Raw genomic sequence first — 57671 nt, forward strand, 5'->3', positions numbered from 1 at the left:
CCAGCAGATATGCGGCGACCTGTCCGAGGGCGGCGTGCTGAAGGTGCTGCGCCTCGGCAATCGCTGGGACCTCGCCTTCCACCAGAGCCTCAAGCGCGACGCCAAGGGCGAGGTGCGCGAATTCGACATCGACCCGCGCCAGCTCGAGGAGTTCGGCCAGGACGCCACCAAGGCGATCAAGAAATATCTGGAAGCCGGCGAGCGTTTCGTCCTCGTCACCGCGCCCGACGCCCGCCCCTATGTGCGCATGATTATCGAGCGCCTGTTCACCACACTGCCGGTGCTCAGCCATGTCGAAATCGCCAAGGGCGTCGAGATCAAGGTGCTCGGAACCATATCGTGAGCGTGCTGTCGCAAGGCGTCGTCATCGCGGCGTTCCTCGCCTTCTGCCGCATCGGCGCCTGTTTCATGCTGATGCCGGGCCTCTCCAGCGCCCGCGTCCCGGTCCAGGTCAGGTTGTTCGTGGCGGTCGCCGCCACCGGCGGCCTGCTCGCCTTCCTGTGGGACAAGATCTTTCCTTTCGTCGACCCGCGCCCGCAAATCCTGGTGCCGATGATCATCTCGGAACTTCTGGTCGGCGGCCTGATCGGCGCCATGACCAGGCTCTACATGGAAGCCCTGCGCTTCATGGGCTCGGCCATCGCCATGCTGGTCGGCTATGGCGGCACCGGCGGACCGGCGATCGAGGAACCCGAACCCCAGGCAGCCCTTGCCGCAATCATCTCGTTCTCGGCGCTGTTGATGCTGTTTGTCTTCGATTTCGACCACGAGATAATACGCGCGCTGGTTTCCTCCTACACGGTCGCGCCGGTCAACGTCTTCTTCAACCCGCAGGCCGCCCTCGTCGATGTCACCGACACGGTGTCGGACACCTTCTTCCTGGTCATCCGCCTCGGCAGCCCGTTCGTCGCCTATGCTATTCTCGTCAATCTGACGATCGGCTTCGTCAACAAGCTGACGCCGCAGATCCCGATCTATTTCATCTCCCAGCCCTTCATCATCGCCGGCGGCATGATCATCTTCTATTTCGCCGTCGGCACCATGCTGTCGCTGTTCGTCGACGGCTTCGTCGATCTGACATTGGCGAGATAGAAATGAGCACGCGCAAGGACCGCCTCAAGAAGCTGGTCAAGGTTCAGGAACAGCTGAAGGCGCTGCACGAAACCCGCCACGCCACCTTCCTTGCGGCGGCCAGTGCCGCCGAGGCCGAAGCCAGGGAACTGGTCGGCCATTTCGACCAGGACGATTCGCTCTCCGCCCTGTTTCCCGATCTCTACCATCGCCGCATTGCCCAGGCGGTCGTGCGCCAGGAAGCGAACCTGGCGAGCGCCAGGCAGGAAGCCAGCCTCATCGCCGCGGCGACCGCCCGCACCAATATGGTCGAGCGCGCCTACAAGGACGTACGCAACCGCGACGAACGCGAACGCTCCGACCGCGAGCGGCTGGACCTGATCACGCAGAAGCGGACGCAGGAGTAGCTGGGAGGATTGCGTGGCGCGAAGCGGACCCTCCAAGGTTCGGCTTTCCCGTAAACGCTTTACAGCCCGGTTTGGTAGCGCTACCGTTTCGGCCTAGCGTGAGCCTGGGAGGAGCCAGGGCTGTCGCTAGCGGAAGCGTTGTTCCTTCGACGACGTCGCGGGAATTTGTTGGGAGGATCGATGGCGTCTGTCGCAATTGGCGAAGTTTATAAATCATTCGGCGCTGTCGAGATCCTGCACGGGGTCAGCGTGAACATCGAGGACGGCGAGTTCGTCACTCTGGTCGGACCGTCGGGCTGCGGAAAATCAACCCTCCTCAGAATGATCGCCGGCCTGGAAAAGATTTCACGCGGCCAGATCGCGATTGGCGAACGTGTCGTCAACAACGTTGCGCCCAAGGAGCGCGACGTCGCCATGGTCTTCCAGAACTATGCGCTCTACCCACACATGACCGTTGCCGAGAACATGGCGTTCTCGCTGATGCTCAAAGGAGTTTCCAAGCCGGAGAGCGATGCCGGCGTGCGCCGCGCGGCCGAAATCCTTGGGCTGGTGCCGTTGCTGGCTCGCTATCCTCGGCAGCTTTCCGGCGGCCAACGCCAGCGCGTCGCAATGGGCCGCGCGATCGTTCGTGATCCGGCGGTCTTTCTCTTCGACGAACCGCTGTCCAATCTCGACGCCAAACTCAGGGTGCAGATGCGCGCCGAGATCAAGGAACTGCACCAGCGCCTCAAGACCACGACAGTCTACGTCACTCACGATCAGATCGAAGCCATGACCATGGCTGACAAGATCGTGGTCATGCATGACGGCATCGTCGAGCAGATAGGGCCGCCGCTGGAACTCTATGACCGGCCGAACAATCTTTTTGTCGCCAGCTTTATCGGCTCGCCGGCCATGAATTTGCTGAGGGGCGAGATCGCTACCGACGGCTCACCCTCGTTCCGCGGCGCCGGGGGGATTTCGGTCCCGTTGGCCTCGGCACTTTCCATCCGCAATGGCGAGCCTGTGGTGCTGGGAATAAGGCCCGAGCATTTGCGGCTGTCCGACGACCAGGGCATTCCGGTCACCGTCGCGGTGGTTGAACCAACCGGGTCCGAAGTGCAGCTCATCGGCCGGACAGCCGGCGGCGAAGAGATCGTCGCGAATTTCCGGGAACGACATTCCTTTACGCCGGGCGAAACCATCCGGCTTACGGCCGAGCCCAGCCTTATCCATCTCTTTCACGCAGAAACCGGACAGAGATTCCAGACACGTATCGATCAGTAGGACCACAGGCAAGGACAACAACAGGAGGAAACGAGCATGAAGTTCACCAGACGCGACGTGATCCGCACCACCGCCGGCGCGGCGGCGGGTGCCTTGGGAAGTCGGTTCATCAGCTCTCCGGCCCTTGCCCAGGACGGACTGAAATACAAACCCGAGGATGGCGCCAAGCTTAGACTGCTGCGCTGGTCGCCCTTCGTCCAGGGCGATGAGGACCAATGGCTGGCCAACACCAAACGCTTCACCGAGGCGACAGGTGTCGAGGTTCGCGTCGACAAGGAAAGCTGGGAGGACATTCGTCCCAAGGCGGCGGTCGCAGCGAATGTCGGGTCCGGCCCCGACCTGATGTTCGTCTGGTTCGATGACCCGCACCAATATCCCGACAAGCTGCACGACGTGAGCGAACTGGGCGAGTATCTCGGCTCGAAATATGGCGGCTGGCACGAGGGACCTAAGCAATATGCGACACGCGACGGGAAGTTCGTCGGCCTGCCCCTGGCCACGATCGGCAATGCCATCGTCTATCGGGAAAGCTGGGTGAAAGAGGCCGGCTTTTCGGAGTTTCCCAAGGACACGAAAGGCTTCCTGGAACTTTGCAAGGCCTTGCAAGCGAAGGGACATCCTGCCGGCTTCACGCATGGCCATGGCGTCGGCGACGGCAACAACTATGCTCATTGGCTGCTGTGGAGCCATGGCGGCCAGATGGTCGACGAGAGTGGCAAGGTAACGATCAACAGCCCCGAGACCCTCAAGGCGATCGAATACGCGCAGGAACTCTACAAGACCTTCATTCCAGGCACCGAAAGCTGGCTCGACGTCAACAACAACCGCGCCTTCCTGGCCGGCGAACTGGGGGTGATCGCCAATGGAATTTCTGCCTACAACACGGCCAAGATCAACAAGGACAAAGATCCAAAGCTGGCTGAAATCGCCAAGGACATACGCACGACCAACCTGCCCATCGGTCCTGTCGGCAAATCCGTCGAATTGTTCCAGGTGACCACGGCTGTCATCTTCAATTACACGCCCTACCCTAACGCGGCTAAGGCGTATTTGCAGTTCATGTTCGAGGAACCGCAAATGAAGGACTGGATCACCTCCTCGGCCGGATATTGCTGCCAGACACTGAAGGCATTCGACAACAACCCCGTGTGGACTGCCGATCCCAACAACGCCGCTTACGCCAAGGCTTCGGCTACTCTGCGGCCTAACGGCTATGCCGGGCCGCTCGGCTATGCCTCGGCGGCAACCATGGCCGACTACGTGCTGGTCGACATGTTCGCCAAAGCGGTGACCGGCCAGGCCACGCCGCAAGAGGCAATGGAAGAGGCCGAGAAGCGGGCAAATCGCTATTATCGCGTTTGAGCCGGCTCAGCCGGGCAGCGCGGCTGCCCGGCTGGCTTCGGATTGCGTCGCGGCCGATCCGGCCTATCAATGAGACCTCAGCAGGAGCCAACCCATGGCCGTGCCGTCAGCTGCTATCCAGCCGCGACCTTCGATCTTCTCACGGATTCTGTCGCGCTGGAGCGAAAGCCGGAACGCACTTGGCTTCGGCTTCATGCTTCCGGCGGCTGCACTGCTGCTTGTCTTCCTGACCTATCCGCTGGGGCTCGGCGTCTGGCTCGGCTTCACCGATGCCCGCATCGGCCGCCCCGGCATCTTCATCGGCGTCGAAAACTATGAATATCTGTGGAGCGACGCCGTCTTCTGGCTCTCCGTCTTCAACACCTTGCTCTACACGATCAGCGCCTCGATCCTGAAATTCGCGCTCGGCCTCTGGCTGGCGCTCATCCTCAACCAGAACCTTCCCTTCAAATCGTTCTTCCGCGCGATTGTCCTGCTGCCGTGGGTGGTGCCGACGGTGCTCTCGGCCATCGCCTTCTGGTGGATCTACGATTCGCAGTTCTCCATCCTGTCGTGGGCTCTCATGGAAATGGGACTGATCGATCACCGCATCAATTTCCTTGGCGATCCGGAGAACGCGCGCGCCTCGGTGATCGCTGCCAATGTCTGGCGCGGCATTCCTTTCGTGGCCATCACGCTGCTGGCCGGCCTGCAGACGATTCCCCAATCGCTTTACGAGGCCGCGACGCTCGACGGCGCCAGCCGTTGGCAGTTGTTCCGTTATGTGACGCTGCCGCTGCTGACGCCGATCATCGCCATCACCATGACCTTTTCGGTCCTGTTCACCTTCACCGATTTCCAGCTGATCTATGTGCTGACCCGCGGCGGGCCGGTGAATGCCACCCATCTGATGGCGACGCTCTCGTTCCAGCGCGGCATTTCCGGCGGCCAGCTTGGCGAAGGAGCCGCGATCGCGGTGGCGATGATCCCGTTCCTGCTAGCGGCGATCCTTTTCAGCTATTTCGGGCTGCAACGTCGTAAATGGCAGCAGGGCGGTGGAGACTGACATGGCCGCGATCGAAACGAACAATCGTCCGAACACGGATGAAGGCGGCATGGGCTATCTCCAGAGCCTGCCCCGGCGCGTGGTCACCGTTTATCTGCCGCTCCTGATCTTCGTCATCGTGCTGCTGTTCCCGTTCTACTGGATGACGATCACGGCGGTGAAACCCAATCTCGAGATGACGGATTATGCCAATTTCAATCCGTTCTGGGTCGTCAATCCGACACTCGAGCATATTCGGTATCTGCTCTTCGACACATCCTATCCGGGCTGGCTTCTCAACACGATCATCATCTCGACCGCCTCAACTTTCCTGTCGCTGCTGGCGGCGGTGTTCGCTGCCTATGCGATCGAGCGCTTGAGGTTTTCCGGGGCGCGGCAGGTCGGCTTGGCGATCTTCCTGGCCTATCTCGTGCCGCCCTCGATACTGTTCATTCCCTTGTCGGTAATGGTGTTCAACCTCGGGCTTTACGATACGCCGTTCGCGCTGATCCTCACCTATCCGACCTTCCTCATTCCATTCTGCACGTGGCTCTTGATGGGCTACTTCCGCTCGATACCCTTCGAACTGGAAGAATGCGCGCTGATCGACGGCGCGAGCCGCTGGCAAATCCTGACCAAGATAGTTCTGCCGCTGTCGGTGCCTGGCCTGATTTCCGCCGGCATCTTCGCTTTCACCTTGTCATGGAACGAATTCATCTACGCTTTGACTTTTATCCAGTCGTCCGAAAACAAGACCGTGCCGGTCGGCGTGCTTACCGAACTCGTGCGTTCGGACGTCTATGAATGGGGAGCCCTGATGGCAGGCGCGCTGATCGGCTCCCTGCCGGTGGTGGTGCTCTATTCCTTCTTTGTCGAGCACTACGTCTCCTCGATGACGGGGGCGGTCAAGGAGTGAAGCTGAGGCGAAAATCCCACCCTCGGCGGACCATCGAAGCAAGCTCGTGGGTGCCAAGCTGATCGTCAGCTTCCGGCCAAAGGCGACGATGGAAAAATCTGCCCGATGGCGCGAAGCCGGCAGCTTCGATCCGATCCGCGCACTCCGCTCCCTCGACTTCCCGCAAGCCTGCCACAAGCTTGTTGAGGCATGGTCTGGCTAAGGAAAACCGGTAAAAGGCGGACTTTCTTGGCGATTTCTCCACCCAGCGACATCGTTATGGATGTGGCCCGAGCCGCCGACCCGGCGGATATCGAGACCGCCCGCGCCGCGCTGGCAAAGCGGGCCGGCGGCGCTGCGGGCACGTTTTCACTCGACACCGCCGCTTCGGTCGATGCCGGCTCGATCCTGTCGCGCGCCACCGCCGACAAGGCCGCCGCTGCAACCGACCCGGCCAACAAATTCAAGAAGTTCGAGGCGATGGTGCTGCAGACCTTCATCCAGAACATGCTGCCAAAGGATACCGAGGGCGTCTACGGCAAGGGCCTGGCTGGCGACATGTGGAAATCGCAGCTTGCCGAGCGGGTGGCCGACGTGATGGCCGAACGCGGCGGCATCGGCATCGCCAAGTCGATGCTTGCCGACCACTATCTCGAAGGCAAGCGCGTGGTTCCGGTCGGTCCGGTCTCGGGCGGGTTGGAAAAGACCGAGATCGACCAGCAAAACAGCCTGTCGACCTCGCTGGTTCACCAATTGCAGCGCAAGGCTGCGGGGTCGATGACCGGTGACGAGACGACCATAAAAACAAACATCAAGATCTAGACTGGGAAACGCCATGGCCGACTTTTCAGAATCCACCCCCAATCTGCCAGCACGCACGACCGCGTCGGAATCGCCGATCCCGTTCGCGCGGCCCGGCAACCTCGCCGCCATCATCGGTCGCATCGAGGAAGTGGTCGAGGAAGAGACCGCCGGCATCCGCAACGCGACCAACTATGATCTCAAGGCATCGAACGCCCGCAAGAGCCGCTACCTCTACGAGTTGACGCGCGCCATGAAGGGCGGCAGCGAAGCCGAATTCCTCGAACAGCACCGCGAGGGCCTGACCCGGCTGCGCCAGAAGCTGGCGAAGAACGAAGCGGCGATCCTGGCGCATCTCAGCGCGGTCAACGAAGTCGCCAGCCTGCTGCGGCACGCCATCCAGCGCGCCGAGACCGACGGCACCTACTCCGCCGGCGAGTTCGGCTGGATGAAGGCATGATGCCGAACACGAGCGACACTTGGGAGATACTGCCGAAGCAACGGCGCAGTGCCGCGTCGCCTTCACAAGGGACTGATCAAGGGACTGACAAGAGCCGATGATCAAGGTCATCGCCATCGCCGTCTGGATCTGCGCAGCAACTCTCGGCGCAGTATTCTATTCGTTTCAGGCGGCCGGCGAGCGCGGTGTCGGCGAAACGCCGAAGCCGATGCTGGGCGGTCTCGACTACGTCAAGACCGACATTATTTCGGTGCCGCTGATCCGCGATTCTGAGATCGGCGGCTATTTCCTGACCAAGCTCGTCTACACCGTCGAACCCGAGCAGATAAAGAAGCTGTCCATTCCGGCCGAAGCGCTGATCACCGACCAGGTCTATTCCTACCTCTATTCCAATCCGCAGATCGACTTCACCAACAAGGCGACCATCGATCTCGATGCCTTCCGCGCCGCAATCCGCGATACCGTCAACGCGCGTGTCGGCGCGCCCTTGGTGCATGAGGTTCTGATCGACCAGGTCAATTTCCTGTCGAAGGACGAAATCCGCGACAACTGGCTGCGCCGCAAGAAAAGCGAGACGGCGAGCGAAATGACCAAGGCGTTCAAGGAACACTGAGTTGCCCCGGCTCGGAGTCCCGGCCTCATCGGGGCTCACCTGCCGCGACGGCAGGAACCAACCGCCCGAATTCGCGTTGACGTAAACGTCAACCCAAAGCTATATGCGGCAGCGACCGTGATCGCGAAACCGCGGCATGGGCTTCGGCTGGATCGAAGCGCCGTTGCGAGACAGATGCAACCAGACAAGGAGAACAGCGTGAGCGTTCAGGAGATTGCCGAGAAGATCAAGTCGCGCGTGGCCAGCAGCGGGTTCGATCGTTCCGTGAAATTCGACACCGGCAGCGACGGCGTCATCGTCATCGACGGCGCAACCGTCTCGAACACCGATGCACCCACCGACTGCACCATCAAGCTCTCGCTCGACGATCTGGATTCGCTGATCGCTGGCGACCTGAACCCGACAATGGCGTTCATGACCGGCAAGATAAAGGTCGAAGGCGACATGAACGTCGCCATGGCGCTCAGCCAGCTGATCGGCTGAAGGCATCCAGCCGCCCAAGCGGCACCCACCAAGCGCAAAAACGCCGCCTTTTCGGGCGGCGTTTTTTTTTATGAAATGCTGCCGGCTTCGTGTCAGGCCGCCGATATCAGTTCCAGCGCCTTCAGCTTGCGGCCGGCCGCCTTCAGCGTGCCGTGCACGCCGTCAAGCGCGCCTTCCACCAGTTCCAGCGCCAGCAGGCGATGCCGCTCATAGGGTCCTGGCATGGCAAGTGAACCGGTCTTCTCGGCCGAGAAGCCGAAGCGCGCGTAATAGGGCGCATCGCCGACCAAAAGGATAGCGGCATGGCCGAGACGCGCCGCTTCGGCGATGGCATGGCGCATCAGCGCCGAGCCGATGCCAGCATTCTTGAGCGACGGGTCGACGGCAAGCGGGCCAAGCAGCAGCACGGCCGCACCGCCCTCGCCCAGCCTGACATCCCACAGCCGCACGGTGCCGGCCACGCCGCCCGAAGCATCGCGGGCGACGAAGGCCAGGCCTTCCGAGGGCCGCCGGCCACGCCGCAGCTTCTCCGACGACTTTTTCCTGCGCTTCGGCCCCATGGCCCGATCGAGCAACGCCTCGCGCGCCGCAACATCGGCGGCGGTTTCGGCGACCATCACAGAGGCCGGTGCGTGGCCCCCAATTTCAACTGGCATTTCCATTTCAACTGACATTTCCATTTCCGCAATCCCTGGCGAGCGGAGATCTGTTCCACAGGCGAGCCCGGGTGGACAACACGCGCCCACCGGGGATGATCTGATCGGCTCTCTCAGCGCATTTTCAGGCGAAGTTGTGTCCGGTTCGCCGTCCGAAAATGCGCTGAGGAAGCGCCGTCAGATCACGTAGGATCGGAGAGGCTCGAAGCCGTTGAAGGCGACCGCCGAGTAGGTGGTCGTGTAGGCGCCGGTGCCTTCGATCAGCACCTCGTCGCCGATGGTCAGCGACAAAGGCAGCGGATAGGGCGTCTTCTCGTACATCACGTCGGCCGAATCGCAGGTCGGGCCGGCGAGCACGCAAGGTGCGGTCTCCGTGCCGTCATGCGCGGTGACGATCGGGTAGCGGATCGCCTCGTCCATCGTCTCGGCAAGACCGCCGAACTTGCCGATGTCGAGGAACACCCAGCGCACATTGTCATTGGCCGCTTTCTTCGAGATCAGCACGACTTCCGACTTGATGACGCCGGCATTGCCGACCATGCCACGGCCCGGCTCGATGATGGTCTCGGGAAGCGCATTGCCGAAATGCTTGCGTAGCGCCGAGAAGATCGCCTGGCCATAGGCCTGGGCGGCTGGCACGTCACGCAGATAGCGCGTCGGGAAACCACCGCCCATATTGACCATCTTCAAGACGATGCCTTCCTCGGCGAGCGTCGCGAACACCACCTTGGCGTCGGCCAGCGCACGGTCCCAGGCGGTCAGGTCGGTCTGCTGCGAGCCGACATGGAACGACACGCCATAAGCGTCGAGGCCGAGCCCCTTGGCATGGCGCAGCACGTCGACGGCCATCGCCGGCACGCAGCCGAACTTGCGCGACAGCGGCCATTCGGCGCCCTCGCCATCGGTCAGCACGCGGCAGAACACGCGCGCGCCTGGAGCGACGCGGGCGATCTTCTCGACCTCTTCGACGCAATCGACGGCGAACAGGCGGATGCCGAGCTGGTAGGCGCGTGCGATGTCACGCTCCTTCTTGATGGTGTTGCCGAAGGAGATGCGGTCCGCCGGCGCGCCGGCGTCCATCGCCATCTCGACTTCGGCAACGGAAGCGGTGTCGAAGGACGAGCCCATCGCAGCAAGCAGGCGCAGGATTTCCGGTGCCGGGTTTGCTTTCACCGCATAGTAGATCTTGGAATCGGGCAGCGCCTTCTCGAAGGCGCGGAAATTGTCGCGCACGACATCGAGGTCGACGACGAGGCAGGGGCCGGACGGACGTCGGGTGGCGAGGAAGTCAAGGATGCGCTGGGTGGCCATCGGGGTCTCTCCATCAGCGCCTTTCGGCGCGCAATAAGGCTGCGGGACGCGGGCTGTCAGCCTCGCGAACACGCGGTGGACAAAGGCGGGACGGATATCCATGGAACCAGCCGGTGGAGACCCCGGAACCATGAAGCGCCGTCTCGCGGCGGTGAACCTTGGCCTTGCCCGGCCTCGGTTCGCTTTGTCTGCCTTGGCTTGGATGGGAGACCCGTCCGCACTGCCGGCAATGAAGGTGTGCCTCTTCAGTAACCCCGGTTTTTGGACAACCGGCAGAACACCAGAAAGGCCCGCACCGTCGTTGCTTCAAGGTGTCCTCGGGCTGGCGGTTGGCCGCTAGACCGACTGGAGGGGTTGGCTCCAGTTACCTTACCGATTTCCCTCACCATTCGAGGATCGGCGGACACCCACAGGCACGTGCGACTTTGGGCAAGCGCGATATAAGGGCGAAGACTTTCACAATCAATAAAAATCGTATCGCAGGTTGTAAAATTTCTGGCGCCGAACAATGTTGCGGCAACCGTATCCGGATATCGAACGATGACAGGCACGCACGGCCCTCTCAACGCCTTTCTCGATCTTCGCCGGATGCCGGTGGCACATGCCCAGCTAGGCCCGCTGGCCGGCCTGCGGCTGGCCGTCAAGGACATCTACGACGTCGCCGGCTACCGCACCGGTTGCGGCAATTTGCAAAAATTCGCCGAAAGCCACGCGGCCTCGCGCACCGCACCCGCCGTGCAGATGATCCTCGATGCCGGCGCACGCTTCGTCGGCAAGACGCAGACCGACGAGCTTGCCTTCGCGCTGTTCGGCCAGAATGCGCATTTCTCGTTTCCGGTGAACCCGGCGGCACCCGACCGCGTCACCGGCGGCTCCTCATCGGGGTCGGCGGCGGCGGTGGCGGGCAGGCTGGCCGATATCGCCACCGGCTCAGACACCGGCGGCTCGATCCGCGCCCCGGCGAGCTTTTGCGGACTGATCGGGCTGCGCACCACGCATGGCCGCATTCCGCTCGACGGCACGATGAAGCTGGCGCCGAGCCTCGACACGTTCGGCTGGTTCGCCGACGACATCGAGACCTACGAGACCGTCGGCAAGCTGCTGCTCGGCCGCGATCCGCACCAGCACGTGTTGGACCGGCCGCTGGCGCTGGATTGGCTGGATGGATTGGTCGCCCGCCCGGCGCTGGCCGAATATGGTGAAATGAAGGGGCTGGCGGGCGCGGTCTTCGGCGTGCCGGCGACGCCGGCAATCCGCTTCTCCTCATCTCCCGATGAACTCTATTGGTGCTTTCGCCGGCTGCAGGCCAGGGAGGCCTGGGCGGTGCATGGCGAATGGATCACCAGCGGCGAGCGCGGCCTCGGCCCCGGTGTCGAGGAGCGTTTCGGCTTTGGCCGTGCCGTCGATGACAGGACAGCCCAGGCCGAGAAGGTGCGACGTCTGACCTTTCGCGGCGAACTGAACGCCCTGCTCGGCAGGAACGGCTTCCTTGTCCTGCCGACCGTGCCTGGTCCGGCGCCTTACGTGGACAGCACGCCGGAGCAGTTCCAGGCCTATCGCGAACGGGCGCTCCAACTTCTGTGCCTGGCCGGCCTGTCTGGTTTTCCACAGATCACGCTGCCCGTCGGCTCGGTCGCCGGCGCCCCGTTCGGCCTGTCGCTGCTTGGCCCTTCCGGCAGCGACATTGCCCTGATACGGCTCGGTCGGAAACTTCTCGACGCGGCACGAAAGGCCTGACCATGGACACACTGACGCGCATGCGTGCCTTCATCGACGTGGTCGAGGCCGAGGGCTTTTCGGCGGCGGCGCGCAAGATCGGCCGTTCCAAGGCCTTGCTGTCGAAATATGTGCGCGAGCTGGAGGACGAACTCGGCGCTTTGCTGCTCAACCGCACCACGCGCCAGTTCTCGATGACCGAGGCCGGCCATACCTATTACCGGCGCGCCTCGGAGATCGTGCGCGAGGTCGACAGCCTGGCCGACGCGGTGCGTGAATCCTCCGGCGACGTGCGCGGCCGGATCAAGCTGTCGGCGCCGCGCACCTTCGCCGACGCGCCGATCGGCCAGTCGCTGATCGACTTCGCCAAGCAGCATCCCGACATCGTGCTCGACATCCAGCTCGACGACCGCTTCGTCGATCTGGTCGAGGAGGGCTTCGATCTTGCGGTGCGCATCTCGCGGCTGGAGAACTCGTCGCTGATCGCCAGGCGGCTGGCGCCGTTTTCGATAAAGCTCTGCGCCTCCCCCGAACTGATCGCCAGGCATGGCATGCCGACAAGGCCGCAGGATCTCAGCCGCATGCCTTGCATCGTCGACACCAATGGCCGCGGACTGAACAACTGGCCGTTCAAGGGCGACAATGGCGATCCGGTGAGCGTTTCGGTGTCCGGTCCGGTCGAGGTCAACAGCCCGATGACGGCGAGAGCCGCGGCCGTGGCGGGCCTCGGATTTACCGTCCTGCCGGATTTCATCGCCGCGCCCGACCTCGCGAGCGGCCGGCTGGTGGCGGTGATGGATGACCGTATCCTGTCGGGCGGCGGCATCTTCGCCGTCTACCCGCACCGCCGCTATCTGCCGGCGAAAGTCCGCGTCTTCGTCGACTTTTTGGTGCAGTGGTTCAGGACGCGCGAGGCTGGCTGACCGGCGTCGATAGTCTCATGGTCCCAATTTCGCCCCCTTTCTGGTAACTCTCGGCAACTCTTCCGAGGCCTATGGACCGAGAATGCACCTGAAACGGCACGCAATCATGCTGGCTTCGGCCTTGGCGGCTACTTTTGCCGCCACTGGACCGGCTTACGTGCATCCGCATGTCTTCGCCGAGGCCCGCCTCGATGTGATTCTCTCCCCGGATCACCAAAGCGTGAAGGCTCTGCGTCATCTCTGGCGCTTCGACGATCTGTTTTCCTCGACCGTGATGATGGAGTTCGACAAGAACTCCGACCTGAAGCTCGACGACAAGGAGCTGAAGGAGGTCGCCGACACCGTTCATGCCTCGCTGGCCGAGTTCAATTACTTCCAGCTCGTCACCGTTGACGGCAAGGACGTGGCGATGACGCCGCCGCCGCATCTGATGGCCAATTTCGACAACGATCAGCTGATCATCCTTTTCGAGTCCGAACCGAAGGTGCCGATCAAGCTCCACGGCAAGATCGATATCGGCGTCTACGATCCGACATTCTACACGGCGATCGACTTCACCGAGGACTCCAACATCACGGTTGAAGGCCTGCCCTCGAACTGCACCAGCAAGGTGGTCCGTCCGGATCCGGACGAGGCTATCAAGGAAAACCAGAAGACCCTCACCGATGCCTTTTTCAACGATCCGACCGGCACCGATATGAGCAAGATCTTCGCCACCAAGCTCGAACTGACCTGTCAGCCAGAAGGATGAAGCCGGTGACGAAACCGTCCCTGCGTTTGGCATTCGGCCTGTTGGCCCTCACTGTCGCCATGATGCATTTCGCCGACGCCGCTCATGCCCAGAGTTCGCTCGGCATCGGCGTCAATGACGGCATGGCGCCCACCACCGGCCCGTTCGCCCATATCCTGATGTGGATCAATCTCAGGCAGCAGGAATTCTACCGCGCGCTGGCAACGGCGATGAAGGCGATGCGCCAGGACGGCAGCAAGATCTGGATACTCGTCGGCCTGTCCTTCGCCTACGGTATTTTCCATGCCGCCGGCCCCGGCCACGGCAAGGCGGTGATCTCGTCCTACATGGTGGCCAATGAGGTGGCGTTGCGGCGCGGCATCCTCTTGTCCTTCGTCTCGGCGCTGCTGCAGGGCCTGACCGCGATCGCGGTGATGGGGGTCGCCTATTTCGTCCTGCGCGGCACCTCCGTCTCGATGACGGACGCGGCCTGGTTCATGGAGATCATGAGCTTTGTCTTCGTCACCCTGTTCGGCGCCTGGCTGCTGTGGCGCAAACTCGGCCCCGCCGTCCTGCGTCTGTTCGGCAAGGGCCCGGCCTACAGCCTGTCGGCGGCTCATGCCGGCCATTCTCACGCCGGTCATTCTCATGGGGGTCATTCTCATGGGGGCCATTCGCACGGCGCGCATTCGCATGCCGGTCACTCCCATGCAGCTCACAGCCATTCGGCGCATGCTCATTCGCACGCGCTACACGCGCATGACCATGTGCACGGCCCTTCGCACGATCATCACGATCATGCCAAACACGATCACGCTCATCACGATCACGCGGCCGGCGAAGTCTGCGATACCTGCGGCCATTCGCACGCACCCGATCCGGCGCTGCTGTCGGGCGACCGCTTCGACTGGCGCACGGCGTGGACGGCGGTGGCGGCGGTCGGCATCCGCCCCTGCTCCGGCGCCCTGATCGTGCTGAGCTTCGCCCTGCTCAACGGGCTCTGGCTCGGCGGCCTGCTGTCGGTGCTGGCGATGTCGCTTGGCACGGCCATCACCGTTTCGGCACTGGCGACACTGGCGGTGACCGCCAAGAACTGGGCGGTGTATTTCGCCGGCGACGGCCGCATGGGCAACCGCATCCACTCGATCGTCGAGATCGGCGGCGCGGCGTTTGTGTTCCTGTTCGGACTGCTGCTGCTGTCGGCGAGTTTGGCGAGCGGCGGATAGGCCGGCGCCACGAGGTTCGGAGTTTAACCCGCGATCTTGCCGCCGAGCTCATCCTCGATGTGAGCGCGGATGATCTCGTCAAAACTCTTTTCGGCGCTGAAGCCGAGCTCCCGTGACCGCTTTGCCTCGAAGCGCGTCGGCCAGCCCTTGACGATCGCCCAGATCGTGTCATCCGGAACCTCGCGGATCAGGCTTACCGCCTTCGGCCCGGCGATGCGTTCCAGCGCCTCGATCTGCTCGCCGACGGTGACGGCGACGCCAGGCATCGTCAGGTTGCGGCGCGACCCGACTGCGCTGCCGTCGATCCCTGCCGCATGGATCAGGAAATTGACCGCCGAGCGCGGGCTGGCATGCGTGTGCACGACCGAGCGCGGCACCGGCAGGATCGCCTCGTGGCCGCTCAAGGGCTCGCGGATGATGCCGGAGAAGAAGCCGGACGCCGCCTTGTTCGGCTTGCCCGGCCGCACGCAGATCGTCGGCAGCCGGATGCCGATGCCGTCGAAGAACCCGCGCCTGGAATAGTCGGCCAGCAGCGCTTCGCTCATCTGCTTCTGGGTGCCGTAGGAGGTCAGCGGCGTCGGATGGAAGTCATCGGGAATGATATCCGGAAACGGCGCGCCGAACACCGCGATCGACGAGGTGAAGACGACGCGCGGCGCAAAGCCCGCCAGCCGGATGGCATCGAACAAGGCCCGCGTGCCATCGAGATTGACGCGGTAGCCGAGATCGAAATTCGCTTCCGCCTCGCCCGACACGATGCCGGCAAGATGGAACACGACGTCGGGGCGCGATGCGACCAGGCGCTCAGCGGCCCCTGCTTCGGCGAGATCGCCAGTGTGCAGCGTGACGCTGACGCCATCCAGGCTCGGGGCCTGTGGCGGCACGATATCGTGTAAATCAAGCGCCGTGATCTTGCGGCCGCGCAGCGTGCCGTCCTTGGCCAGCCGGGCGATGAGCTTGCGGCCGACCATACCCGCGGCGCCAGTGATCAGAATGCGCATATCGAAAATCCCTTGCCTATTTACCCTGATTTTTACGCTGGTTGCGGGCCCGCAACCAGAACACCGAGAAGAACGCCAGCACGAAGACGATGCCAAAGGCGCCGGCCAGCACGGTCGAAAAGCTGCCTAGTGCCAGCATCACGGTCGGCAGGAAGTAGGCGCCGATACCGAACAGCAGCATGATCCACACGGCAGCGACAAGAGCATTCCTGGTGTCACGATCCATCACGCCGCACCAAGGCAGCGGGTGTTCATCAAGCTGGTTTTCAAGGTTTTGCAACTCCCGAGGCAGAACCAATCGACATCGATCGATCGGTCCTAGTGATGATGGTCGTGATATGCAGCCGCTTCATGCCCGTGCCCGTGGTCGTGCTCGTCGCCATCGTCGGCGCACTGGCCGAATTCCGGTTCCACGGTGGCATGGCTGATGCCGTGCTCGCTGGCAAGCCGCTTCTTGACGGCACTCACCGCCTGATGCGCATCGACGCCCTCGTCGAGACAGGCATGCAGCGTCGCCATGTTGCTGGTCCCATCAAGCGACCAGACATGCATATGGTGCACTTCGCGCACCCCCTGGACGGTCGCCTCGAGATCCCTGGCGATCAGATCGCGGTCGAGGCTTGGCGGCACGCCCTCGAGCAGCACATGGGCGGCTTCGCGCATCAGCGACCACGCCGTGTAGAGGATCAGCAGCGAAACCAAGACCGACAGGATCGGGTCGATCGGCGTCCAGCCGGTCGCCAGGATGACCAGCGCCGCCGCGATGGCCGCCGCCGAGCCGAGCAGGTCGCCAAGCACATGCAGGATGGCGCCGCGCATGTTCAGGCTTTCGCGGTCGCCGCCATGCAGCACGAAGAACGCGCCGATGTTCACCAACAGGCCGAGGATCGCCACCACCAGCATCGGCCCGCCAAGCACGGGTGCCGGCGCCTGCAGGCGCCCCCAGGCCTCGTAGACGATCCACAGCGCGATGACGAAGATGGCGATGCCGTTGGTATAGGCCACCAGCGTCTTGACCCGGCCGAAGCCATAGGTGAGGCGAACGGTCGCCGGACGGCCGCCAAGATGAAACGCATACCAGGCAAGGCCGAGCGCGATCGAGTCAGCGAGCATGTGGCCGGCATCGGCCAGCAGCGCCAGCGAGCCGGTGAGGATGCCGCCAAGCGCTTCGGCGACCATGAAGCCGCCGGTCAGGCAGGCTGCGATCAGAACGCGTTTCTTGTCGGTCGAGCCATGGACATGGCCGGGCCCATGATCGTGCCCAATGTGATCGTGCCCGCTGTGATCGTGGGTATGTGCCAATGGCGAACTCCTAGGCGCCGAATTCCGCGCGACAATCCTCGAGCCGTCGCTTCTGCTGGCCGTCGCCATCGAAATTGGCCGGATCGAGCCATGCCTCGTACGCACGGCGCAGCGCCGGCCACTCCTTGTCGATGATCGAATACCACGCAGTGTCGCGGTTTTCACCCTTGACGATCAGATGCTGGCGGAAAATGCCTTCGAACTTGAAGCCGAACCGTTCGGCGGCCCGCTTCGATGGCTCGTTGCGGTTGTTGCACTTCCATTCGTAGCGGCGGTAGCCGAGTTCGTCGAAGATGTATTTCATGAACAGGAACTGCGCTTCGGTTGCTCCCGGCTTGCGCGAGATGAGCGGTCCCCAATAGATGTTGCCGATCTCGATGACGCCGTACGCCGGATCGACGCGCATCAGCGTCTGGCGTCCGGCGACCTTGCCGCTGGGCTTGTCGATGACGGTGAAGAACAGCGGATCCTCGCTGGCCTCGACCTTGTCCAGCCATGGCTGGAAGGCGGCGCGGGTCTCCGGCGGATAATCGGGCAACCAGGCGAAGCGGCCGTCGATGTCGGACACGGAGGACGCTTCATAGAGGCCATCGCCATGTTTTGCAGCACTCAGCGGTTCGAGCCGGACAGTGCTTCCGTCGATGGTCTTGCGTTCGGGCCGCGGGCGCGGTTGCCAATCCCTGAGATTTTCCGACACCGAAAGCTCCAATCCGTTTGACTTTTGCCAGCCGAAGCTCACAAAAACGCGACCCAACAGCAAGAACCACACGGACGGGAAAAATGCTCCACACGATTTCGGCCTTCGACCGCCTTGGCGAGGAAAACGCCTTTGCCGTGCTCGCGAGGGCCACAGCACTTGCCCAACAAGGCCGCGACATCGTCAATCTCGGCATCGGCCAGCCCGACTTCAAGACGCCGCAGCACATCGTCGAGGCGGCGATCAAGGCGCTGCGCGATGGCCATCACGGCTATACACCGGCCAATGGCCTGCTGGCGACGCGCGAGGCGGTGGTGCGCCGCACGCTGACCACAACCGGTGTCGAAGTATCGCCCGAAACGGTAATGATCCTGCCCGGTGGCAAGCCAACCATGTTCGCCGCGATCCTGATGTTCGGCGAACCTGGCGCCGAAATCCTCTATCCCGATCCGGGCTTCCCCATCTATCGCTCGATGATCGAGTTCACCGGTGCAGCCCCTATTCCCGTGCCGATGCGCGAGGAAAACGGCTTTGCCTTCTCCGCCGAGGAGACGCTGGCGCTGATCACTTCGAAGACCAGGCTGCTGATCCTCAACTCGCCCGCCAATCCGACCGGCGGTGTGACGCCCCGTGCCGAGATCGAGAAACTGGTCAAGGGGCTGGAGGCGCATCCGCAGGTCGCCATCCTTTCCGACGAGATCTACGACGTCATGACCTATGATGGCGAGACGCATTGCTCGCTGCTCGGCTTTCCCGAAATCCGTGACCGGCTGATCGTGCTCAATGGCTGGTCGAAAACCTGGGCGATGACCGGCTGGCGCATGGGCTGGTCGATCTGGCCGAATGGCGACAAGGGCGCCCATCTCTACGACAAGGTGCGCAAGCTGGCGGTCAACTGCTGGTCCTGCGTCAACGCGCCGAGCCAGTTCGCCGGCATCGCCGCAATCGACGGCCCGCAGGACGATGTCGCCAATATGATGCGCGCCTTCGACCGCCGCCGGAAGATCGTCGTCGAGGGGCTGAATGCCCTGCCCAACATGTCCTGCATCACGCCCAAAGGCGCGTTCTACGCTTTCCCCAACGTCTCGAAGACCGGCTGGAAAGCCAAGAAACTCGCCTCGGCGCTGCTCGACGAGGCCGGCGTGGCGCTGATCGGCGGTCCCGATTTCGGCATTCTCGGCGAAGGCTATATCAGGCTCTCCTACGCCAATTCCGAGGAGAACATCTTGCGGGCGCTGGAACGGATCGGGGCCTTCCTGGCGAAGTAAGCCTGAAAGCGGCCCGCTGTCCTCTTCCGGACAATTTGCGGCTGTGGCATGACGGTGTCATGAGCCGTCCGGAGGCGCGCGGCCAAGACTGGGCGTGCATGTCGAGAACGGCTACGGTCCTCGGATCAGGATCGAAGTGGGGGTGACATCGGATGTTCTATGCAATCCTTGCCTATCATGTGGAAGACGCAATCAAGGCGCTGACGCCGCAGGAAGATACGGCGCTGATGGCTGACTTGCTCAAGATCCACGAAGGGCTCTATGCCGACGGCAGCCTTGGCCCGTCGGCGCGGCTTGGCGCGACACAATCGGCCTGCACCTTGCGCGACGGCATGATCGTCGACGGCCCCTTCGCCGAAACCAAGGAACAGCTTCTCGGCCTCTATGTCGTCGACTGCCCGACGCGGGACGATGCCATCGCTATCGCGCGCGACTTTCGTCGCGTCAATCCGACCGCCGTCTACGAGATCCGTCCTATCGCGCTCTATCTGCCCGGCGCAGAGCTACCGGGAGAATAACTACCCACGCCCGACAAACGGCATCTTGGTCGCCATGACGGTCATGAACAGCACGTTGGCGTCGAGCGGCAGGCTGGCCATGTGGACGACGGCGTCGGCGACGCGCTGAACATCCATCACCGCTTCGGCTGATATCGAGCCGTTGGCCTGCGGCACGCCGACCGTCATCGGCTGCGCCATGTCGGTCAGCGCATTGCCGATGTCGATCTGGCCGCAGGCGATGTCATAGGGCCGGCCGTCGAGCGCCAGCGTCTTGGTCAGTCCTGTGATGGCATGCTTGGTCGCCGTGTAGGGCACCGAGCCGGGGCGTGGCGCATAGGCCGACACCGAACCATTGTTGATGATGCGGCCACCCATCGGCTTCTGCTTGCGCATGGCGCCAAAGGCGGCACGGGCACACAGGAACGAACCGGTGAGGTTGACGCCGACGACATCGTTCCACACTTCGACCGGAATCTCGTCGATCGGCGTCGATTTGTAGCCCATGCCGGCATTGTTGAAGAGCAGGTCGACACGGCCGAAGGCCGCCGCCACGGTCTCGAACAGATCGTCGACCTCGCCTGCCTTGCTGATATCGCAGGCAACCGCCAGGGCCTTGGCGTCGGTGGACCCGGCCTCGGCCACGGCTGCATCCAGCACGGATTTGCGGCGTCCGCAGAACACTGTGTTCCAGCCCGCCTTGAGCAGCGCCGTGGCGACGCTCTTGCCGATGCCCGTGCCGGCCCCGGTGACGATGGCGGTTCTTTGTTCGGTCATGGCTGTTGTCCTCCGGCAGCGCTGCGCTTGCTCGACTGATTTTCGGGGTTTGGCTCGAAAAAGGAAGGCATCGCAAATGACGGCGGCGATGGCAAGCGTGTCCATCCGATCGGGCCGACAAAAAGGGCGGCCATTGGCGACCGCCCCTGATCTGAACCGGGCTTGGGAGGAGGAAAAGCCGATCCGACTATGTTGAATGATGCGCTTGCTGGGTTAACGAGAGGTTAACCCGGAAAGCGCCTCCTGTGCCGTTTTGGCCTACCAGCGCGGATTGGGTGAAGTCCCTGCCTTGGCCGGCACCTTGGCCGCCGAAACCGTTGCCTCGACATGGTCGACCAGCGCGTCCGGCAGGCCGAGCCGGCCGGCAAGCAGGTCGAGATAGCCACGCTCGGCGCGGGTGTCGGGATCGATGGTCAGGCGCGACGCCGTGTAGAGTTCGAGCTTCTGCGCATCGGTCTTGGCGCCGGCGACCAGCGTGTCGAGGTCGAGCGGGCTTGCCAGCTCCGCCATCAGGAACTTTTCAGCATCGGAGTCTATGCCGGCCAGGCTGAGCTTGCCGGCGATCTTCTGGCGCTCTTCATCGTCGATATGGCCATCGGCTTTTGCCGCCGAGATCATCGCCCGTATCAGGGTCAGCGTGAATTCGTCCTCGCCTTGCGGCGCCTGCGACGGGTGGAAGGCGGTGTCCTTGGGCGGCGGCAGCAATTCCGGTTCGCCGGCCGCCGGTGCTTCGGCGGGTGCGTTGCCGGCCTTGTAGTTCTGGTAGGCCTTGTAGGCGAGGCCGCCGATGGCAGCCAGTCCGCCAAGCTTCACCGCGGCGCCCGTCACGTTACGACCGGCACCAGTTCCAAGCAGCACGGCGGCCAGTGCGCCGGCGGCCAGCGGATTGTCCTTGGCCATCTGCACGGCCTGCCCCGCCTTGTCGCGAACGGTGCCGCTGGTGCCGGGGATTTGCGAGCCGAGCAGATCGTCGAGAAGCTTCTTGGGATCGAACATTCAGTGCCTCCAGGATTTGCCCGGCCGAACGGGCAGGTTTCGAACGTCGAAGACGTAGGTCCCGAAACTTGACATTGCAATGACAGGCGGCCGCTTTGCAGCAGCTTGATGCCCGGATCAGGAGCCGATATGCGGACCCCTGCCCCGCGCCTGCGCAAGCTCGACCTGGCGCTGGCGCTCGGCATAACGCTGGCGGTCCTCGTTCGAACGCGCCTCGAAACAATGCGGGCAGGAAATACCGGCGGCGAATTTGGGCGACGTCAGGTCGCCCGGTGTCAGCGGGTGCCGGCAGGCGCGGCACAGTTCCGCTTCGCCCTCGGCGAGGCCGTGCGACACCGAAACGCGCTCGTCGAAGACGAAGCATTCGCCTTGCCAGAGGCTCTGTTCGGCCGGGACCTCTTCGAGGTATTTGAGGATGCCGCCCTTGAGATGGAAGACATCCTCGAAGCCGAGCGATTTGACATAGGCGGTTGCCTTTTCGCAGCGTATGCCGCCGGTGCAGAACATCGCCACCTTGCGGCCTTCGAGTTCCCCCCGGTGCGCCTCCACCCAGGCCGGGAACTCGCGGAAGCTTGCGGTGGCCGGGTCGATCGCACCCCTGAATGTGCCGATCGACACCTCATAGGCGTTGCGCGTGTCGATGATGACAGTGTCGGGCTGCGAAATCAGCGCGTTCCAGTCGGCCGGCGCGACATAGGTGCCGGCACTTTTCGAAGGATCGATGTCATCGACACCCATGGTGACGATCTCGCGCTTCAGCCGCACTTTCATGCGGTGGAACGGCATCTCCGCGGCTGCGCTGTACTTGACCTCGAGGCCCGCCAGCCCTTCGATGGCTTCGAGATACAAGATCAGTTCGGCAATTGCGGTCTCGCTGCCGGCGACGGTGCCGTTGATGCCTTCATGCGCCAGCAGCAGCGTGCCCTTGATGCCGCGCCCGCAGCAGAAGGCGGCGAGCGGCGCGCGCAGTTCTTCGAAAGCGTCGAGCCGGGCAAACCGGTAGAGCGCTGCGACGCGGAAGGGTGGAAGTGATGTCATTGCCGAAGCCACTAGACGCTCACGAAAGCCTATTCAAGGCAAAGCAGGCATCCTGTTCGGAGGTCACGGGCACAAATCTGCACCATGGGCGAAATTGTACCATAGCTGAGATCAGGGAGCCAAGAAAAAATTCCTATCCTGACAAAACTGCCGGCACAAAACTGCCGACACCGCCGAGCTGGCGGCCGCGCTAAGCTTGGCGAGCATGGGCGACACGTGACATCGCGACACGGCCGGTTTCGTGGACAGGAAAACGGCCTTCTGCTAATCGGTTGAATTGTCCACGCCACGGAGAGACACATGCCCAGCAAGACCGAAAAACTCCTGTCGCTCCTCAACGGCCAGCCGGTCATCCCGGTGCTGAAGATCTCTGATATCGCCAATGCCGTGCCGCTGGCGCGCGCGCTGGCGCGCGGCGGCCTGCCGGCAATCGAGATCACGCTGAGGACCGCCGATGCGCTGGAAGCGATCCGGCGGGTCGCTGGTGAAGTCGAGGACGCCATCGTCGGCGCCGGCACCATTCTCGATGCCAGGCAGTTCGAAGAGGCGGCTGCCGCGGGCTCGCGCTTCATCGTCAGCCCCGGCATCACCCGCGAGCTTCTGTCGGCAGCCGCCGGCAGCGATGTTCCGTTGCTGCCCGGCGCCATCACGCCCGGCGAGATCATGGCTGCACGGGAAGCCGGCTTGCGCTTCCTGAAATTCTTCCCGGCCGAGCAGTCGGGCGGCATCGCTTCGCTGAAAGCCTTCGCCTCGCCGCTCGCCGATGTGAAATTCTGCCCGACCGGCGGCATCTCGGCCAAGAACGCGGCCGACTATCTCAGCCTGCCCAACGTGGTCTGCGTCGGCGGCTCCTGGGTGGCGCCCGATGACCTCGTCCAGGCCGGCAAGTGGGACGAGATCGAAGCCCTGGCGCGCGCGGCGAGCAAGCTTGCGAAATAAGGCCTCGGCCACGGCATGAAAAAACCCGGCCGACTCGCGTCGACCAGGTTTGCCAAATCGGCTCCGAAGCTGATCAGCTGCAGACCCGGACCTTTTCAACCACCCTGTGGTGATGCTTCCAGCTTGTGACCACCTTGGTCCGGCAGTGCTTCTTCATGTGCATATGGTCATGAGTCTTGACGACAACGGTCTCGGCCTGCGTAGGGGCGATGGCCGCCGAAGCGGTTGCCAATGCGATGACCGATGCCAATAGGATGTTCTTCATGGATCTCCCCGGGTTTGAACGAACCTATGTTAACCCGGGGAATAGGCCGACCGTTCCGGCTTCACGAGAAGTTCAGCCGCGCGTGACCGTGCAGGCTGGCCGGTTCGCTGAACAGCAAAAAGCCGCGCTGGTTGCCCGGCGCGGCTTTGTCGATTGATTTGCCGTCACTTGGTTTGGAAGCGGGCCACCGACATGAACTTGACGGCGTTGCCGGTGAAGCGGTTGGCATCGGCCACCTGGCTGCTCGGCTGGAAGCCGGCCGTGTAGACCTCGCTCGGCGGCGTGTGCACGATGCTGTAGGCGTAGCCCGGCGCCGTCGTCGCGCTTGAAACGGTGGCGATATGCTCGCCGCTGGTCAATGCCCAGCGGGCGGCCTGCGGTGCGGCTGCAACCACCATGGCCTTGGGGCCTGGCTTCAGGTCGCGGGCAGTGGCTCTCGATTCCTTGCGGGTCGTCTTGACGCCGGCGCCGATCGCGGCGGCCGGATCGGAACCGACTGGGCGGGCAACGACAGCATCGCGCGGCGATGCGGCGTTGGTGCCTGGATCGTTGAACGCCGAACGCGGCTCGGATCCGGACAAGGAAGCAAGCTGGTAATCGGCCGCACCGACCTGGGCATTGGCCTCGTCGAGCACGGCCTTGACCGCATCCGGCCTGGCCATCTCGGGCCGCGCCGTCGGCAGCACCGAGAACGCATCGGTCGCGGTCTTGCTTTGATCAGCCGTCTCGGCCAGCGCCATCAGCACATCCTTGCTGGGTGGCGCAGCCAGAGCGGCCGGCAGCGAATTGTCGGGACGCCATGTCGGCAACGGTATGTTGTTGACCGCGACCTGGGCCGGATTAGCCGAAGCCCTTGCATCGGCCAAGCCGAAAGGAACGCTCGCCGGCGCATGCGCGGTCGCCACGGCCTGCTCGGTGGTGGCTGTCGCCTCCGCCATCGCAAAAGGAACATTCTCAGGCTGCTGAGCGCCGACATCGGCTTTTGGCCGCGGTGCGAAATCCGGCAGCGGAACGCTTCGGGCCGGCAATGCCGCGATGATCGTCTCCGGCGTGTCCTCTTCCGGCTCCGGAGCCTGCTGCTCGGCCACCTGCGGAATCTCGGCGCGCCGCGCATTCTCCGGCGCCACGATGGCAATGCCCGGGAGGTTGCTGGTCTTGGCTGCCGCTGCCGGCTTCAGGTTTCTCGCTTTGGGCGGAGGGGCGGCCGAAGCGGTCTGGACATCGGCGCTGTCGTCGGCCTCGTCGTCGCCGCCGCCACCGAAGAAAGCCGACAGGAAGCCACCTGATTTCTTGCCGCTGCCGCCAGCACTGGCCATCTCGATGGCCGGCGAGCCTGAACCCTTGCGCGCCTTATAGGAGGCGAGCGCCTGCTCAAAGCCGGGCAGCGGCCTGCCGTCGCTCGGCACATGCAGCGTCTTGCCGTTGGGGAACAGGCTGACCAGTTCCTGCCGGCTGATACCGGGCCAATGGCGCACATTGCCGACATCCATGTGGACGAACGGCGAACCAGATGACGGATAGTAGCCGACGCCGCCGCCCTGCATCTTGAGACCGATGTTGCGCAGCTTCTTCAGCGGCACGCCGGGGATGTAGAAATCCATCGCCTTGCCGAGCATATGCTGGCTCTTCTCGGCGACGCCCCTGCTGCGGCCGCGCAGCATCGAGTTCGTCGACGGCGAGCGATAGCCGCAGATGACCTGGATGTAGTCCGTGGCGCCGGCTTCCCGATACGCTTCCCAGACCAGATCCAGCAGGCGCGGATCCATCTTGGTCGGCTCGTTGCGACGCCAGTCGCGCAAAATGATGTTGATCTTCCTGAGACCCTCGGGAACGTAGCGGCCGTTGCGCTTGTAGACGATCTCGGCCTTCTCATGGGTGTGGAGATGATAAAGCTTCAGCGACCGTGTTTCGGCGCTGGCTCCGCTCGCAGCCGCGGCAACAAAACCAAAAGCGACAACCAACACTGCCAGCCACTTCGGCCAGACGCTCAAATGATGGTGCCGCCTGTTTGTGTGTCGTTCGATTCTGTTCAAATCAAAAGGCCTTGCAGGCTGCCGTTTGTCCCCGGATTTGTCCAAACGGATGTGGCATTAGCACACCCGAATATCGATCCTAATGGTTAATCATCGCTTATTGAAGCCGAAATGCGGTAACACCGTGGCGATATCCCGTCAAAAATTGTTCACAAGGTTTCTTGGTAAACCGCTGGTTTAGATCAGATTTCCGCCTTCGGCCCGAACACGATCTGTTACCGTTAGCCTTAATGCGTGAACAGAGCTGTCCATGACACAGCCACAATGCCGCTGAAACGGCGATACAGGGGCTGTTGTGGCATTGCAAGCTGGCGCCGGCCTTATGGCAAGGCCGGATTCCGGGCCGAAGCTCAGTCTGGCCTCGTGCTTAGGAGGCGAGTCGGTCGACGCGGCCTGTCTCCGGATCGATGCCGTGTTCCTTGAGCTTGCGATAGAGCGTCGAGCGGCCGATGCCGAGCCGGCGGGCGACTTCGCTCATCTGTCCGTTGTAGTGATCGATGGCAAGCTTGATCATCTCGAGTTCGACATCGGCCAGTGCCCGCACATTGCCGCGCTCGTCGAGCGCCCGCAACGTGCCGAAGCGAGGCTGCAGCCTTGCCGGCGGATCGAACGCGATTGCTGGGCCGCCCTCGCCGGGCAAGGCTTCGTCATCGCGCTCCTGCAAAGACTGGGAGGGCGCCGGCGCATCGCCGTCCATATCCAGGTTGACGGTGCCTTCCACTTGCGCCCGTATCTGCGGGAAGTCCTCGGCGGAAAGCACATCGCCTTCGCAAAGCACCGAGGCCCGGAAGACGGCATTTTCGAGCTGCCGGATGTTTCCAGGCCAGTCATAGGCTTGCAGCACAGCGAGCGCTGCCGCCGAAATACCCTGCAAGCGACGGTGCGGGTCGGCCGGCGCCACCTTCTCCATGAAATGGGTGACCAGATAGGGGATGTCGTCGCGGCGGTCGCGCAGCGGCGGCACGAAGATCGGATAGACGTTCAGCCGATAGAACAGATCCTCGCGGAACTTGCCGTCCTTGACCTGCTGCAGGAGGTTGCGGTGCGTCGCCGAAATCAGCCTGATGTCGACCCTGACGGTCGAGCGTCCGCCGACCGGGTCTACCTCGCCGTCCTGGGCCGCGCGCAACAGCTTGACCTGCACGTCGAGCGGCAGGTCGCCGATCTCGTCGAGGAACAGTGTGCCCGAATGCGCTTCGACGAACTTGCCCGTGTGCTTGTCGGTGGCGCCGGTGAACGAGCCCTTCTCATGGCCGAACAGGATCGATTCGACCAGATTGTCGGGGATAGCGCCGCAATTGACGGTGACGAAGGGTTTCGAGCGGCGGTCGCCACTGCCCTGGATGGCGCGCGCCACCAGTTCCTTGCCGACGCCGGACTCGCCCTCGATCAGGATCGGGATGTTGGATGCCGCCGCTTTCTGGCCAAGGCGGATCACCCTGTCCATGGCCGGGCTGTGCGTGATCATGTCCTTGAAGGTCAGGAGGCCGCCGCGCCGGCGCGACGTGCGCTTGACCTCGCCCTCGACGGCCTCGACCTTGAGCGCATTGCCGATCGACGCCTGCAGCCTGTCGGGAGACGCCGGCTTGACGACGAAATCGAAGGCGCCATGACGCATCGCCGAAACCACGGTCTCGATGCCGCCCTGCGCGGTCTGCACGATGGCCGGCACGTTGATGTCGCGCTCGCGCATCGCCTTCAGCACGCCGATACCGTCGAGACCGGGCATGACCAGATCGAGGATGACCACCGACACCTCGCGGGCGCCGGGTCCATCGAGGATATCGAGAGCGGCCGCGCCGCCGTCGACGACGATTGCGCTGTAGCCGAACCGCGTCACCGCCGCTTCGAGCAGCCGGCGTTGCACCGGATCGTCATCGACTATGAGTATGGAACCTGTCATGACTGATACGACTATGCCCGCCCGAAGAATCCTGCCCTGTGGACCATCTTGGCACAGGGTTCTAAATAAGGTTTCAAAAAACCCGGTGAATGAATTCCTTAGGATTTGACCGGCTTCTCGTTTCTCCTTGAACCTTGGCCACGGAAGGTGTCGGCAATGCATAAGGATTCTGGGCACATGGGTTCCGCACGGCGGCTGGCGGCGCCGGCGTCCGGTCAGGGCGCGGCCGAGTTGGGCGACCTGCCTGAATGGAACCTTGCCGACCTCTATGCCGGCATGGACGCGCCAGAACTGAAGCGCGACATCGCCAAGGCCGCCACTGACGCGGTCAGCTTCGAAAGCCGCTGGAAGGGCACGCTGGCCGCCGAGGCCGAGCGCGGCAGCGCCGGCAGGCTGGGCGAGGCGCTTGTCGCCTACGAAGCGCTGGAGGAACTGATCGGCCGCATCGTCTCCTATGCGGGTCTGGTTTATGCCGGAAACACCGCTGATCCCCAGCGCGCCAAGCTCTATGGTGACGTCCAGGAGAAGATGACCGACGCCAGCGCGCACCTTCTGTTCTTCGCGCTCGAACTCAACCTGATCGACGATGCGTCGATCGAAGGCGCGCTCGCCGGCGATCCCGCATTTGGTCACTACCGGCCGTGGGTGCTCGATCTGCGCAAGGACAAGCCCTACCAGCTTGAGGACCGCGTCGAGCAGCTCTTCCACGAAAAGTCGATCACCGGGCGCGGCGCCTGGAACCGCCTGTTCGACGAGACGATGACCGACCTTCGCTTCGACATCGACGGCGAGGAACTGACGCTGGAGCCGGCGCTGAACCGTTTGCAGGACGCCGACGGCGAGGTGCGCCGCCGGGCGTCCGAGGCGCTGGCCACGACCTTCCGCAAAAATTTGCGCACCTTCACGCTGATCACCAACACGCTGGCCAAGGACAAGGAGATATCCGACCGCTGGCGCGGCTTCGAGGACATCGCCGATTCACGCCATCTCGCCAACCGCGTCGAGCGCAGCGTGGTGGACGCCCTGGCTTCCGCCGTTCGCGATGCCTATCCGCGCCTGTCGCACCGCTATTACGCGATGAAGGCACGCTGGCTCGGCATGGAGGTGATGAACCACTGGGACCGCAACGCGCCGTTGCCGGATACGCCCCAGGCGATCATCGGCTGGGACGAGGCCAGGAACACCGTGCTGTCCGCCTATCAGCGCTTTTCGCCCGACATGGCCGAGATCGCGCGAACCTTCTTCGACCGCAACTGGATCGACGCGCCGGTGCGGCCCGGCAAGTCGCCTGGCGCCTTCGCGCATCCGACCGTACCGTCGGCGCATCCCTATGTCCTGCTCAACTACATGGGCAAGCCGCGCGATGTGATGACGCTGGCACACGAGCTTGGCCATGGGGTGCATCAGGTGCTGGCCGGCGGCCAGGGCGCACTGATGGCCTCGACGCCGCTGACGCTGGCCGAGACGGCATCGGTCTTCGGCGAGATGCTGACCTTCCGCTCGCTGCTCGACCAGACCACCGACCGGCGCGAGCGCAAGGCCATGCTCGCCCAGAAGGTCGAGGACATGATCAACACGGTCGTGCGCCAGATTGCCTTCTATGAATTCGAGCGCAAGGTGCATGCCGAACGCAAGAACGGCGAACTGACCTCCGACAGGCTCGGCCAGTTCTGGCTCGAAGTGCAGGCCGAAAGTCTGGGTCCCGCGATCAAGCTGCGCGAAGGCTACGAGGTGTTCTGGACCTACATCCCGCACTTCATCCATTCGCCCTTTTATGTCTATGCCTATGCTTTCGGCGACTGTCTGGTGAACTCGCTCTACGCGGTCTATCAGAACGCCGAACGCGGCTTTCAGGACAAGTATTTCGAAATGCTGCGCGCCGGCGGCACCAAACATCATTCCGAGCTTCTGGCGCCCTTCGGGCTCGACGCCACCGATCCCGCCTTCTGGCAGATCGGACTTGGCGTCGTCAGCGGCCTGATCGACGAGCTGGAAGCGCTCGACGCTTGAAACGCGTCCCTCAGGCATCGCTCTAACAGTTTAGCCGGAATGCATGTTGGGACAGCTCTACTATCACCCTAAATATCTGTTCTTGAAGTACTCTCCACCGAAGTTTTCCGATAGCTTTCCACAAGCTCTATGATAGCCTTCGCTCCAAGCTCAGCCGGAGCGCATGCGGATCGGCGAGGAGAAATCTCAGCCGGCCGTGTCGCTCAGGCGAACGCGACAACGGCCGTTGGCCATGGGCAAGCAAAGCCGATCGCCGCAGCTCGAACCGAAGCCGGCTGTTCTGCTTACCGCGGAACCACCAAGAGTAGTCCTTCGCCGAAGGTCATGACCCACGGCAGACGGATCTGACTGGAGAGAGACAATGGGCACTTTTTTCTACGTGGTCCTGGCGTTCCTGATAGGCGTGTTGGTCGGCTGGTTCCTTTGGGGGCGCCTGCGCGGTGAACTCGACAGCTTGCGCGGCGACCTAGACCGCACACGCAGCGAACGCGACAGGCTGCGCACCGACGGCGACCGCCTGACCGGCGAACTCGATGCATGCGGCAAGACCCGCGCCGACCTCGAGCGCCGGCTGCGTGAAGCGTCGGCCGCACCTGCCGCCGGAAGCAGCGCGGCAAAGCCGGCAAGCCAGGCGCCGGCGGCCCTGATGTCGACCCCCGCGACAGCCAAATCCGCCGCCACAAAGCCGGCGCCGGCCAAACCGGCCGCTGCGAAAGCGGTCCCTGGCAAGGCGGTCCCTGCCAAGCCGGCGGCGAAACCCGCCGCCACCAAAACCTCGGCTCCAGCCAAATCCGCGACGAGCAAACCTGCAACGAGCAAACCTGCAACAGCCAAGTCTGCAACAACCAAGTCTGCAACAGCCAAGCCAGCAGCCGGCCCAGCATCCGGAAAGCCCGACAATCTGCGCCGGCTGATCGGTATCGGTCCGGTCAACGAGAAGCTGCTCAAGGCGCAAGGCGTCACCAGCTTCGCGCAGATCGCGTCCTGGACCGCGGCCGATATCAAACGGATCGAGGACGTCATGAATTTCGACGGCCGCATCGCGCGCGAACGCTGGATCGAGCAGGCCAAGCTGATCGCAGCCGGCAACGAGAAGGAATTCGCCAAGCAGTTTCCAACAGCCGGAACCTCCAGCAACAGCTGATCGCCAGGCGAGACCTGAAGATTGCAAGCGGCGGCGCCATATCGGCGCCGCCGTTTTCTCTTGGTTCCTGAGTTGGCCCAAACGTCGGCTTTAAGAGGCAGCGTGCCGTTCCCTCGATTGCGCGCGGGCGGCACCCCATATAGAGCGGTTGATGCTTCATAGACCGCAGCACGAGTCCCATGTCCCTGCCCGCCGCAATTTTTCGCAATGACAAAAGCGCGCGCCAGCTCGTTTTCGACCGGCCGGCCGATGTCATCGTGGCGCACGAAGCAGGGGATTTCGGGCCGGCTCTGGAAGCAGCACAAGCCGCGCATGATGCAGGCAAATGGCTTGCCGGCTATTTCTCGTATGAGGCGGGCTACCTGCTCGAACCCAAGCTCGTTCCCCTGCTGCCGAACGGACGCCGCGCCCCACTCGTGTGCCTTGGGGTTTTCGATGCCCCGGTCGAAGAGGCGGTGCCGCCGCGCGACACCACGGCGACCAACGGCCCGATCTTCGACGCCCGTGCGACGTGGTCGCCCGAGGATTATGAAAAACGCTTCTCGCGGCTGCACCAGCACATCCGGCAAGGTGATTGCTACCAGGGCAATTTGACCTTTCCCGTGCATGCGCAATGGTCAGGCGAGCCGCTGGCCGCCTTCGATGCATTGACGGAACGTCAGCCGGTGAAATATGGCGCGCTGATCGCGCTCGGTGAACCCATCGTGCTGTCGCGCTCGCCCGAACTGTTCTTCGAGATCGACGCCGAGGGCATGATCGAGACGCATCCGATGAAGGGCACGGCGCCGCGCGGCGCGACCAAGGCCGAAGACGAGCGGCAGAAGATCTTCCTGCGCAATGACGAAAAGAACCAGGCCGAAAACCGGATGATCGTCGATCTCCTGCGCAACGATATCTCGCTGATCAGCGAGGTCGGCACGCTGGACGTGCCGGCGCTGTTCCGCATCGAGACTTACCCTACCGTGCACCAGATGGTGAGCGACGTCAGGGCCAGACTGCTGCCGGGTCTCTCTATCCGCCAGATCTTCGCGGCGCTGTTTCCTTGCGGTTCGATCACCGGCGCGCCTAAGATCCGGGCCATGGAGATCCTGCGCGACCTGGAAGGCACGCCCCGCGATGCCTATTGCGGCGCCATAGGCTGGATCGCGCCCGGCGGCCCGATGCGCTTTTCCGTGGCGATCCGCACCATCTCGCTCTTTTCGGGCGGCGAGGCCGTCTACAATGTCGGAGGCGGCGTCGTCTTCGATTCGACGGCGCAGGAGGAGTATCAGGAGTGTCTGCTGAAAGCGCGCTTCGCGACGGGAACACCGCCGACTTTCAGTTGATCGAGACCATGCGCTGGGAACCCGGCCCGGGCTTCCTGCGCTTCGATCGCCATCTTGCGCGCCTCTATGGCTCGGCGGCGGAGCTCGGCTTCCACTGTGATCCAGGCACGGTCGGCGAGGCACTGAGCACCGCGGTCAGCGGTTCCGGCGTTGCCATGCGCACGCGGCTCGTCCTGTCGCACGATGGTGAGGTGACGGCCTCGGCGCAACCTTATGAACCGCTCGCCGCCGACAAGGTCTGGATGCTGCGGCTGGCGCGGACGAAGCTCGATTCGCACGACACGCTGCTGCGCCACAAGACCAGCCGGCGACAGCTCTACACGCGTGCCCGCGCCGAACACCTCATCACCCAGGCCGACGAGGTGCTTATGGCCAACCAGCGCGGCGAGATCTGTGAAGGCACGATCACCAATGTCTTTGCCGATCTCGGCGACGGCGTGCTGGCCACGCCCCGGCTCGACTGCGGCCTGCTGCCTGGTGTATTGCGCGCGCAGCTTCTGGATGAAGGCCGCGCCCGCGAAGCGATCTACAGCTTGGACGATCTGAAATCCGCCAAGTCCCTGTTCGTCGGCAATTCGCTGCGCGGACTGATCCCCGCAAGACTGACCTGAAACAGGACGACTGTGCCCACTCACACCCCCCCAGAGCATACGCTCCCCACCCACACGCCCTATGACGGCTCGTCGAAACTGTTCAGTATCGGGCTGAAGCCGCTCGATCCGGCGGACTGGATCGAGATCGACGGCCATCTGCTGCCGTATCTCGCCGAAAAGCACCGGCTCTATGCCGAAATCCCAGAGCGCGTTTTCGTCGAGGAGGACGGCACGCGCGATGCCCAGCAGGAAGTGCTCGACTTGCTCGCTGCGCATCTCCTGGAGAGGTTCCCCGAAACCCATCGGCTCGGCGGATCAGGCATCGAGGTGGTGGGCGCGGCGAGCCGTCTGCCTGCGGCCCTCGCCGAGGCGCCGCTGGCCAGGGCCTCACTGCTCGTCCAGGAAGACCTCATCCTGATGCGCCGTGGCGACAGCGGCTGGCGGCTGGTTGCCGGCTCGCTCTGCTTTCCCTCGTCCTGGTCGCTCCTGGAAAAATTCGGCAAGCCGCTGCAGGACATCCACGCGCCGGTGCCGGGTTTCGGTCCGGGCACGCGTCCGGCGGAACTCATCAACCGGATGTTCGATGGCCTCCAGGGGCAGGCGGTCGAGCGCTACAACTGGTCGATCCAGTCCGACAACGCGCTCTACCATCCGCTCTCCGACCTGCAGCGCATCGACCGCGCCACCAACCGGCCGTCGCGCTTTCCCGATGGCGACATCGACGCCCATGCGTTCATCCGCGTCGAGCGGCAGACCCTGCGCAAACTGCCTGTTTCACGCGATATCCTGTTCACCATCCGCATCCATCTCGACCCGCTCGCCGTGCTGGCCAGGCACCCTGATCGGGCGAAGCTCGCGGCGTCTTTCGCCGCCCAGCTCGAAGCTCTCGATCTCGCCCAGCTCGATTACAAGGGCCTGACCGCAGACCGCGATCGGCTGGTCGACCGGCTCGGGGGGCTGGCGCTGTCCTAAATCGCGGCCAAGCCCAGCAGCAGGATCGCGGACATCGCGGTAAAGACGGTGACGTTGACATCCCACCGCCAACCCGCCGGTCCGAACGGCGGTCGGAATGGCAGGTAGCCGTTCTCGTCGTAGAGCACGCCGCCATAGATCGGTCGTGAGAGCATGGCCACGAAGAACGCTCCATACATGGCCACGCCCAATCCCCCGGCGAGATAGAGCCGCTCGGCTTGGAGTGGGCCTCCAATCCAGATAAGCCCCAGCGCAATCAGCGCGACTCCGGTATAGCTCAGCACCTGCCAAACGACGTGAAACCGGGCGTGCGGAGTCCACAGCGGATTGGTGGCGTGGGTGGCGTTGAGGTCGGCTTTGATCGTCACCACACCGTAACCCACGGTCGCGACGCTCAGCAGAATTCGGGCAAGCAGATGACTGTCGTAAGCGAGTTCCATCGCACTTTCCTCCTTCACTAGGGAAATCGATGACGGCAATTCAGCAGATCGTAATCCGAAGTACTTCACCTAGGAAACAGCAGTATGCCGGTCGATGCCGCACTTTGCCGGCCCCGACGCGGGAGCGTCACGCAGGCGACACGGCTTGAATGGCGCCTTGGGCACAGAAGAGCTGCCCGTCGGCCAGCCGCGCATAGTTGTGGACGATCCCTTTCTCATGATCCTGCAACTGCACGATGAAGTTGCCGCTCTGCTCCGTCCAGCTCATGAGCACGAGGTTCGGGCGTACGCTGGTCATGTCGATCTTGACCACCTCGTCAATTTTGGTGGCTCCGATCGACGCCTGCACATGTAGTTCGTCCGGCGAGAAAAACGTCAGCCGGGGTACGAACGGGCCGAAAACGCAGTCGAAAGTCTTACCGACAAGCGAGGCGGGAAAAACATTGTTTTCTGCCATAACACCCTCCCTGGGCGTGGCCGTTGCGACCAAGCCATTTGACGATCTTCGATGTTTCAGTCGCGAAAATGCCAGATACGCTTACTTGGAGCGCTCCAAGTGATACGATCCGCCCTTTCCACTTTCGAGTCAACAAAATTCTTGGAGCGCTCCAAAAAATGGTCTAACTGAAGGGAAATGGGTGAATCGCAATGCCAACGCTAGCCGACGTGGGCAAGGCTGCCGGTGTCTCCCGGGGCACTGTTTCCAACGTCTTCAACCGGCCGGAACTGGTCAGGCCTGAGTTGCGCCAACGTGTCGAAGCGGCTGCGCGAGCGCTTGGATTTGGCGGCCCCGATCCAAAGGGTCGATTGCTGCGGGATGGCAAGTTCAATGCCATCGGGTTCATGCCACCTGGCGCCTACGCCATCGCCGAGGTGATGAGAAGTCCCTATGGCCGCGAGCTGGTGCTGGGCGTTTCGCTCGCCTGCGACGAGGCCGGAACGACGCTCAGCCTTGTAAACGGCACCGATAATACCCGCTTCGCCAGCATCCGCGAGGCCCTCGTTGACGGCTTCATCCTTGGTCACAGCGGGGACATCGGTCTCATAACATCGGCACAACGGCGGCGCCTGCCCTTCGTCATTCTCGAAAGCGACGCAGGTCCCGACATCAATTCGATAAAGATCGACGGCAGGAGGGGCGCGGTCGCTGCCGTCCGGCATCTGACTGGGCTGGGACACCGACATTTTGCCATCCTGTCTATACGGAGAACTCCAGGCCCTCCGATCGTGCACATGCCCGGACAGGCAAAGCGCCCGCTTCTAGCCGGCTTCTCGCTCGACAACGAGAGGCTCGACGGCTTCAAACAGGGCTTGGCGGAGGCGAACCTATCGATCGACGATGTCCCGATTATCGAGACGACGCCCGGCGATCCATCTGCTGGAGCGGTGGTGTTCGACAATGTGCCTGAAGCAACCGCGATCCTGACCATGTCGGATTGGCAGGCGATCACAATACTCGACGAGGCGGTTTGTCGCGGCATAGAGGTGCCGGGCCACGTGTCGGTCATTGGCTTCGATGGCACTGCTGAATCCGCGCGCACCACACCTCCGCTGACGACTGTCGCGCAAGACGTGATCGGAAAAGGCAGGCTCGCCGCCCGCATGGTTCTTGACAACCAACCGCCCCGCCAAGTCGTTCTGCCCGTGGAGTTGGTGGTTCGGGCGTCCACAGCTGCGCCGAGGGCAAAAATCCGTTGAACGGACGGGGCACGTCGCTTGCGCTTGGCAAATGAGCTAACTTTGGTTCGGGTAGAGCCATTCATCCACGGTTTCAGCCTTAACCACGTAGCCAACGCAGCTAGCCGCTGGTTGGCGCTTTTCGCTGGTTTGTGACAATGATCTGTGATGTAGCGCATGGCCGCCGGGCAAAAATCCCCGGCTTGCGCATGTTTTCCCAGTTTCCTGGGTTTTGAAGGAGTGCTCGATAAAATGGCGAATGAAAACTGGCCCGTTTACGGTGAGATCAGCGGCCCTGTCGTGATGATCGGCTTCGGCTCGATCGGCCGGGGAACGCTGCCACTGATCGAACGCCATTTCCAGTTCGACAAGTCGCGCATGACGGTCATCGACCCGCGCGACACCGACCGCAAGCTGCTCGACGAGCGCGGCATCGCCTTCGTCCAGGAAGCGGTGACCGAGAAGAACTACAAGAAGCTCTTGACCCCGCTTCTGACCAATGGCGGCGGCCAGGGCTTTTGCATCAACCTGTCGGTCGATACCGGCTCGGTGGATCTGATGCGGCTCTGCCGCAAGCTCGGTGTGCTCTACATCGACACCGTCGTCGAGCCGTGGCTCGGCTTCTATTTCGACGCCAAGGCGGACAACGCCAGCCGCACCAATTACGCGTTGCGCGAGTCGCTGCTCAAGGAAAAGCACGACAAGCCCGGCGGCGCCACGGCGGTCTCCACCTGCGGCGCCAATCCAGGCATGGTCTCGTGGTTCGTCAAGCAGGCGTTGGTCAATCTCGCCACCGATCTTGGCCTGGAGTTCTCGGAGCCCGCGCAGGACGACCGCGAGGGCTGGGCCAAGCTGATGAAGAAGGCCGGCGTCAAGGGCATCCACATCGCCGAACGCGACACCCAGCGCGCCAAGAAGCCGAAACCGATGGATGTGTTCTGGAACACCTGGTCGGTCGAAGGCTTCATCTCCGAGGGCCTGCAGCCCGCGGAACTTGGCTGGGGCACACACGAGACATGGATGCCGAAGAACGCCAAGAAGCACAAGCACGGCTCGAAGGCAGCCATCTATCTGGAGCAGCCGGGCGCCAACACGCGCGTGCGCTCGTGGTGTCCGACTCCCGGCGCGCAATACGGCCTGCTGGTGACGCATAATGAGGCGATCTCGATCGCCGATTTCTTCACCGTGCGTTCGAAGAAGGGCAAGGTCCAGTACCGCCCGACCTGCCACTATGCCTATCATCCCTGCAACGACGCGATGCTGTCGCTCGACGAGATGTTCGGCGCCGCCGGCAAGCCTCAGCCGGTGCATCATGTGCTCGACGAGAACGAGTTGATCGACGGCGTCGACGAACTCGGCGTGCTGCTCTACGGCCACGACAAGAATGCCTACTGGTACGGCTCGCAACTGTCGCTCGCCGAGGCGCGCAAGCTGGCGCCCTACCAGAACGCCACCGGCATGCAGGTCACCTCGGCGGTGCTCTCGGGCATGGTCTGGGCGCTGGAAAACCCCGAGGCCGGCATCGTCGAAGCCGACGAGATGGACTACAGGCGGTGCCTGGAAGTGCAGTCCCAGTATCTCGGACCGGTCAAAGGCTACTACACCGACTGGACGCCGCTCGATAACCGCCCCGGCCTGTTCCCGGAAGACCTCGACCGGAACGACCCGTGGCAGTTCCGCAACATCCTTGTGCGATAGCAGCACCGCCTACCTGCCTCACCGCCTTGCAATCGCCCGGAAATCGGGCGATTGAAGGGATGCGGACCACAACGACACGCATTCATCTGGACGCATGTCGCTCTGGAAACTTGGATGCACGCCTCGTGCTTGTCGAAAATCGATTCCGATTTTCGGGCCGATGCGAGAGGAGAGGATTTTCACATGATCATTGCGCGCAAAATTCTTTCGATGAGCGTGGCGGGCGCCATTGCGACGATGCTCGCCGCCTGTGCGACCAGCGGCCCTGATGAACCGCCGATGGCAGCGGCGCCGAAAGGCGTCGAGGGCTCGTGGATCGACGCCAAGGGCACCGGCCTGTCGACCTTCGCCGGCGGCACCTTCACGACGGTCGCCACCGACACCGGCCAGAAGCTTGCCGACGGCAGCTACACGATGACAGGCGCCACATCGGTGCAGATCAACGGCACCTCGCTGATCCGCCAGACCGCGGTCAGCTTCAACTGCCTGATGGTGTCGACAAGCCAGCTCAACTGCACCAGCTCCAGCGGTCAGAATTTCGTGCTGACAAGGCGCGTCTGAACCCGCGACCATTCGTTTTCCAAGGACGGCGGCCGGTTGGCCGCCGTCCTTTTTTATGCCGGCAAAGGGGTCCCGGATTCCGCTTGCGTCATCGGGAACGCGATGGGAACATGGCCGAAGCGCCGGCTGTTATGTTCCAGTCAAGCAAGAGCGCTAATGGCCTCTGATCGGCTTTCCGGGAGACGAAGATGAAGAAGCTTGCCGCCATTGCAGCCCTGTCAGCCTCAGCCCTCGGTCTGTCGGCCGGCGCATCCTTTGCCGACTACACGCTGAACATCCTGCATATCAACGACTGGCACAGCCGCATCGAAGGCAACAACAAATATGAATCGACCTGCTCGGCGGACGAGGAAACCAAGGGCGAGTGCATCGGTGGCGCGGGCCGGCTGATCACCGCGATCGCCCAGGAGCGCAAGAAGCTGCAAGGCCAGAACGTGCTGCTGCTCAGCGCAGGCGACAATTTCCAGGGCTCGCTGTTCTACACGACCTACAAGGGCAAGGTCGAAGGCGAATTCCTCAACGACATGAAGTTCGATGCCATGGCCCTTGGCAACCATGAATTCGACGACGGCGAGGCGGCCCTGGCGCCGTTCCTCGACATGATCAAGTTCCCGGTGCTCGGCGCCAATGTGAAGGCCAACGCGCAATCCAAGCTCGGCGACCGAGTCAAGCCATCTGTTGTCGTCGAAGTCGGCGGCCAGAAGATCGGCATCATCGGCGCGATCACCAACGACACGCCGGACCTCGCTTCCCCCGGACCCAACGTCGCAATAGAGGATGACGTCAAGTCGATCACCGCCGAAGTCGAGAAGCTCAAGGGCGAAGGCGTCAACAAGATCATCGCCGTGACCCATATCGGCTACAGGCGCGAGCGTGACGTCATTGCCAAGATCCCGGGCATCGATGTCGTCGTCGGCGGCCACAGCCATTCGCTGCTGTCGAACACCGACCCCAAGGCGGAAGGCCCCTACCCGACGATGGTCGACAATCCGGACGGCTACAAGGTGCCGGTGGTGCAGGCGGCGTCCTACTCGAAATATCTCGGCGAGTTCAAGGTGGTGTTCGACGACAACGGCGTCGTCAAATCGGCCAGCGGCGACCCGGTCTATCTCGACAAGTCGATCACCCCCGACCCGGCCGTGCTCGCCCGCATCAAGGAGCTTGGGGCGCCGATCGAGGCGTTGAAGAACAAGGAAGTGGCGGAAACCACCGACGTCATCGACGGCAGTCGCGAGAGCTGCCGCACCCGCGAATGCGCGATGGGCAATCTCGTCTCCGACGCCATCCTCGACCGCGTCAAGGGACAGGGCGTCGAGATCGTCATCTCCAATGGCGGCGGCCTGCGCGCCTCGATCGACAAGGGCACCGTCACCATGGGCGAAGTGCTGACCGTGCTGCCGTTCCAGAACACGCTGGCGACCTTCCAGATTTCGGGCAAGGATCTGGTGGCCGGCCTCGAGGGCGGCCTCAGCCAGGTCGAGGACGGCGCCGGGCGCTTCCCCCAGATCGCCGGCCTGAAATATTCCTTCGACAAATCCGTCGCGCCCAATGCCGGCCGCGTCAAGTCGGTGGAAGTCATGGAAGGCGGCGCCTGGACACCGATCAAGCCGGACAAGGACTATCTGGTCGCAACCAACAACTATGTCCGCCAGGGCGGCGACGGCTACAAGATCTTCGCCGACAAGGCCAAGAATGCCTACGATTACGGCCCCGGCCTCGAACAGGTGGTCGCCGACTATCTCGGCGCCCATCGTCCCTACACGCCGAAGCTCGACGGCCGCATCACCGAAATAGCCGCGACCGTCGCCGCGGCGCCTGCGGCCCCGGCAACCGATCCGGCCAAGCCAGCCGAAGCAGCGCCGGCCACGCCGGCGCCCGCACCGGCTGAAGCCGCCAAGCCTGCCGATGCGGCGCCGGCAATGCCCGAATTGCCGGCCAACTCGGGCGACATCGCCAACACGCCCCCGGCCATATCGACAGAGGGAGCGCCACCCCCGCCGGCGCCACCGGCAGAGGCGGCAAAACCGGCTGAAGCAGCCCCCGCCCCGGCGGCACCGGCTCCCGCCGCCGAGCCGGCAAAGCCAGCGGAGGCCGCACCGGCCGAAGCCAGCCATGTCATCGTTGCCGGCGACACTTATTGGGATCTGGCCAAGAAGGCCTATGGCGACGGTGCCAAATGGAAGGTCATTTCGGGCGCCAACAAGGGTTATGAGCCGCGCCGGCTTCCTGTTGGCGCAACGCTGACCATCCCGCCGCAATAGCCCCGCTATATGCCTGAATGACACCGCCCGTCCGAAAACCGGACGGGCGTCCTGTTTTCGGGCTAATGCATGTCGCCCCAAAGTGACCTCGGTTTTCGGAGAACGAGGTGCATAAAAACAAAGGCTTAAAGCGGGTCGTCTGAATCCATTCAGACAATCCGCTTTAAGGTGCGGCCAGACGCTGCATTGAATGCGCGCGCAAGATGGTTAGGTTCGCGTCTTCCGGAGAACCCTTATGACGCTTCCCACCCCTGCCGAACCCAAGGCCGCAAAGGCGCCCGGCCCGTTGCCCGCTGGGCATCCGCCGGTCAAGGCGGGCAAGATCGGCGTCATGCTGGTCAATCTGGGTACGCCCGACGGCACCGATTTCAAGCCGATGTGGCGGTATCTCCGTGAATTCCTGTCCGACCCGCGCGTCATCGAACTCAACAAGGCGATCTGGTATCCGATCCTCTATGGCCTTGTGCTCACCACGCGGCCCAAGAAGTCGGGCGCCAACTACGCACGGATCTGGAACCGGGAAAAGAACGAGTCGCCGCTGCGCACCTATACCCGCGCCCAGGCCGAAAAGCTGGCCGAAGCGCTGCGCGACCTGCCTGATGTCGTCGTCGACTGGGCAATGCGCTATGGCAACCCTTCAACCGCCAGCATTGCCCAGCGTCTGGTCGACCAGGGTTGCGATCGCATCCTTACCTTTCCGCTCTATCCGCAATATTCGGCGACGACCACGGCAACAGCCAACGACCAGCTGTTTCGCGCGCTGATGAAGATGCGCCGTGCACCGGCCGTCCGCAGCGTGCCGCCCTACTATGACGAGCCGGTCTATATCGAGGCGCTGGCGCGCTCGATCGAACGGCATCTGGCGACACTGGACTTCGAGCCGGAGGTGGTCATCACCTCCTATCACGGCATTCCAAAACCGTATTTCGAGAAGGGCGACCCCTATCACTGCCATTGCCAGAAGACGACGCGGCTGTTGCGCGAACGGCTCGGCTGGGATGACAAGAAACTGATCATCACCTTCCAGTCGCGCTTCGGCGCGCAGGAATGGCTGCAGCCCTATACCGACAAGACGGTGGAAAAACTCGCGCAGGACGGCGTCAAGTCGATCGCTATCGTCAATCCCGGCTTTTCCGTCGACTGCATCGAGACGCTGGACGAGATCGGCCGCGAGGCGGCTGAAACCTTCCACCATGCCGGCGGCAAGAATTTCGCCCATATCCCTTGCCTCAACGATAGCGCGGAAGGGATGGCGGTGATCGAGGCGATGGTGCGGCGCGAACTGTCCGGCTGGGTCTGAACCGGAACAACACAAGCTCCGGGGCGTTAAGCCGCGCCTCCGGAGAATGCGATGCCCCGCAAACTCGACCTCCGAACTGGCCAGCCCGTCAGGTCGGCCTATCGCGCGCCTGCGGTGCCGACGGACGGCCTGGACGTCAACACGGATGTGCTGGTCGTCGGTATGGGCATCAGCGGCGCCATGATGGCCGAGGCGCTGACGGCCGATGGCCATCGGGTGATCTGCATCGACCGGCGCGGCCCGCTGAAGGGCTCGACGGCCGCAACCACCGCACTGGTGGCATTCGAAATAGACCAGCCTCTCTCCACGCTCTCGAAGATGGTCGGCAGAGCTTCGGCCCAGCAGGCCTGGCGACGCTCGCGGCTCGCCGTTTCCAATCTCGCCGGACGCATTGCCGAACTCGGCATCAACTGTGGCCTGAGCCGCATGCCGTCACTCTATCTGGCCGGCACGATGCTTGGTCCGCCGGAACTGCGCGACGAGGCCGAGGCACGTCGTCTAGCCGGCATCGGCGCCATCTGCTTAACCCGACAACAGCTAGCCGAGAAATTCGGCATCGACCGCGAAGGCGCCATTCTCGGCCACGGCAATATCGCCCTCGACCCACGCAAGCTGACGGCTGGGCTGCTGCTGAAATCCGTGGAGCGCAAGGCACGCTTCTATGTCCCCGTCGAAGCCACAATGATCGAGGACGGCGCCGAAGCTGTTGTCGTCGCGACCATGGATGGCCCGACCATAACCGCACGACATGTTGTTCTGGCCACCGGCTACGAACTTGTCGACATCGTGCCGGCCACCGCCCACCGGATCATCTCGACATGGGCGATTGCGACACGCCCGCAACCGCGAAAGCTCTGGCCGGACGCAGCGTTCATCTGGGAAGCGTCGGAGCCGTATCTGTATATGCGCACGACGGTCGACGGCCGGGTCATTTGCGGCGGCGAGGACGAGGATTTTATCGACGAAGCGCGGCGCGACGCGCTGATCGCCGACAAGAGCACACGCATCGCCGAGAAACTCGGCCTGATATTTCCGCATCTCGACACTAGGCCCGATTTTGCCTGGACCGGCTCGTTCGGCACCACGACCACCGGCCTGCCCTATATCGGCGCCATTCCCCGCCACCCGCGCATCCATGCGGTGCTGGGCTACGGCGGCAACGGCATCACCTTCTCGCAGGTCGCTTCCGAGATTGTCCCGGCTTCGATCAACGGGCTGGACGACACGGATGCAAGGCTGTTTGCCTTCAACCGCTGAGTGCAACCCTATAAACAATCCATCATCACCTGATTGTAACGCATCTGAAATACACTTAAGTCTTTGGTGAAGTCGGCGGCGCGAGAATGGCTTGTGCGGCCTTCGTCTGAGGGAGAGCCAAATGGATTTCAGTGGTTTCGATATTGCGGTTGGTGCACTTGCACTTCTGGTATTGGTGCTGCTGATCAAAGGCATCAGGACAATCCCGCAAGGTTACAATTATACGGTGGAGCGCTTTGGCCGTTACACCAAGACACTGAGCCCAGGCCTCAATTTCATTTTCCCGTTCATCGACCGTATCGGCGCCAAGATGAACATGATGGAGCAGGTGCTTGACGTTCCGAGCCAGGAAATCATCACCCGCGACAACGCCATTGTCGGTGTCGACGGCATCGCCTTTTTCCAGATCCTCAACGCGGCGCAGGCCGCCTACCAGGTTTCCGGCCTGCAGAACGCCATCCTCAATCTGACGATGACCAACATCCGTACCGTCATGGGTTCGATGGATCTCGATGAACTCCTGTCGAACCGCGACGCCATCAACGAGCGCCTGCTGCGTGTCGTCGATGAGGCAGCCCACCCGTGGGGCATCAAGATCACCCGCGTCGAAATCAAGGACATCAACCCGCCGGCCAACCTTATCGAATCGATGGGCCGGCAGATGACCGCGGAACGCAACAAGCGTGCCCAGATCCTTGCCGCCGAAGGCCTCAAGCAGTCGCAGATCCTCGAGGCCGAGGGCCGCAAGGAAGCCGCCTTCCGCGATGCCGAGGCGCGCGAACGTTCGGCCGAGGCGGAAGCCCGCGCCACCCAGGTGGTGTCGGAAGCGATCTCCAAAGGCGATGTGCAGGCGCTGAACTACTTCGTGGCGCTGAAATACACTGAAGCGCTTGGCAGGATCGGCACGGCCACCAACAGCAAGATCGTGCTGATGCCCTTCGAGGCGTCGTCGCTGATCGGCTCGCTCGGCGGCATCGGCGAGATCGCCAAGGAAGTCTTCCGCAGCGAAGGCACGACCGGCTCGCAGAGGCAGGCCGCGCGCCCGCCGGTCGTTCGCCCAACCGACAACTGAGGTCGAAACCAATGATCGACCGCATCGTTTCCGAACTCGGCCCGTGGAACTGGATGGTTCTCGGCTTCGTCCTGCTGGTGATGGAAATCATCGCGCCGGGTATCTTCATGCTGTGGATCGGCATCGCCGCGCTGATCATCGGCGCTGTGTCGCTGCTGATCTGGGACGCCGGCTTCTGGACCTGGCAGGTCCAGGTCCTCGCCTTCCTGGCGCTGTCGCTGGTCTCGGCCTATGTCGGCAAGAAACTGGTCGGCAGCCGCAACGACCCGACCGACCAGCCGCTGCTCAACCGGCGCGGCGCGCAAATGGTCGGCAGGATGGCGACACTTGCCGAGCCGATCCGTGACGGGCGCGGGCGCATCAAGCTGGGCGATACGCTGTGGCGTGTCTCCGGCCCGGATTTGCCGGCCGGCACGCAAGTGCGCGTGACGGGCGCGGCCGACACGGATCTGGAACTGACCGTCGAGGCGGTCTGAATTCTTGAAACCCACCGCTTGGACAAGGTGTGTTGAGATTCAGGTCAGGCCGAGTCGAAAACGGTGGGTTCCGAGAACCGGAGCGGAGCGTACTTTGGGTACGTGAGCACCGGAAGCGCAGGAAACCGTCGTTTGCAGGCCGGCATCACCTTAAGATCAGCACACCTTAGGCGGCGCCGATACGCAGCAGGTCGTGCAGGTGGATGAGGCCGACTGGTTTCCGGCCCTCCACCACCATCAGGCTGGTGATGGCTGAATTGTTGATCGTCTGCAGCGCCGTTGCGACCAGCGTGTCCGGCGTCGCGGTCTTCGGGCCTTTTGTCATCACCTGATCCACCGTCATCGCCAGCAGGTTGCTGCCGATGTGCCGGCGGATGTCGCCATCGGTGATGATGCCGACCAGCGCACCGTCTGCGTCGGTGATCGCGACGCAGCCAAATCCCTTGCGTGACAGTTCCAGGATCGCGTCATGCATGCCGGTGCCCGCAACCACCAGCGGCAGCCTGTCGCCGACATGCATGATCTCGCGGATCTGCGTCAGGTTGGCGCCGAGCTGGCCGCCCGGGTGAAAGGTGCGGAAATGATCCGGCGTGAAGCCGCGTGCTTCGAGCAGCGCGATCGCCAGCGCGTCGCCCATCACCAGTTGCAGCAGCGTCGATGTCGTCGGCGCCAAGCCGTGCGGGCAGGCTTCAGGCGCGCGCGGCAGCAACAGCACCACGTCCGCCGCCCGCGCCAGCGCCGATGTCTCTCCGGCGGTGATGGCGATCAGCGGGATGGAGAAGCGCCTGGAATAGGCGACGATGCCCATCAGTTCCTTGCTTTCGCCCGACCACGACATGGCGATGATGGCGTCGTCCCTGGCGATCATCCCGAGATCGCCGTGGTTGGCTTCTGCGGGATGGACAAAGAAAGCCGGCGTGCCGGTCGAGGCCAGCGTCGCCGCGATCTTCGAACCGATATGGCCGCTTTTGCCGACACCGGTGACGATGAGCCGGCCTTCAATCCCGGAGATCATCTCGACCGCCTGCGCGAAAGGCGCGGCCAATCCGTTCTCCAAGGCCTCGGCAAGGGCTGCAACCCCAGCCTGTTCGGTTGCCACCGTCCTCAGCGCCGAAGCGATCGAGGCTTGCCTGTCCGAAGGCTTCTTATCCAGGGATCCCGCATGCATGGCTGATGCGATTAGCGCTTTGCCGGCGCGCTGTCCAACAGAAATGGCCCAAGGCATGTTGCCCGAACGTGCGCGGTGGTTTTGACGACGGCAGGCGCGAAAATCAAAAGCTTAACGCAGGCGGTATGAATCCCTTTGGAAATCAGCGCTTCAGCTGGTTGACGGGCCGCCGCCTCAACCCTCCGTTAACCATCCCCATTTACGGTTCGGTAAGTATGGCGCGCGTGCGCCGCGCAAGCAGTGGTGGCGATGTCCGGGGCCCAGCCAGAAAATTCGACAGGAAGAAAGGGCAAGGCTGTCTGCGCCTTGCTGCTGGCAACCAGCATGTTTGCCTTGCTGCGCCCGACTGCGCTCCATGCCCAGGAAACCGAACTGCGCGGCGAGGTTTCGGAATCGGCGATCCTGTCCGACCAGCAGCGCAAGGCGAGACAGCTGGCCCTGGCAGCGCAGGGTCAACAGCCGGCCAATGCCGCGCAGGACAATGCGCCGGCCCGCACCTATCTGCCGGCCAGCGCCGGTGCCGTGCCAGACGACGCCGACACTGGCGACGCCACCGCGACCGGCAGCCTTTTCGACCCGCCGGCAGCCACTGACGACACGTCCGCCGACATCGCGGCGCCGCCCAAGCCTCGCCGCCGCTCATCGACCGCCGGGCAGAATGCGGCTGACCAGGCCAAGGACAAGGCTGCCGACAAGTCGAAAAAGAAAAAGAAATCGACGGCCGGCACCTCCGACATCACCGCTTCCACGACCGCCTCCACGACGGATGCCACCGAAGGTGAAGAGACAGACGAGGACACAGCCAACCGCCGCGCCCTCACCATCGACAGTGCCGACAGGCAGAAGCTCGACCCAGGCGCGGAGCGCACTGACGCCATCGAAGGCCAGAAAAAGAAGCTGGAGGATGATCCGTTTGCCGCCACCGGCGTCAAATGGGGCTCCTTCGTCATCCGGCCGACGATCGAACAGGGCCTGACCGCCACCTCGAACGGCGATTCGAGCAGTGCCGGCACGTCGGCGCTGCTGTCCGAGACGGCGCTGCGCTTTTCCGCCGCATCCGACTGGCGCGAGAACTCCGCCACGATCGACGGCTATGGCCTGTTTCGCGAGACCGTCTCCGGTTACCCGGTTCACGACGAGCAAGGGCGCATCGAAGGCCAGCTCAATGTCGACCTCGACAATGAGTTGCGCGCCATCGCCAAGCTCGGCTACGAGGCCGTGCCGGAATCGGCATCATCACCGGACGCCATTGCCGGCGTCAGCAAGCAACCGCTGCGGCAGACCATCGATGGCAGCCTCGCCGTCGAAAAGCATCTCGGCAAGATGCAGTACACGCTAACCGGCGCGGTCTCGCACGATTTTTACGGCGACGCCAAGCTCTCGGACGGCACCTCGCTGTCGCAGAAGGATCAGGACTCGACGCTCTACACCGCGACGTTGCGCACCGGCTACGAGATCTCCCCTGCCCTGACCCCGTTCACTGAAATCGAGGTCGGCCGCCGGACCTATGATCAACGCATCGACAATGAAGGCTTCGAGCGCTCGTCGACGCGGCTCGGCGCCCGCGCTGGCCTTGCACTCGACATGGGCGAGAAGCTGTCGGGCGAATTCTCGGCCGGCTGGCTCAGGGAAGCGATCGACGACAAAAACCTTGATGCAATCTCCGGTGCCACCGTCAACGCCGACCTCAAATGGTCACCGGAGCGCGGCACCACGATCGGCCTGACCGGGCGGACCACCGTCGAGCCCACGACCACATCAGGCGAAAGCGGCGACATCCTCTATTCCGGTCGCCTGACCGGCGAACGCCAGATTCGCGCCAACCTCACCGCCAATGCGGCTCTGGGCCTCGACTGGCGTGATTACATCGGCATCGATGGCCATGACAGGGTGTTGAGCGCCGAGGCCGGACTGACCTGGTGGCTGAACCGCTACGCCGGCCTCACCACAAGGGTAAGGACCGAGAAGCTGACCAGCAATCTGCCGGGCCGGGACTACACCGCCAACAGCATCTTCCTCGGCGTGAAAGTGCAGCGCTGAGGGCTTGCGTGCCAAACGTGCGTTGAGATCAGACCGGCCCTTCCGCGGACCGGCTGAACATCGACATCGACTTAAGATGCGGCGCCGCGGCGCTCGGATGGCTTCATCTCATCGAGAAGCGTGCGGATCACACCGGCCATGTTCTCGTTCATGTCGCTGCGCCACAGCGCGAAGGCGACGTTGGCCTCGACGAAGCCTTCCGGCGATCCGCAGTCGAACGTGCGGCCTCGATAGTGGTAGCCGTAGAAAGGCTGCTGCTTTTCCAGCTTCAGCATGGCGTCGGTGAGTTGGATCTCGTTGCCGGCGCCTTTTTCCTGGCCTTCAAGGATCTTGAAGATCTCCGGCTGCAGGATGTAGCGGCCGTTGATGTAAAGATTGGACGGCGCGGTGCCGGCCTTCGGCTTTTCCACCATCTCGGTGATGCGGAAACCGTGATGCGTGTCCTCGCCGCGGCCGACGATGCCGTATTTGTGGGTTTCGGCGGGAGCGCATTCCTGCACCGCGATGATGTTGTTGCCGGTCTCCTCGTAGAGCTCGACCATTGCCTTCGTGCAGCTCTTCTCCGACTGCATGATCATGTCGGGCAGCAACAGCGCGAAGGGCTCGTCGCCGACGAGTTCGCGGGCGCACCAGACGGCATGGCCAAGTCCCATCGGCACCTGCTGGCGTGTGAAACTGGTCTGCCCCGGCGCCGGCTGCAGCCGTTGCAGGCGGGCGAGCTGGTCGTCCTTGCCGCGCTGGGCCAGCGTGTCATAGAGTTCGAACTGGATGTCGAAATGGTCCTCGATGACGGCCTTGTTGCGGCCGGTGACGAAGATGAAATGCTCGATGCCGGCCTCGCGTGCCTCATCCACCACATACTGGATCACCGGCCGGTCGACGACGGTCAGCATTTCCTTGGGGACAGCCTTGGTGGCCGGGAGAAACCGTGTGCCGAGACCGGCGACCGGGAAGACTGCCTTGCGAACTCTCTTCATGCTTTCAATTATCCGTTTGAGGGCCAGCTCCGCAATCCCCGTTCCAAGACATTTTCACGCCGGAATTCGGGACTACTGGGCAACTGAGAGGAATGTCCACCGGTAAAGCTTCGAAGCGTCTTTTCGTTCCCGGTGGCGCCTATGGTAAACTAATTCCTAACCTGGTTCGGCGATGAATGGTCTTTCCTGAGACAGAGAAGGAGGAAAAGATGTCCGTTCGCAATGCCGCAAAAATTTTTACCAGCGTCATGGCGGCAGCCAGCCTATCGCTCGCTCTGCTGATGCCTGGCCCCGCTTTCGCCGATGCCGGTTTCCGGCAGTGGGTCGCCGGCTTCCGCGCCACCGCCGTGCAGAGCGGCGTTTCCGGCGCCCTCTACGACCAGGCCTTCAGGAACATCAGGGATATCGATCCGGTGGTGCTGGAGAAGGCGCGTACGCAGCCTGAATTCACGGCCCCTGCCTGGGACTATTTCGACAATCGCGTCCATGACCAGTCGGTCGCCGTCGGCCAGCAGATGGCCAGGAAATGGAAGCCGTGGCTGGACCGGATCGAGGCCAGGTTCGGTGTCAACCGCTACATCCTGCTGGCCATCTGGTCGATGGAATCGAACTATGGCGAGATCCTCAAGCGCGACGACGTCATGCGCAATGTCGTGCGCTCGCTGGCGACCTTGGCCTATGCCGATCCGAAGCGGGCGAAATTCGCCCGCACCCAGCTGGTCGCCGCGCTGAAGATCCTGCAGACCGGCGACATCGACGAAAGCCATCTGAGCGGATCCTGGGCCGGCGCCATGGGCCATACCCAGTTCATCCCGACCAGCTATCTCCACTATGCCGTCGACATGGACGGCAACGGCAAACGCGACATCTGGAATTCGATTCCCGATGCGCTGGCGACCTCAGCCAACCTGTTGAAGAAGAATGGCTGGCAGGCCGGCAAAACCTGGGGCTACGAGGTTGCTTTGCCCGCTGGAAAGCTTCCCGGCGGCTCGAAAACACTGTCGCAATGGCAGGCGCTCGGCGTGGTCAGGGCCAACGGCAAGCCGTTCAAGAACGGCTCCGACAAGGCGACGCTGAAGGTGCCGGACGGCCGCAACGGGCCGGCCTTCCTGATGATCAAGAATTTCACGGTCATCAAAGCCTACAATAACGCCGACAAATATGCGCTGGCCGTCGGCCTTCTTGCCGACGAAATCGCCGGCTCCAGCGGTCTCGTGCAGGACTGGAAGCGGCCTTTCACCAAGCTCACCTTCGAGGAAAGGCAGGAGCTGCAGCAGCGGCTTTCCCAACATGGCCTTTATGACGGCAAGTTCGACGGCAAGATCGGCGACGGCTCGAAATCAGCCATCTTGGCCTTCCAGGCCAAGGCCGGCTTGACCCAGGACGGTTACCCGAGCATGGAAGTGCTGAAGTGGCTCCGGCAGAAATAGAGCCGCCTGCGGTGCCGCGCGGCCTTTCGGGCGCGCAAAGGACGCTGTAGCAATCTGGTTGGCGCGGCATTTGCTGCGCCAAGGGATGGAGGAAACGATTGGCTTCGGCTGCGCGCATCGCAGGGCTTGTTCGTCGCATGCCGGTGCTCATCCTGGCCGTGATCGTGCTCACCGTCGGTGTGGCTGGCGCCTTTCATGCGCCGGCCATGGCGCAGGAGCAGCAAAACCGCGGCTGGTCGCTGCGCGACCTTCTGTTCCCACGCCGCAGCGAGCGGATCGAGCCGCCGCAGGACATCCAGAAGCCGAGGCCCAGGCCCAAGGCGAAAAAACCCCGCGCCCCGCGCCCGCCCGCGGAACCGGAAATCCCGGTGGTCGACAAGGCACCGGACGCTCGCACCGTGCTGGTGGTCGGAGACTTCATGGCGGCCGGCCTCGCCGAAGGCCTCGACACCGCCTTTGCCGAGAATGCCGGCGTCAGGATCGTCGTTCGCAGCAATGGCTCGTCCGGCTTCGTACGCGATGATTTCTACAACTGGCCCGAACAGATCAAATTGCTGATCGAGACCGAAAAACCTGCCGCCGTGATCGTCATGCTGGGTTCCAACGACCGCCAGCAGATGAAGGTGGGTGACGTGCGCGAGCAGCCCCGCTCTGCAACCTGGACCAAGGAATATGAGCTTCGGACCGAGGCGTTCGGCAAAGCTGTCGCGGAGGCAAAGGTACCCTTCCTCTGGGTCGGCATGCCGGCGTTCCGGGTGTCGAAGATGACCTCCGATATGCTGGCCTTCAACGACATCTATCATCAGGCCGCTGAAAGCCATGGCGGTGAATTCGTCGACGTCTGGGACGGCTTTGTCGATGAGAACGGTGCTTTCGTCACCAGCGGCCCCGACATCAACGGCCAGCCGGTGCGGCTGCGCGCCGATGACGGCATCAACGTCTCGAGGGCGGGCAAGCGCAAACTCGCCTTCTACACCGAAAAACCGCTGCTGAAGATCCTCGGCCTGACCGCGCCTGGAAGCGTGATTACACCGTCCGCTCCGGCGGGCGCACCTGTCGAGGCGCCGGCGCCGGCCGCGGCCCCCATCGTTATCGACCGCACCGCGCCGATGCTGCTCAGCGATCCGGCACTCGACGGTGGCTCCGAATTGCTGGGCGCGGCACCGCCGGCGAAGGCCAATCCGGACTTGCCCGGTGAAAAGCTTGTGGTCGAGGGCAAGGCACCGATTGCATCGCCCGGCCGCGCCGACGATTTCTCATGGCCGCCAAAGGCCGCGACCGATACCACGACCGCGATCAATCGTTAGTATCGCTGCACGCTCCTGGGTTCAGCGCGGGAGAACGCTCGACCCCATCAACGCCTCGTCGATCGAGCGTGCCGCCTGGCGGCCCTCGCGGATCGCCCAGACGACCAGCGACTGGCCACGACGCACGTCGCCGGCCGCATAGAGCCTGTCGACGCTGGTCTTGTAGTCGCGGTCATTGGCCTCGACATTCCTGGAGCGGCGGCTGTCGGTGGCGATCTTCATCTCACCGTCCAATTCCTTCGCCACACCGGCCGCGGCCGGCCCGGCAAAGCCGATGGCGATGAAGGCGAGATCGGCACGGATGACGAATTCGGTGCCGGCGATCGGCTTGCGCTTGTCGTCGACCTCGCAGCACTTGACGCCGGTCAGCTGGCCTTCCTCGCCGATGAATTCGAGTGTCGCCACCTGGAATTCGCGCTCCGCGCCTTCGGCCTGCGAGGACGAGGTGCGCATCTTGGTCGCCCAATAGGGCCAGACCGAAAGCTTGTCTTCCTTCTCCGGCGGCTGCGGACGGATGTCGAGCTGGGTGACACGCACGGCGCCCTGGCGGAAGGCCGTGCCGACACAGTCGGACGCTGTATCGCCGCCGCCGACGACGACGACATGCTGGCCGCCGGCGATGATCGGATGCGACGGCCACGCCACCGACTGGATCGGTTCGCCGCCGACCCGCCTGTTCTGCTGCACCAGATAGGGCATCGCGTCATGCACGCCGCCGAGATCGTCGCCGGGAATGCCGGCCGAGCGCGGCGTTTCGGAACCGCCGCAATAGAGCACGGCATCATGCTCGGCGAGCAGCTCGGCAACCGGCTTGTCGACACCGACATTGACGCCGCAATGGAAGGTCACACCCTCGCCCTGCATCTGCTCGATGCGCCGGTCGATATAGTGCTTCTCGATCTTGAAGTCGGGAATGCCGTAGCGCATCAGCCCGCCGGGCCGACTTTCGCGCTCGTAGACATGGACATCGTGGCCGGCGCGGCCAAGCTGCTGGGCAGCCGCCATGCCGGCAGGGCCGGAGCCGATGACGGCGACGCGCTTGCCGGTTTTCTTCTCCGGTGGATAGGGCCTGATGTGGCCGGTTTCATAGGCCTTGTCGGCAATCGCCTGCTCGACCGTCTTGATGGCGACGGGAATGTCCTCGAGGTTCAGCGTGCAGGCTTCCTCGCAGGGCGCGGGGCAGATGCGGCCGGTGAACTCCGGGAAATTGTTGGTGGAATGCAGGTTGCGGATCGCGTTGTCCCAGTCGCCATTGTAGACGAGGTCGTTCCAGTCTGGAATCTGGTTGTGGATCGGGCAGCCGGTCGGCCCGTGGCAGAACGGAATGCCGCAATCCATGCAGCGCGCGGCCTGTTTCTCGACCTCCTTGTCAGACATCGGCAGCGTGAATTCACGGAAATGCCGGATGCGATCGGAGGCCGGCTGGTACTTGTGCACCTGCCGGTCGATTTCGAGAAAGCCTGTTACCTTGCCCATAGTCCAGTTCCTGCTGTCCAGATGGTGCGGTTTTCGCCGCACCCGTTAACCCCTTGAGGCAGCCATGGCAACCTTGCGCCGGAGGTCAAACTGTCGATGAAGATGGGCCGGGAAGTTTGGGCTCCCCGGCAATTGCAAAGCCTATTCCGCCGCGACGCCCATGCGCATGCGTTCCATCTCGATCAGGGCGCGGCGGTATTCGACCGGCATGATCTTGCGGAACTTCGGCCGGAAAATCGTCCAGTCGTCGAGAATCTCGCGACCACGTACCGACCCGGTGTAATGCACATGGTTGGAAATCAGCTGGTAAAGCCGCTCCTCGTCATGGCTGGTCATGTCGCCGGAGACGTCGACGCGACCCTTGTGGTCAAGGTCGCCGCCATGGTGCAGCAGCCTTTCCATCAGATCGTCTTCTTCCGGAACCGGCTCCAGCTCGACCATCGCCATGTTGCAGCGCTCGGCGAAATCGCCCGCCTCGTCCAGCACATAGGCGACGCCGCCCGACATGCCGGCGGCGAAATTGCGGCCGGTCTTGCCGATGACGACGACGATGCCGCCCGTCATGTACTCGCAGCCATGGTCGCCGACGCCTTCGACGACGGCGGCGACGCCCGAATTGCGCACGGCGAAACGCTCGCCGGCGACGCCGGCAAAGTAGGCCTCGCCCTCGGTGGCGCCATAGAGCACCGTATTGCCGACGATGATGGACTCCGCCGCGACGATCTTGGCCTCTTCCGGCGGCCGGATGACGATGCGGCCGCCCGACAGGCTCTTGCCGACATAGTCATTGCCGGCGCCGACAAGCTCGAACGAGATGCCGCGCGCTAGGAAGGCGCCGAAGGACTGGCCGGCAGTGCCGGTCAGCTTCACCTGGATGGTGTCCTCGCGCAGGCCCTTGTGCTTGAAGCGCTTGGCCACTTCACCCGACAGCATGGCGCCCGTCGAGCGGTCGACATTGCGGATATCGACCTCGATCTTGACCGGCAGCTTGCTTTCGAGCGCAGGCTTTGCCAGCTCGATCAGCTTGCGGTCGAGCACGTCGTCGATCGGATGCTTCTGGCGCTCGGTCCAGTGCACCGCCTCATGCGGCGCATCCGGCTTGAAGAACATCTTCGAGAAATCGAGCCCGCGCGCCTTCCAGTGCACGATCAGGTCGCGCTTCTCCAGAAGATCACTGTCGCCGATGATCTGGTCGATATGGGTGTAACCCATCTCGGCGAGCAGCTCCCTCACCTCTTCCGCCACGTAGAAGAAGAAGTTGATGACATGCTCGGGCGTGCCCTTGAAGCGCTTGCGCAGCACCGGATCCTGCGTCGCGACGCCGACCGGGCAGGTGTTGAGATGGCATTTGCGCATCATGATGCAGCCGGCCGCGATCAACGGCGCGGTCGAGAAGCCGAACTCGTCGGCGCCAAGCAGCGCGCCGATGATAACGTCGCGCCCCGTGCGCAAGCCGCCGTCGACCTGCAGCGCGACGCGCGACCGCAAGCCGTTCAGCACCAGCGTCTGGTGCGTCTCGGCAAGGCCCATTTCCCATGGGCTGCCGGCATGCTTGAGCGAGGTCAGCGGTGAGGCGCCAGTGCCGCCATCATAGCCCGAAATGGTGATGTGGTCGGCCCGTGCCTTGGCGACACCCGCCGCGACCGTGCCGACGCCGACTTCCGACACCAGCTTGACCGACACGTCGGCCGCCGGATTGACGTTCTTCAGATCGTAGATCAGCTGTGCCAGATCCTCGATCGAATAGATGTCGTGATGCGGCGGCGGCGAAATCAGGCCGACGCCCGGCGTCGAATGCCGGACCTTGGCGATGGTCGCGTCGACCTTGTGGCCGGGCAGCTGACCGCCCTCGCCGGGCTTGGCACCCTGCGCCACCTTGATCTGCATCATGTCGGAATTGACGAGGTATTCGGCCGTGACGCCGAAACGGCCCGAGGCGATCTGCTTGATCGCCGAGCGTTCGGGGTTCTTGCCGCCGCCAGGCAGCGGCAGATAGCGGTCGGCCTCTTCGCCGCCCTCGCCGGTGTTCGACTTGCCGCCGATCTGGTTCATCGCGCGCGCCAGCGTGGTATGCGCTTCGCGCGAGATCGACCCGAACGACATCGCCCCGGTCGAGAACCGCTTGACGATGTCGGCCGCTGACATGACGTCGTCGAGCGCCACCTTCTTGCGGCCGGTCTCTCCGGCCAGCTTGATCTTGAACAGGCCGCGAATGGTCTGGGCGCGGGCCGTCTCGCTGTCGATCTGGGCGGAATAGTCCTTGAACGTTTCCCACGACCCCTGGCGCACGGCGTGCTGCAAGGTGGCGACTGCGTCGGGCGACCAGATATGCGCCTCGCCCCGCATGCGGAACATGTATTCGCCGCCGACCTCGAGGCTGTTGCGCAGCACGGGGTCGTTGCCGAAACCGTCATTGTGGCGGCTGAGCGTCTCGGCCGCGATCTCGTCCAGGCCGACGCCTTCGATCAGCGTCGCGGTGCCGGTGAAGTATTGCTGCACGAAATCGGTCTTCAGGCCGATGGCGTCGAAAATCTGCGCGCCGCAATAAGACTGGTAGGTCGAGATGCCCATCTTGGACATCACCTTGAGGATGCCCTTGCCGATCGACTTGATGTAGCGCGAAACGACCTCGTAGGCGTCCACTTCCTTCGGCAGTTCGCCACGCTTGTGCATGTCGAGCAGCGTGTCGAAGGCAAGATACGGGTTGATCGCCTCGGCGCCATAGCCGGCAAGGCAGCAGAAATGATGCACTTCGCGCGGCTCGCCGGATTCGACGACGAGGCCGACCGAGGTGCGCAACCCCTTGCGGATCAGGTGATGATGGACCGCGGCCGTAGCCAACAGCGCCGGGATGGCGATGCGGTCCGGCCCGACCTGGCGGTCGGACAGGATGATGATGTTATAGCCGCCGGCGACCGCCGCCTCCGCCCGCTCGCACAACCGGTCGATGGCGCCCTGCATGCCCGCGGCCCCTTCGGCCGAGCCATAGGTGATGTCGATCGTCTTGGTGTCGAAGCGGTCCTCGGTGTGGCCGATGGAACGGATCTTTTCGAGATCGCCATTGGTCAGGATCGGCTGGCGCACCTCAAGCCGCTTGCGGCGCGAATTGCCGACCAGGTCGAAGATGTTAGGCCGCGGCCCGATGAAGGACACCAGGCTCATCACCAGCTCCTCGCGGATCGGATCGATCGGCGGGTTGGTGACCTGGGCGAAGTTCTGCTTGAAGTAGGTGTAGAGCAGCTTCGACTTGTCCGACATCGCCGAGATCGGCGTGTCGGTGCCCATCGAGCCCACCGCTTCCTGGCCTGTCGTCGCCATCGGCGACATCAACAGCTTGGTGTCTTCCTGGCTATAGCCGAATGCCTGCTGGCGATCGAGCAGGCTGACATCCTTGCGCAGCGCGCGCGGCTCGACCGGCTTCAGATCTTCGAGGATGAGCTGCGTGTTGGCGAGCCAGGTCTTGTAGGGATGCTTGGTCGCGATCTCCGACTTGAGCTCCTCGTCGGAAACGATGCGCCCCTTCTCGAGGTCGATCAGCAGCATGCGGCCGGGCTGCAGCCGCCACTTCTTGACGATCTTCTCCTCGGGCACCGGCAGCACGCCGGCTTCCGAGGCCATGATGACGCGGTCGTCATCGGTGACGATGTAGCGTGCCGGGCGCAGGCCATTGCGGTCGAGCGTGGCGCCGATCTGGCGGCCATCGGTGAAAACCACCGCCGCCGGCCCGTCCCACGGCTCCATCAGTGCCGCATGGTATTCGTAGAAAGCCTTGCGATCGGCATCCATGAGCTTGTTGCCCGCCCAGGCTTCCGGGATCAGCATCATCATGGCATGGCTGAGCCTGTACCCGCCCTGGAACAGGAACTCGAGCGCATTGTCGAAGCAGGCGGTGTCGGACTGGCCGTCATAGGAAATCGGCCACAGCTTCGAGATGTTGTTGCCGAACAGTTCGGAATCGACCGACGCCTGGCGCGCAGCCATCCAGTTGTTGTTGCCGCGCACGGTGTTGATCTCGCCATTGTGGGCGACCATGCGGTAGGGATGCGCCAGCTTCCAAGACGGGAAGGTGTTGGTCGAGAAGCGCTGGTGGACGAGGATCAGCGCGGTCTCGAAGCGCGGATCGATCAGGTCCTTGTAATAGGCGCCGACCTGGTAGGCCAGGAACATGCCCTTGTAGACGATGGTGCGCGCCGACAGCGACACGCAATAGGCGCCGATGTCCTTGTTGTCGTTCTCGGCGTAGATGCGGCCCGATATGACCTTGCGCAGCAGATAGAGCCTGGCCTCGTATTCCTCGTCATCGGTAATGTCTGGCGTGCGGCCGATGAAGATCTGCCGGTGGAACGGCTCGGATGCCACGATGTCAGGCGCCTTCGACAGCGACGAATTGTCGACGGGCACGTCACGGAAACCGATGAGCGGAAGCCCCTCGGATTGCGCCGATTCGACAATGATGTCCTCGATATGGGCGCGAAGGGCCGCGTCCTGCGGCATGAACCAGTGTCCGACGCCGTACTGACCCGCCGGCGGCAGGTCGATGCCCTGGGCCGCCATCTCCTCACGGAAGAACTGGTCGGGAAGCTGCACCAGCACGCCGGCGCCATCGCCGACCAGCGGATCGGCGCCAACGGCGCCGCGATGCGTCAGGTTTTCGAGCACAGCCAGCCCGTCCTTGACGATCTGATGCGACTTCACGCCCTTCATATTGACGATGAAGCCGACGCCGCAGGCGTCATGCTCGTTGCGCGGATCGTAGAGGCCCTGGGCGGAAAAGCCGTTGGCGGTTCGGCTAATATTGGATCGCAAGGTGGTTTTGACGGTTGCCGC

General features: G+C 63.2%; 53 protein-coding genes (2 of these 53 running past the window's edge). 36 read left to right on the plus strand and 17 right to left on the minus strand.

Features of this window, described 5'->3' with window-relative positions; translation table 11 throughout:
* From flhA to AC0L24_RS06315, 12 genes are all read left to right on the plus strand, one after another.
* Window positions 1–343, plus strand: the final stretch of a protein-coding gene (flhA, locus tag AC0L24_RS06260) for a flagellar biosynthesis protein FlhA (RefSeq protein ID WP_127809411.1). The gene continues 1745 nt to the left of window position 1, outside the view; 343 of the gene's 2088 nt are visible here — the last part of the coding sequence; the start codon falls outside the window, past its left edge; its stop codon occupies window positions 341–343.
* Window positions 340–1092, plus strand: a complete 753-nt coding sequence (gene fliR / locus AC0L24_RS06265) for a flagellar biosynthetic protein FliR (RefSeq protein WP_023810025.1) — start codon at window positions 340–342, stop codon at window positions 1090–1092. Before flhA ends, fliR begins: the two co-directional genes overlap by 4 nt.
* A 2-nt stretch (window positions 1093–1094) precedes the next feature.
* Window positions 1095–1478 (plus strand): hypothetical protein, encoded by a 384-nt coding sequence (locus tag AC0L24_RS06270; RefSeq protein ID WP_127396337.1) that lies wholly within the window; start codon window positions 1095–1097, stop codon window positions 1476–1478.
* Window positions 1479–1658: 180 nt separating this feature from the next.
* Window positions 1659–2744 carry an ABC transporter ATP-binding protein gene (locus tag AC0L24_RS06275; protein ID WP_127271287.1) on the plus strand — a complete coding sequence of 362 codons (1086 nt, stop codon included), beginning with the start codon at window positions 1659–1661 and terminating at the stop codon, window positions 2742–2744.
* A 36-nt stretch (window positions 2745–2780) separates the two neighbouring features.
* Window positions 2781–4106 (plus strand): ABC transporter substrate-binding protein, encoded by a 1326-nt coding sequence (locus AC0L24_RS06280; protein ID WP_027038230.1) that lies wholly within the window; start codon window positions 2781–2783, stop codon window positions 4104–4106.
* Window positions 4107–4299: 193 nt separating this feature from the next.
* Window positions 4300–5151: a carbohydrate ABC transporter permease gene (locus AC0L24_RS06285; protein WP_372958885.1), complete on the plus strand. Its 852-nt coding sequence runs from the start codon at window positions 4300–4302 to the stop codon at window positions 5149–5151.
* A gap of 1 nt (window position 5152) precedes the next feature.
* Entirely contained in the window at window positions 5153–6046 is an 894-nt protein-coding gene (locus AC0L24_RS06290; protein WP_127271704.1) for a carbohydrate ABC transporter permease, read from the plus strand.
* Window positions 6047–6092: 46 nt separating this feature from the next.
* On the plus strand, window positions 6093–6248 hold the full coding sequence (locus AC0L24_RS06295; RefSeq protein ID WP_473563567.1) for a hypothetical protein: 156 nt from the start codon (window positions 6093–6095) through the stop codon (window positions 6246–6248).
* Window positions 6236–6847, plus strand: a complete 612-nt coding sequence (locus AC0L24_RS06300; protein ID WP_164748967.1) for a rod-binding protein — start codon at window positions 6236–6238, stop codon at window positions 6845–6847. Before AC0L24_RS06295 ends, AC0L24_RS06300 begins: the two co-directional genes overlap by 13 nt.
* A 13-nt stretch (window positions 6848–6860) precedes the next feature.
* Entirely contained in the window at window positions 6861–7286 is a 426-nt protein-coding gene (locus AC0L24_RS06305) for a hypothetical protein (protein ID WP_127809410.1), read from the plus strand.
* 97 nt (window positions 7287–7383) lie between these two features.
* A complete protein-coding gene (locus AC0L24_RS06310) occupies window positions 7384–7899 on the plus strand; it encodes a hypothetical protein (RefSeq protein WP_127270032.1) in 516 nt (171 codons plus the stop codon).
* A gap of 198 nt (window positions 7900–8097) precedes the next feature.
* A complete protein-coding gene (locus tag AC0L24_RS06315) occupies window positions 8098–8382 on the plus strand; it encodes an SCP2 sterol-binding domain-containing protein (RefSeq protein WP_127809409.1) in 285 nt (94 codons plus the stop codon).
* 92 nt (window positions 8383–8474) lie between these two features.
* Here AC0L24_RS06315 and AC0L24_RS06320 read toward each other — a convergent pair whose 3' ends face one another.
* Window positions 8475–9044 carry a GNAT family N-acetyltransferase gene (locus AC0L24_RS06320; protein ID WP_127809408.1) on the minus strand — a complete coding sequence of 190 codons (570 nt, stop codon included), beginning with the start codon at window positions 9042–9044 and terminating at the stop codon, window positions 8475–8477.
* Between the two features lie 171 nt (window positions 9045–9215).
* Window positions 9216–10349 (minus strand): ornithine/lysine decarboxylase, encoded by a 1134-nt coding sequence (gene odc2 / locus AC0L24_RS06325; protein ID WP_027038225.1) that lies wholly within the window; start codon window positions 10347–10349, stop codon window positions 9216–9218.
* 540 nt (window positions 10350–10889) lie between these two features.
* Here odc2 and AC0L24_RS06330 point away from each other — a divergent pair.
* From AC0L24_RS06330 to AC0L24_RS06345, 4 genes are all read left to right on the plus strand, one after another.
* A complete protein-coding gene (locus AC0L24_RS06330) occupies window positions 10890–12086 on the plus strand; it encodes an amidase (protein ID WP_127809407.1) in 1197 nt (398 codons plus the stop codon).
* A 2-nt stretch (window positions 12087–12088) separates the two neighbouring features.
* Window positions 12089–12988 (plus strand): LysR family transcriptional regulator, encoded by a 900-nt coding sequence (locus AC0L24_RS06335; RefSeq protein WP_127272432.1) that lies wholly within the window; start codon window positions 12089–12091, stop codon window positions 12986–12988.
* Window positions 12989–13070: 82 nt separating this feature from the next.
* Complete coding sequence (locus AC0L24_RS06340; protein WP_127809406.1) at window positions 13071–13739, plus strand: DUF1007 family protein; 669 nt, start codon at window positions 13071–13073, stop codon at window positions 13737–13739.
* Entirely contained in the window at window positions 13736–14944 is a 1209-nt protein-coding gene (locus tag AC0L24_RS06345; RefSeq protein ID WP_127809405.1) for a nickel/cobalt transporter, read from the plus strand. The genes AC0L24_RS06340 and AC0L24_RS06345 overlap by 4 nt, the downstream gene beginning before the upstream one ends.
* Before the next feature lie 23 nt (window positions 14945–14967).
* On the opposite strand, the gene denD is transcribed toward AC0L24_RS06345, so the two are convergent.
* From denD to AC0L24_RS06365, 4 genes are all read right to left on the minus strand, one after another.
* Entirely contained in the window at window positions 14968–15945 is a 978-nt protein-coding gene (gene denD / locus AC0L24_RS06350) for a D-erythronate dehydrogenase (RefSeq protein ID WP_127809404.1), read from the minus strand.
* A 16-nt stretch (window positions 15946–15961) separates the two neighbouring features.
* On the minus strand, window positions 15962–16174 hold the full coding sequence (locus tag AC0L24_RS06355) for a hypothetical protein (protein ID WP_127811341.1): 213 nt from the start codon (window positions 16172–16174) through the stop codon (window positions 15962–15964).
* 89 nt (window positions 16175–16263) lie between these two features.
* Window positions 16264–17247: a cation diffusion facilitator family transporter gene (locus AC0L24_RS06360; protein WP_127809403.1), complete on the minus strand. Its 984-nt coding sequence runs from the start codon at window positions 17245–17247 to the stop codon at window positions 16264–16266.
* A 10-nt stretch (window positions 17248–17257) separates the two neighbouring features.
* A complete protein-coding gene (locus AC0L24_RS06365; protein ID WP_127809402.1) occupies window positions 17258–17944 on the minus strand; it encodes a GNAT family N-acetyltransferase in 687 nt (228 codons plus the stop codon).
* A gap of 83 nt (window positions 17945–18027) precedes the next feature.
* On the opposite strand from AC0L24_RS06365, the gene AC0L24_RS06370 reads away from it, so the two are divergent.
* On the plus strand, window positions 18028–19212 hold the full coding sequence (locus tag AC0L24_RS06370; RefSeq protein WP_127268080.1) for a pyridoxal phosphate-dependent aminotransferase: 1185 nt from the start codon (window positions 18028–18030) through the stop codon (window positions 19210–19212).
* 152 nt (window positions 19213–19364) lie between these two features.
* A complete protein-coding gene (locus AC0L24_RS06375) occupies window positions 19365–19730 on the plus strand; it encodes a YciI family protein (RefSeq protein ID WP_127395929.1) in 366 nt (121 codons plus the stop codon).
* On the opposite strand, the gene AC0L24_RS06380 is transcribed toward AC0L24_RS06375, so the two are convergent.
* From AC0L24_RS06380 to trhO, 3 genes are all read right to left on the minus strand, one after another.
* Window positions 19731–20486 (minus strand): SDR family oxidoreductase, encoded by a 756-nt coding sequence (locus AC0L24_RS06380; RefSeq protein WP_127809401.1) that lies wholly within the window; start codon window positions 20484–20486, stop codon window positions 19731–19733.
* A 258-nt stretch (window positions 20487–20744) separates the two neighbouring features.
* Window positions 20745–21482: a tellurite resistance TerB family protein gene (locus AC0L24_RS06385; RefSeq protein WP_127809400.1), complete on the minus strand. Its 738-nt coding sequence runs from the start codon at window positions 21480–21482 to the stop codon at window positions 20745–20747.
* A 117-nt stretch (window positions 21483–21599) separates the two neighbouring features.
* Complete coding sequence (gene trhO / locus AC0L24_RS06390; protein ID WP_127809399.1) at window positions 21600–22520, minus strand: oxygen-dependent tRNA uridine(34) hydroxylase TrhO; 921 nt, start codon at window positions 22518–22520, stop codon at window positions 21600–21602.
* A gap of 300 nt (window positions 22521–22820) precedes the next feature.
* On the opposite strand from trhO, the gene AC0L24_RS06395 reads away from it, so the two are divergent.
* Entirely contained in the window at window positions 22821–23459 is a 639-nt protein-coding gene (locus tag AC0L24_RS06395) for a 2-dehydro-3-deoxy-phosphogluconate aldolase (RefSeq protein WP_127809398.1), read from the plus strand.
* A gap of 176 nt (window positions 23460–23635) precedes the next feature.
* Window positions 23636–23881 carry a hypothetical protein gene (locus tag AC0L24_RS06400; protein ID WP_164873794.1) on the plus strand — a complete coding sequence of 82 codons (246 nt, stop codon included), beginning with the start codon at window positions 23636–23638 and terminating at the stop codon, window positions 23879–23881.
* 7 nt (window positions 23882–23888) lie between these two features.
* Here AC0L24_RS06400 and AC0L24_RS06405 read toward each other — a convergent pair whose 3' ends face one another.
* Window positions 23889–25715: a peptidoglycan L,D-endopeptidase MepK gene (locus tag AC0L24_RS06405; RefSeq protein WP_473563568.1), complete on the minus strand. Its 1827-nt coding sequence runs from the start codon at window positions 25713–25715 to the stop codon at window positions 23889–23891.
* A gap of 409 nt (window positions 25716–26124) precedes the next feature.
* Window positions 26125–27660: a sigma-54-dependent transcriptional regulator gene (locus tag AC0L24_RS06410; RefSeq protein ID WP_473563569.1), complete on the minus strand. Its 1536-nt coding sequence runs from the start codon at window positions 27658–27660 to the stop codon at window positions 26125–26127.
* A 177-nt stretch (window positions 27661–27837) separates the two neighbouring features.
* Between AC0L24_RS06410 and AC0L24_RS06415 the strand changes: the two genes are divergently transcribed.
* The 5 genes from AC0L24_RS06415 (at window position 27838) to AC0L24_RS06435 (ending at window position 33704) form a co-directional block, all read left to right on the plus strand.
* A complete protein-coding gene (locus AC0L24_RS06415) occupies window positions 27838–29670 on the plus strand; it encodes a M3 family oligoendopeptidase (RefSeq protein WP_127809395.1) in 1833 nt (610 codons plus the stop codon).
* 361 nt (window positions 29671–30031) lie between these two features.
* Window positions 30032–30814, plus strand: a complete 783-nt coding sequence (locus tag AC0L24_RS06420) for a proton-conducting membrane transporter (RefSeq protein ID WP_127809394.1) — start codon at window positions 30032–30034, stop codon at window positions 30812–30814.
* A gap of 179 nt (window positions 30815–30993) precedes the next feature.
* A complete protein-coding gene (locus tag AC0L24_RS06425; protein ID WP_127809393.1) occupies window positions 30994–32139 on the plus strand; it encodes an aminodeoxychorismate synthase component I in 1146 nt (381 codons plus the stop codon).
* A complete protein-coding gene (locus AC0L24_RS06430; protein ID WP_127809392.1) occupies window positions 32088–32750 on the plus strand; it encodes an aminotransferase class IV family protein in 663 nt (220 codons plus the stop codon). The genes AC0L24_RS06425 and AC0L24_RS06430 overlap by 52 nt, the downstream gene beginning before the upstream one ends.
* Window positions 32751–32762: 12 nt before the next feature.
* Window positions 32763–33704: a heme-dependent oxidative N-demethylase family protein gene (locus tag AC0L24_RS06435; protein ID WP_127396831.1), complete on the plus strand. Its 942-nt coding sequence runs from the start codon at window positions 32763–32765 to the stop codon at window positions 33702–33704.
* Here AC0L24_RS06435 and AC0L24_RS06440 read toward each other — a convergent pair.
* Window positions 33701–34144 carry a hypothetical protein gene (locus AC0L24_RS06440; protein ID WP_127268297.1) on the minus strand — a complete coding sequence of 148 codons (444 nt, stop codon included), beginning with the start codon at window positions 34142–34144 and terminating at the stop codon, window positions 33701–33703. The two genes, AC0L24_RS06435 and AC0L24_RS06440, sit on opposite strands and share 4 nt — an antisense overlap.
* Before the next feature lie 127 nt (window positions 34145–34271).
* The gene (locus AC0L24_RS06445) at window positions 34272–34601 is read right to left on the minus strand and encodes a MoaF-related domain-containing protein (protein WP_127396832.1); all 330 of its coding nucleotides are present in this window, start codon (window positions 34599–34601) and stop codon (window positions 34272–34274) included.
* 209 nt (window positions 34602–34810) lie between these two features.
* Between AC0L24_RS06445 and AC0L24_RS06450 the strand changes: the two genes are divergently transcribed.
* From AC0L24_RS06450 to AC0L24_RS06485, 8 genes are all read left to right on the plus strand, one after another.
* Complete coding sequence (locus AC0L24_RS06450) at window positions 34811–35842, plus strand: LacI family DNA-binding transcriptional regulator (RefSeq protein ID WP_164873793.1); 1032 nt, start codon at window positions 34811–34813, stop codon at window positions 35840–35842.
* A 231-nt stretch (window positions 35843–36073) separates the two neighbouring features.
* Window positions 36074–37519, plus strand: a complete 1446-nt coding sequence (locus AC0L24_RS06455) for a homospermidine synthase (protein WP_127272620.1) — start codon at window positions 36074–36076, stop codon at window positions 37517–37519.
* 183 nt (window positions 37520–37702) lie between these two features.
* Window positions 37703–38080, plus strand: coding sequence for an outer membrane lipoprotein Omp10 (gene omp10, locus AC0L24_RS06460; protein WP_127259982.1), 378 nt, complete (start codon window positions 37703–37705; stop codon window positions 38078–38080).
* Window positions 38081–38268: 188 nt separating this feature from the next.
* Complete coding sequence (locus tag AC0L24_RS06465; protein WP_473563570.1) at window positions 38269–40341, plus strand: 5'-nucleotidase C-terminal domain-containing protein; 2073 nt, start codon at window positions 38269–38271, stop codon at window positions 40339–40341.
* Between the two features lie 235 nt (window positions 40342–40576).
* Complete coding sequence (gene hemH, locus AC0L24_RS06470) at window positions 40577–41641, plus strand: ferrochelatase (protein ID WP_127396644.1); 1065 nt, start codon at window positions 40577–40579, stop codon at window positions 41639–41641.
* Window positions 41642–41692: 51 nt separating this feature from the next.
* Complete coding sequence (locus tag AC0L24_RS06475; RefSeq protein WP_473563571.1) at window positions 41693–42898, plus strand: NAD(P)/FAD-dependent oxidoreductase; 1206 nt, start codon at window positions 41693–41695, stop codon at window positions 42896–42898.
* Window positions 42899–43019: 121 nt separating this feature from the next.
* A complete protein-coding gene (locus tag AC0L24_RS06480) occupies window positions 43020–43970 on the plus strand; it encodes an SPFH domain-containing protein (RefSeq protein ID WP_127809389.1) in 951 nt (316 codons plus the stop codon).
* Window positions 43971–43981: 11 nt separating this feature from the next.
* A complete protein-coding gene (locus AC0L24_RS06485; RefSeq protein WP_023810067.1) occupies window positions 43982–44446 on the plus strand; it encodes an NfeD family protein in 465 nt (154 codons plus the stop codon).
* 166 nt (window positions 44447–44612) lie between these two features.
* Here AC0L24_RS06485 and AC0L24_RS06490 read toward each other — a convergent pair whose 3' ends face one another.
* A complete protein-coding gene (locus tag AC0L24_RS06490) occupies window positions 44613–45614 on the minus strand; it encodes a KpsF/GutQ family sugar-phosphate isomerase (protein WP_127272680.1) in 1002 nt (333 codons plus the stop codon).
* A gap of 249 nt (window positions 45615–45863) precedes the next feature.
* Here AC0L24_RS06490 and AC0L24_RS06495 point away from each other — a divergent pair, with 249 nt between their 5' ends.
* Window positions 45864–47654, plus strand: a complete 1791-nt coding sequence (locus tag AC0L24_RS06495; protein WP_164873792.1) for an outer membrane beta-barrel protein — start codon at window positions 45864–45866, stop codon at window positions 47652–47654.
* A 71-nt stretch (window positions 47655–47725) separates the two neighbouring features.
* Here the strand turns inward: AC0L24_RS06495 and galU are convergent, their stop codons facing one another.
* On the minus strand, window positions 47726–48631 hold the full coding sequence (gene galU, locus AC0L24_RS06500) for a UTP--glucose-1-phosphate uridylyltransferase GalU (protein ID WP_127270261.1): 906 nt from the start codon (window positions 48629–48631) through the stop codon (window positions 47726–47728).
* A gap of 209 nt (window positions 48632–48840) precedes the next feature.
* Between galU and AC0L24_RS06505 the strand changes: the two genes are divergently transcribed.
* The gene (locus AC0L24_RS06505; protein ID WP_127381663.1) at window positions 48841–50061 is read left to right on the plus strand and encodes a lytic murein transglycosylase; all 1221 of its coding nucleotides are present in this window, start codon (window positions 48841–48843) and stop codon (window positions 50059–50061) included.
* Between the two features lie 98 nt (window positions 50062–50159).
* Window positions 50160–51368 carry an SGNH/GDSL hydrolase family protein gene (locus AC0L24_RS06510; protein WP_127809387.1) on the plus strand — a complete coding sequence of 403 codons (1209 nt, stop codon included), beginning with the start codon at window positions 50160–50162 and terminating at the stop codon, window positions 51366–51368.
* A gap of 21 nt (window positions 51369–51389) precedes the next feature.
* Here the strand turns inward: AC0L24_RS06510 and AC0L24_RS06515 are convergent, their stop codons facing one another.
* Window positions 51390–52844: a glutamate synthase subunit beta gene (locus AC0L24_RS06515; RefSeq protein ID WP_292661537.1), complete on the minus strand. Its 1455-nt coding sequence runs from the start codon at window positions 52842–52844 to the stop codon at window positions 51390–51392.
* Between the two features lie 141 nt (window positions 52845–52985).
* A protein-coding gene (gltB, locus tag AC0L24_RS06520; RefSeq protein WP_292661540.1) for a glutamate synthase large subunit crosses the window boundary here: on the minus strand, window positions 52986–57671 show its 3' portion. It continues 51 nt past the right edge of the window; only the last 4686 of its 4737 coding nucleotides appear in the window; its start codon lies off the right edge, out of view — the gene reads right to left on this strand; the stop codon is at window positions 52986–52988.

Source organism: Mesorhizobium sp. WSM4809, from assembly GCF_055811655.1.

Excerpts from the sequence above, each read along its gene's own strand:
- AC0L24_RS06380 (WP_127809401.1), bottom strand. The coding sequence starts at position 20,486 with ATGACCGAACAAAGAACCGCCATCGTCACCGGGGCCGGCACGGGCATC.
- AC0L24_RS06495 (WP_164873792.1), top strand. The coding sequence starts at position 45,864 with ATGTCCGGGGCCCAGCCAGAAAATTCGACAGGAAGAAAGGGCAAGGCT.
- odc2 (WP_027038225.1), bottom strand. The coding sequence starts at position 10,349 with ATGGCCACCCAGCGCATCCTTGACTTCCTCGCCACCCGACGTCCGTCC.
- AC0L24_RS06455 (WP_127272620.1), top strand. The coding sequence starts at position 36,074 with ATGGCGAATGAAAACTGGCCCGTTTACGGTGAGATCAGCGGCCCTGTC.
- AC0L24_RS06330 (WP_127809407.1), top strand. The coding sequence starts at position 10,890 with ATGACAGGCACGCACGGCCCTCTCAACGCCTTTCTCGATCTTCGCCGG.
- AC0L24_RS06275 (WP_127271287.1), top strand. The coding sequence starts at position 1,659 with ATGGCGTCTGTCGCAATTGGCGAAGTTTATAAATCATTCGGCGCTGTC.
- AC0L24_RS06270 (WP_127396337.1), top strand. The coding sequence starts at position 1,095 with ATGAGCACGCGCAAGGACCGCCTCAAGAAGCTGGTCAAGGTTCAGGAA.
- AC0L24_RS06340 (WP_127809406.1), top strand. The coding sequence starts at position 13,071 with ATGCACCTGAAACGGCACGCAATCATGCTGGCTTCGGCCTTGGCGGCT.
- AC0L24_RS06375 (WP_127395929.1), top strand. The coding sequence starts at position 19,365 with ATGTTCTATGCAATCCTTGCCTATCATGTGGAAGACGCAATCAAGGCG.
- hemH (WP_127396644.1), top strand. The coding sequence starts at position 40,577 with ATGACGCTTCCCACCCCTGCCGAACCCAAGGCCGCAAAGGCGCCCGGC.
- AC0L24_RS06370 (WP_127268080.1), top strand. The coding sequence starts at position 18,028 with ATGCTCCACACGATTTCGGCCTTCGACCGCCTTGGCGAGGAAAACGCC.
- AC0L24_RS06410 (WP_473563569.1), bottom strand. The coding sequence starts at position 27,660 with ATGACAGGTTCCATACTCATAGTCGATGACGATCCGGTGCAACGCCGG.
- AC0L24_RS06415 (WP_127809395.1), top strand. The coding sequence starts at position 27,838 with ATGGGTTCCGCACGGCGGCTGGCGGCGCCGGCGTCCGGTCAGGGCGCG.
- AC0L24_RS06335 (WP_127272432.1), top strand. The coding sequence starts at position 12,089 with ATGGACACACTGACGCGCATGCGTGCCTTCATCGACGTGGTCGAGGCC.
- AC0L24_RS06310 (WP_127270032.1), top strand. The coding sequence starts at position 7,384 with ATGATCAAGGTCATCGCCATCGCCGTCTGGATCTGCGCAGCAACTCTC.
- AC0L24_RS06345 (WP_127809405.1), top strand. The coding sequence starts at position 13,736 with ATGAAGCCGGTGACGAAACCGTCCCTGCGTTTGGCATTCGGCCTGTTG.
- AC0L24_RS06440 (WP_127268297.1), bottom strand. The coding sequence starts at position 34,144 with ATGGAACTCGCTTACGACAGTCATCTGCTTGCCCGAATTCTGCTGAGC.
- AC0L24_RS06480 (WP_127809389.1), top strand. The coding sequence starts at position 43,020 with ATGGATTTCAGTGGTTTCGATATTGCGGTTGGTGCACTTGCACTTCTG.
- AC0L24_RS06515 (WP_292661537.1), bottom strand. The coding sequence starts at position 52,844 with ATGGGCAAGGTAACAGGCTTTCTCGAAATCGACCGGCAGGTGCACAAG.
- AC0L24_RS06395 (WP_127809398.1), top strand. The coding sequence starts at position 22,821 with ATGCCCAGCAAGACCGAAAAACTCCTGTCGCTCCTCAACGGCCAGCCG.
- trhO (WP_127809399.1), bottom strand. The coding sequence starts at position 22,520 with ATGACATCACTTCCACCCTTCCGCGTCGCAGCGCTCTACCGGTTTGCC.
- AC0L24_RS06300 (WP_164748967.1), top strand. The coding sequence starts at position 6,236 with ATGGTCTGGCTAAGGAAAACCGGTAAAAGGCGGACTTTCTTGGCGATT.
- denD (WP_127809404.1), bottom strand. The coding sequence starts at position 15,945 with ATGCGCATTCTGATCACTGGCGCCGCGGGTATGGTCGGCCGCAAGCTC.
- AC0L24_RS06425 (WP_127809393.1), top strand. The coding sequence starts at position 30,994 with ATGTCCCTGCCCGCCGCAATTTTTCGCAATGACAAAAGCGCGCGCCAG.
- AC0L24_RS06465 (WP_473563570.1), top strand. The coding sequence starts at position 38,269 with ATGAAGAAGCTTGCCGCCATTGCAGCCCTGTCAGCCTCAGCCCTCGGT.
- AC0L24_RS06475 (WP_473563571.1), top strand. The coding sequence starts at position 41,693 with ATGCCCCGCAAACTCGACCTCCGAACTGGCCAGCCCGTCAGGTCGGCC.
- AC0L24_RS06320 (WP_127809408.1), bottom strand. The coding sequence starts at position 9,044 with ATGGAAATGCCAGTTGAAATTGGGGGCCACGCACCGGCCTCTGTGATG.
- AC0L24_RS06305 (WP_127809410.1), top strand. The coding sequence starts at position 6,861 with ATGGCCGACTTTTCAGAATCCACCCCCAATCTGCCAGCACGCACGACC.
- AC0L24_RS06280 (WP_027038230.1), top strand. The coding sequence starts at position 2,781 with ATGAAGTTCACCAGACGCGACGTGATCCGCACCACCGCCGGCGCGGCG.
- AC0L24_RS06490 (WP_127272680.1), bottom strand. The coding sequence starts at position 45,614 with ATGCATGCGGGATCCCTGGATAAGAAGCCTTCGGACAGGCAAGCCTCG.
- AC0L24_RS06420 (WP_127809394.1), top strand. The coding sequence starts at position 30,032 with ATGGGCACTTTTTTCTACGTGGTCCTGGCGTTCCTGATAGGCGTGTTG.
- galU (WP_127270261.1), bottom strand. The coding sequence starts at position 48,631 with ATGAAGAGAGTTCGCAAGGCAGTCTTCCCGGTCGCCGGTCTCGGCACA.
- AC0L24_RS06285 (WP_372958885.1), top strand. The coding sequence starts at position 4,300 with ATGCTTCCGGCGGCTGCACTGCTGCTTGTCTTCCTGACCTATCCGCTG.
- AC0L24_RS06445 (WP_127396832.1), bottom strand. The coding sequence starts at position 34,601 with ATGGCAGAAAACAATGTTTTTCCCGCCTCGCTTGTCGGTAAGACTTTC.
- AC0L24_RS06385 (WP_127809400.1), bottom strand. The coding sequence starts at position 21,482 with ATGTTCGATCCCAAGAAGCTTCTCGACGATCTGCTCGGCTCGCAAATC.
- AC0L24_RS06505 (WP_127381663.1), top strand. The coding sequence starts at position 48,841 with ATGTCCGTTCGCAATGCCGCAAAAATTTTTACCAGCGTCATGGCGGCA.
- AC0L24_RS06290 (WP_127271704.1), top strand. The coding sequence starts at position 5,153 with ATGGCCGCGATCGAAACGAACAATCGTCCGAACACGGATGAAGGCGGC.
- omp10 (WP_127259982.1), top strand. The coding sequence starts at position 37,703 with ATGATCATTGCGCGCAAAATTCTTTCGATGAGCGTGGCGGGCGCCATT.
- AC0L24_RS06485 (WP_023810067.1), top strand. The coding sequence starts at position 43,982 with ATGATCGACCGCATCGTTTCCGAACTCGGCCCGTGGAACTGGATGGTT.